Genomic DNA, 55,864 nt, shown 5'->3' on the forward strand with positions numbered 1-55,864 from the left:
CGGCGGGCCGTTCTCACGGCGTGAGGATGGCCCGCCCTCGCACCGTGCCCGCGTCCAGATCGTCGATGGCGCTCTGGAAGTCGTCGAGTGCGTACTTCGCGGTGTGCAGAACGACGGACCCGCGTGCCGCGAGAGCCATGAGGTCGCACAGGTCGTTGTAGGACCCGACCAGGTTGCCGATGACGTTGATCTCCGACGACACGATGTCGATTGTCGGCACGTCGATGTTCTCGCCGTATCCGACGACGTGGTAATTGCCCGCCTGCCGCAACATCGCGATGCCCTCCGCCGTCGCGCCGCCTTCACCGACGAAATCGATGACCGCTTCGCCGCCCTGCCCGCCGGTGAGCTCGAGCACCTGCTCGATGTGGGTGCCGTCGGCGACGACGCCGTGATCCGCCCCGATGGACAGGGCCAGCTTCACCGCGTCGGCGTTACGGTCGACGACCACGATCTCGGCCGCGGTCAGCGCCTTCAGCACCTGAATCCCGATGTGCCCCAGCCCGCCTGCGCCGATCACCACGACGCGGTCGCGGGGAGTCAGATGCCGGGAAGCCTTCGACGCGGCGTGATAAGCCGTCAGTCCGGCATCGGCGAGGGCAGCCACGTCCGCCGGCTCCAGCGAGTCGTCCAGCTTCACCACACTGCGTGCCGACGTCTTCAGGTACTCCGCGTAGCCACCGTTCGTGTCGATGCCGGGGAACTGGTTGATCTCGCAGTGCACGTCGTCGCCGGATCGGCAGGCGCGGCAGAGCCCGCACGTGATGAGCGGGTGGACGATGACCTTGTCACCCTCCTGCACGTTCGTCACGGCGGAACCGACGGCGTGGACCCAGCCGGCGTTCTCGTGACCGATCGTGTACGGCAGGGTCACGTTCGACTTCTCGGCCCACTGCCCCTCGAGGATGTGCAGATCGGTACGGCACACCCCCGCTCCACCGATCCGGACGACCACGTCGAACGGCCCCGTGGGAGTCGGAACGGGCACCTCGGTCATTCGGAGTTTCTCGTGGTACCCCACGACCTGGACTGCGCGCATGGTGCTCATGATGTGTCTCCTCGGCTTCTCGGGAAGGTCAGGCGTCGACCGTCGTGCGGTCCGGGTCGTCGTAGCGGGTACGGAGCAGTCCCCGGCAGAAGTGGGCGTTGCCGTCGATCGAGATGCGGGTCGATCGAGCCCGACGCAGTGCGAGCGGCACGTCGAGCTGCGTGTAGCCGGCTCCGGTGTGATCGACCATGACGATGCTGTCGGGCACGTCGTCCAGGCCGAGGGACCGTCGCCGCGACCGCAGTGCCCTGGTGGTGTCGTCGTCCGGGAGATCGCCCAGCACAACAGTTCCCATGTCCTCCATGCGCCGGGACGGATCCCGCTTCAGCAGCGCGGTCAGGCACCGCTCCATCGCCGCGACGTGAGCCTTGCGCTGGAACGTCGTCCGGAGCTCCTCCAGATCGTTCTCCGCTTCGTGCGCGAAGGTGCCCCGGTATCCCGCGTCCGCGGCGAGTCCCGCGTTGATGATCGGTGAATCGTGGTGGTCGTCGAGTTCCACCGTCACGTTCCGCGTCCAGGGCAGGCCGGTGAGCACGTCCTTCGCGTCGGAGGCCATGAGGTAGGCGAAGTTCGGCGCGCAGAAGGACGTCGGCAAGCGCAGGTGCACCACGACGTCACGGTCCTCGGAGACGGTGAGCGACTGCACGAAGTCGAGGTCGGTGATCGGCTCGTCGAGCTCGGGATCGATCACCACGTCCAGAGCCCGCATCGCCGAGTCGGCACGGGTGGTCATCTCACGCTCCCACGAGAACGTCGTCGGCCGCCCGGTCGGCGCCGCGCGGGCCGGTGGGCGTCTCGTCGGCATCGGCGATCTGCAGCTCCGCCGGAACCGGGATGTCGTACATCTTCGCGGCGTTCAGGCCCAGCACCTTGCGCTTCTGGTCCATCGTGATCTCCGGGTACTCGCTCAGCTCCGCCGGAATCTGGAAGTCGACGAACGACTCGATCAGCCAGCGCGGTGTCCAGAGGGCGTAGTCGGACGAGAACTGGATCCGGTCCTCGCCGAGCCAGTAGAGCAACTCGCCCATGATCTGGCCGAAGTACTTCGGCCGGGAGTGGATGAACGGCATCGCGACGGCGAGCCCGGCATGCACGTTCGGCTCCTGGGTGGCGATCCAGCAGAAGTCCTCGAGCCGCGGGAGACCGCAGTGCTCGACGACGAAGTTCAGATCGGTGAAGTCGGTGGCGACATGATCGACGTCCGCCACGTCGAAGGCATCGCGATCGAGCGGCCTGATGGTCGGTCCCTTGTGGACGTGGATGTTGGTGATCCCGAGCTCGCGGCAGACCTCGAGGTAACGCCGGGTCCAGTCGTCGTCGAGCTTGTAGCCGCGAGAGTCTCCGTGCCACTCCGCCGTGTAGAGCTTGACGCCCTTCAGTCCGAACCGTTCGGCATCGGCGCGGAGCTGATCGAGCCCACGCTCGCCGTTGCGCGGATCGAAGTGGTGGTTGTAGGTGAGCTTGTCGGGATTCTGCGCCGTGAGGGCCCATGCCTCCTCCGTCTGCCCGAACCCGTTCACGTAGAACTCCCCGAGGTGGGCCGGCTGGAAGATCGCATGATCGACGTACCCGTCCTCGAAGAGGTCCTTCATCAGGCGGTCGCCGCCCTGGTAGAGGTACTCGTCGTACGGCCACAGCTCGCTCTCGGGCGACAGGTTGCGGTGGTAGTCGTAGAAGCAGTCGATGAACTGCTTGCCGTGGATGTTGCGCTGGTTCTCGGGCCGCGCGTCCCACAGCGCGACGTGCGCGTCGACGATGAAGAAGCTGTTGTCGCCCTTGGTGTACATCGAGGTCCCTTCGTCGTGTGACTGGCGTCACCTTCACTGGCTCGACGCTAGGGCGCGACGGACGGGAAGCGGGCGTCCCCGGCGTCTCAATCTGAGACGGTCGACCACCCCTCGGGCGCTGTAACCTGGATCACAACCCGACCGCTTCGACCCACCAGGACGCCCGCGTGCCCGCACAGCTCCCCGAACACCGGACCGGCTCCGGCCGCGAGGTGGACGCGGTCGCCGGTGCGGTACCCCCTCGACTCCGCGCCTCCTGGCTTCGGAGTCGGCGCTATGGCATCCCGGTCGATCATGTCGAGCCGGTCTTCGCCGGGACGGAACGGCAGGAGTCGCTCTTTCGGCAGTGCGGTGACGAAGTGCTCGCCGACCTGCAGCGGACGCTCACCGCCGAGCCGGTGGGCCTCATGCTCACCGACGCCGACGGCCTCGTTCTGTCCCGCCTGAGCGGGGACCACACGTTGCTCCGCGCGCTCGACGACGTCCACCTCGCGCCCGGTTTCGGCTACTCGGAACGGGAGGTGGGGACCAACGGTCTGGGTCTCGCGCTGGCAGACCTGGTACCCACCCTGGTCCGAGCGGAACAGCACTACTCCCACAGCCTCACCGGCTTCACCTGCGCAGCCGCCCCGGTGCTGGATCCCGCGACGGGTCGTCTGCAGGGTGCCGTCAATCTCACCACCTGGTCCCGGACGTCGAGCGACCTCCTACTCACACTCGCACGGTCGGCCGCGAGCACCATCTCGCTGTCGATGTCGTCCCGATCGACCGGTCGACGAGAGCGACCGACGGTGCGTCGCAGCCTCTTCCGTATCGAGCACGGGTCCACCGGCACAGGCGTTCGACTCGGCGCGGAGTGGTCACGACTGGAGGCGGACGCCCACTCCGCGATGGCCGCGGGATCGACCGTCGCGGTGATCGGCCGCCCCGGCTCCGGCCGCTCGTCGCTGGTGACGCACGCTGCGCGGCGCGCCTTCCCGCGCCACCGCATTCTCTCGGCAGCGGCCCCCGCACCCGACGACGTCGACACGTGGCTCGACCTGTGGACGTACGAGGCGGATCGCACCGACACGGTCGTCGTCCTGCGCGACGTCGACACGCTCCCCGACTTCGCCGCGCAGTCACTCGTCGACCTGCTGCGGTCCGCCGAGACCCGGATGCCCTTCGCAATCACCGCCGAACGACTGCACGACATCCCGGCCGCACTCGCCTCCGCGGTCGCATCGGTCGTGTCGCTGCCCCCACTGTCGGACCGACCGGACGACGTCGTGCCGTTGGCTCACGAGTTCGCGCGCGCGGTGCGCGGACGCGACGTGCACATCACCCCCGCGGCGGAACGCGCTCTGCAGCACCACGACTGGCCGCAGGGCGCGGCGGAGCTCCGCGAACTCGTCACGCGAGTCGCGTCGCGTGCGGACGTCGTCGACGTCGCGATGCTCCCCGCCGAACTGCTGGCGGGCCGGACGCGCCGGTTGTCGAGCATCGAGGCGTTCGAGCACGGGGAGATAGTGCGGGTCCTCGCGTCGGGCAAGGTCACGATGAGCCAGGCGGCCCGTCAGCTGGGGATGAGCCGCGCCACGCTCTACCGCAAGACGGCCTACTACAAGATCGATCCGCGGAACCCCGGCTGACGCACGTCGGCCGCGTAGTCTCGTCCCGGACGACTCGATCTCACGGGAGGGGCGCGGACATGGACGACGAACTCACGCGACGTCTGTTCGCACTGCGCGACCTCCCCCACTTCCGTCGGGCCCGCGAACGGGACTCGACGGCGACGACCACGGTCTCCGATTTTCTGACCGGCTCGGTGGACGACGATGCCGCTCTGCTCGTCGTGCTCGAGCAGGGCGCGGCGGCGGCGGTCCGATCACTCGACGGCGTGGCGCACGCCGGCATCACCGCCACCGTGGACGGCCACCCCTTCACCGTGTCCCCCACCGACGCCGTCGTGTTCGCGCTCGACGCCCAGCAGTACGACCTCGACGACGGACCCTGCCTGCGCGCGCTGCGGACACACTCGTCGCTGCACTTCTCCCACGACGAGGTGGCCCGACTCTGGCCGCCCCTGGCCGCCCTCGCGGCGAGGGCCGGCGTGGACCGGGTGCACGCGTGCGCGCTGACCGTCGACGGGGCGGCCGCCGGCTCGGTCAACCTGTACGCCGCGGGGCCTCCCCTGTCCTCCGCGCAGGTCGAGGCCGAGGACGATCTGGTGTGCGTCCTCGTGGACCACCTCGACACCGCCCTGTGGTCCTACGGCCGCGGGCGCGACCTCGACGCCGGAGTCCGACGGATCGGTGCGGCCATGGCGGACCGCCGGGTCGTCGGCATCGCGGTCGGCATCCTCATGGTGCGGGACGATCTCGACATGGGCGAGGCCCGAGCACTACTCGAGAAAGCCGCTGCCGCAGCAGAACTACCACTCGTCGACGTGGCCCGCCGGATCACCGAGGACAGCTGACCGACGATCACCGCGCCGTGAACGCCGCCTCGAAAGCGTCGAGTGCCTCGTCGGCATCGGCGCGTGCCCACCCCTCGAGACCGACGACACCGTCGTACCCCATCTCGCGCAGTGCGGCGGCGACGACCGGGTAGGCAATCTCCCCGGTGCCCGGTTCGCAGCGCCCCGGAACGTCGGCCACCTGGATCTCGCCGATCCAGGGAAGCGAGCGCCGCACCGTCTCGATGAGGTTCCCCTCGCCGATCTGAGCGTGGTACAGGTCCAGATTCAGGCGCAGGGCCGCACTGTCCACCGCGGACACGAGTGCGAGCGTGTCCGCCGCGGTGGCGAACGGTGTACCGGGGTGATCGACCGCGGTGTTGAGGTTCTCGAGGGTGAACACGCGACCGGCACGCTCGCCCAGCTCCGCGACCCGGCGCAGTGTGTCGGCCGCCCGGAGCCACATGTCGGGGGTCACCGTGTGCTCGGGGTGGACCGGCAACCCTTCCGAATCGAGACCTGTGCCGTGCAGATTCAGGCGCGGGCAGTCGAGCCGATCGGCCACGCGCAGCGACTCCGCGGCGGTGCGGAGCAACTCGTCGATGCCGTCCGGGTCGGTGAGGCTTCCGTTCAGGTACCCGGTCATCGAGGAGAACCGGGCACCCGTGGCCTGCAGATCGTCGATGTTCTTCGTCGACCAGTTCCAGATCTCGACCTGCAGGCCGCGGTCCGCGATCCGTCGGACCCGATCGACGAACGGCAGATCGAGGTGGAGCATCTCGGCGCTGGCCGCCAGCGTGTACGTCATCGGACACCGTCCGAGTCGAGATCCGCGACGGCGACCGCGGCGCCGGACCGCACACTCTCGATCGCGGCGAGCGCGATCGACAGGGCGACCCGTGCGTCGGCTCCACCGACGACCGCGGGCGTCGAGTCGTGGACCGAGGACACGAACGCGGTGAACTCGCCGATGTAGGCCTCGCGCAGCAGATCGGTGTCGCGACGGGCGGTGTCCACGGTGATCCCGCGAGCGTCGTACAGGGTCATGTCGCTCGACGCCGTGGTGCCGGCAGTGATCATGCCGCCGGATCCGAACACCTCTCCGCGGACGTCGTAGCCGTACAGCGCGGAGAAGTTGGCCTCGGCCGTCGCGAGGGCGCCGTTGTCGAACGCGATGGTGACGACGGCGGTGTCGAGGAAGCCGTCGTCCCTGGCCTCGGGCCGGATCAACGCGTCGGCCATGGCGTGCACGCGCACCGGAGCGGCTCCCGGGTTGAGGAAGCACAGCGTGTCGAAGTCGTGGATCAGCGTCTCCAGGAAGATGGTCCACGCTGGAACGCGGCTCGGATCTCCACCCCACGGGCCGGGATCACGGGTGAGCGACCGCAGCAGCTGGGGCGTACCGATCCTGCCCTCGTCGACGGCCCGACGTGCCGCCGCGAATCCCGGTGCGAAGCGTCGGTTGAAGCCCACCTGGAGTGTCACTCCCGCGGCCCGTGCGGCGGCGATGGCACGGTCCGCGTCCTCGAGGGTCACGGCCATCGGCTTCTCGACGAACACGTGCTTCCCGGCCTCCGCGGCCGCGACGACGAGTTCGGTGTGACTCCGCGCGGGGGCGGAGATCACGACCGCGTCGACGTCGTCACGCCGCAGGGTCTCGTGGATGTCGGTGGACGCCGTCGGTGCACCGAGTTCCCCGGCGAGCCTGTCGGCGGCGCCGGGCACCGGATCCGCCACTGCTCGCAGTGCGGCACCCGGTACCCGGCGCGCGACGATCTCGGCGTGGTTGGCGCCGATCCTGCCCGCACCGAGCACCGCGATGCCCACCACCTCCGAACGATCGACTGCCATGACGCCTCCTACTAGTACGTTCTAGTTTGCCTGTTCGCAGAGGCTAGAACGTACTAGACGCCGGCGTCAACACCCCCGTACGATCGGTGCGTGACCACCAGGAGACGAACCGAGCGTCCCGTCACGATGACCGACGTGGCACGGGCGGCGGGAGTCTCGACCGCCCTGGTGTCCATCGTCTTCCGCGACTCCCCCGGTGCCAGCGACGCGACCCGCGCACGGGTACGCGAGATCGCCGACGAACTGGGATACGTCCGCGACAGACGGGCGAGCAGTCTGCGGCAGTCGCACTCCCGGCTTCTCGGGGTCGTCTTCGAGCTGCAACAACCGTTCCACGGGGATCTGGTCGAACACGTCTATTCCGCCGCGGCTCGACGGGGCTACGAGGTGGCTCTCAGCGCCGTCGCACCCAGCAGAGGTGAGACAGCGGCCATCGACTCCCTCCGTCACGATCGCTGCGAGGCAACGATCCTCCTCGGCAGCCGACTGCCGGAGGACGAGCTGGCCGCGCTCGCCCGCACCGTTCCCACCGTCGTCGTCGCTCGCCGTGTCGACACCCCGGACACGCTGACGGTGCGCAGCGACGACGTCGCCGGCATCACGCTGGCGGTACGGCATCTCGAGGAGCTCGGCCATCGTCGCATCGCCTTCGTCGACGGCGACGGCGCACCGGGCAGCGAGGACCGATCCGCCGGTTTCCTGGACGCCCTGTCCCACATCGACGACGCCCGAGCCGAGGTGGTGCGGGGCGGCCTCACGGAGGACGACGGAGCGCGAGCAGTCGAGGGACTCCTCGACACAGAGCACCCTCCCACCGCCGTGATCGCCTTCAACGACCGGTGCGCCACAGGCGTTCTCGCCGCACTGGTCGCTCGCGGACTCGCCGTGCCGCGGGACATGTCGGTGATCGGGTACGACGACTCGCGCGTCGCCGGACTGGACCACGTCGCACTCACCACGGTGTCCCAGGACGCCGAGAGCCTGGCCGACGCGGCGGTGGACGCCGCACTCACCCTCACCGTCGACGACAGTGCGCCGAGCATCGTGCTGACGCCCAGCCTGGTGTCACGGTCGACCACCGGCGCACCGAGGGCTACGTCGTGACGTCCGGGGCGGCACCGGTCACGACGGTCCGCAGATCACGGCACGCGACGCGATAGATCTCCGCCAGGTCGGCGTCCTGATCCCCGTCGTCCACGCGCGCCGCCCACGAGTCGAACGCGACCCGGACGGTCATGATCGCCGTCTCGGCGGTCAGGCGGGAGGGCGATCGCGGAACTCGCGCCGCCAGCGCGTCGGCCAGGCGAGCGATGACCACTTCGTCGAGGGCGATCGCCGCGGACCGTAGGTGCGCATCCGACACGATCAGCCGACGGATGCGCATCACGCGGTCGGACGACGCCGTGTTCGCCGCACTCATGCGCCGGAGGAACCGCTCCACGATGTCCTCGATGCCGGCCAGACCGACACCCGCGAGGTCGGCCTCGGTCACCCACGCCAGGATCTCGCGCTCGAGCCCGGCGTCGAAGCCGACGACGGACTGCTCCTTCGTGGGGAAGTGACGGAAGTACGTGCTCTGCGAGATGCCCGCGTCGCGAGCGATGTCGCCGACGGTGGTGGAAGCGAATCCCTGACGCTCGAAGAGTTCCAGCGCCGCCAGTGAGATCTCGGAACACATGTCGCGACGCCGACGTTCCCGCAGATCGGGCACCGGTGTCGCCGCCACCTCGGTCGAGCCGTCTCCACTCACGACATCACTCCTCTCCGAATGGCCGTCACCCTACATCAACAACCAGTTTGACAGTGACTGTCATGCAGGAAGACACTGTTACCACACCGAACGACAGAGAGGCCCCACGACGATGCAGGTTCAGCAGACAGAGGTGGACGCGGCGCGCGTCACGGACGGGCCTCTGCCACGGAGCAGTCGGCTGTTGATCGCGGTGCTCGTGGTGTCGGCATTCGTCATGATCCTCAACGAGACGATCATGAGCGTCGCGCTGCCCACCCTGATGGTCGATCTCGCCATCGACGCCGGCACCGCGCAGTGGCTCACCACCGGCTTCCTCCTGACCATGGCCATCGTCATCCCGACCACGGGCTTCCTCTTCCAGCGCTTCACTCTCCGCCAGGTCTTCTTCGCGGCGATGTCGCTGTTCTCCGTGGGCACCGTTCTCGCCGCGTCGGCGCCCGGCTTCCCGCTGCTGCTCACCGGTCGAGTCGTCCAGGCAGGCGGCACGGCGATCATGCTTCCCCTGCTGATGACGACCGTGCTGCGACTGGTTCCCGCCGATCGGCGCGGCCGCATGATGGGCGTCATCTCCATCGTCATCGCCGTGGCTCCGGCCGTGGGGCCGACCATCTCGGGTGTCATCCTCAGTGCGCTCGACTGGCGGTGGATGTTCTGGCTCGTGCTCCCGATCGCGTTGCTGGCCTTCGCGATCGGATCCCGCCTGGTGGAGAACGCCACCGCGGCGAGCACGGTGGCCCCGTTCGACGCCGTCTCGGTGGTGCTGTCCGCGCTGGCGTTCGGCGGCATCGTGTACGGACTCGGCAGCCTGGGTCACGCCGCCGAGGGCACCGCGGTCCCCGTGTGGATCCCGTTGGGTGTCGGCGTCGTCGCACTGGTCGTGTTCGTCCTCCGGCAGATCGCTCGTCAGGACTCGGGCCGGGCCCTGCTCGACCTGCGTCCGCTGCGCACCCCCACGTTCAGCATCGGCCTGGGCATGCTCTCCATCAGCATGATGGCGCTGTTCGGTGCCCTCATCCTGCTGCCGATGTATCTGCAGAACGTCCGCGGGCTGGACACGTTGACCACGGGCATGATGCTCCTTCCCGGCGGTCTGATCATGGGCGGTCTCGCTCCCGTCGTCGGACGGGTCTTCGACCGAGTCGGCCCCCGCCCACTGGTGGTCCCGGGCGCCGTCGTCGTCAGCGCCGCACTGTGGTCGATGACGATCCTCACGGCCGACACCGCCCTCCCCGTGGTCGTCGCGATCCACTCGCTGCTCAGCGTCGGCCTCGCTCTGATCATGACTCCGCTGATGACCTCCTCACTGGGTTCGGTTCCGCCGCAGCTGTACTCGCACGGCAGCGCGATCTTCAACACCGTGCAGCAGTTAGCGGGAGCGGCCGGCACCGCGCTGTTCGTGACCGTGATGTCCACCGCTGCGGCCTCCCGACTGGCCGGTGGCGTGGGCGACGTGGCGGCGCAGCAGTCGGGGATCCACACCGCGTTCCTGTGCGGCGGTGCCGTGTCCCTGCTGGCAGTGGGCGCCTCGTTCTTCATCCGTACGCCTGCGGCCGACCGGGGGTGACCTGGTCGTTGCCGGAAGGTTGTCGCCCCGTCGTGGTGCAATGGTGCCGTGAACTCCTCTGACTCCTTGCCGCTCGCGGTCGTGATCGGTAACGCCGTCCGCTCGTTGAGCGCGGCGGGCACCGACGACGACCATGCTGCGGAGTTGATGCACCGGCTGGTCGACGCCGCCTGCGCGTGCATCCCCGACACGGACATGTGCGGAGTCACCGTCGAGCTGAACGGCGCACCCTTCGCGGCCGCGACGTCGTCGACCACCGTCTCCGCCATCGACCTCGAGCAGTACGACGCGGACAGCGGTCCGTGCCTGCACGCTGCTCGCGAGGGCGAGACGGTGCTGGTCGACTGCGAGGCGGGAGACGCCCGGTGGCCGGAATTCGGCACCACTGCGCGCGCCGCGGGGATCGCCGCGATGATGTGCACCCCGGTGCGGGTGGGTGACCGCACCATCGGTTCGCTCACCCTCTTCGCCCACACCCCGCACTCGTTCGACGACCTGGACCGTCAGGTTCTCAGCACGCTGGTCGGCGCCGTCTCGGACGCGCTGGAACGCCACGACCAGCACCGCGACCTCTCGACCACCGTCGACGGCCTCCGCGATGCCATGGCCCACCGCGCACCCATCGAGCAGGCCAAGGGCATCCTCATGGCCCTGCGCGGCATCGACGACGCCGCGGCGTTCGAGGTGCTCTCGACCGAGTCGCAGCGCACCAACCGCCGACTGCGGGACATCGCCCGCGAATTCGTGTCGTCGGTGACGGACGTCGCGCCGGCCGAGATGACCGGCGCGCGCCCCACCTGACGCACAGTTCGACCGGTCACCACCCGGGCGGAACCTCCAGGTCGACCGGAACTCGGGTGTTCCGGTCCCCGCTCGCGGACGCCAGTTGCGTCCGGGTGAGAAACAGCGCGTCACGCAGGTCCGCACCCCGGACGTCCGCGCCGCGCAGATCGACCCCGAGAAGGTCGCATCCGGTGAGGTCGGAACGGCGCAGATCCGCCCCCACCAATGACGCCCCGCGCAGGTCGGCACCGACGAGCCACACGTCACGCAGGTCCGCGCCCGCCAGGTCCGCTTGCGGGACGAGCCGTGCGTCCGTCGCCGCCCCGTCCGCGAAGTAGGCCGCGCGCACCTCGGCGCTCACGGTGTCGAGCACCTGCCTTACGCGCCCTCGAACGAACGTCACGTCCACCGCGAGAACCGAGGTGGCGCCGGCGTCGACGGCGGCAGAGATCTCCGCGCACAGCAGATCGACCTCGTCGGTCAGGTCGCTGTCGTGGGAACGCGTGCGCACCCGCGTCAGATGCCACAGCATCTCGTGCAGGTCCATCACGGCCTCGAAGGCCGAGAAGACGGTGCGCGCGGTCGCGTCACCGTCGCGCCACGACGCGGCAGGGAACATCGTCGTGCTGACGCGTTGGCCGGCTCCGAAACAATCGAAGGACACGCAACCGCGGTACCCGCGTCGAGGCAGAGCGGAGTGGATCGAACACCGGAAAGTCGTGTCCAGATGGGCACACGGGACGCCCGGTGGTTTGTCGGTCGCGAACTCCACCGATCGCGAGAATCCGAGGGCGGTGCAGCACAGGCCGGTGCACCGCGCGCAGTCGGCGCGCAGTGTGGACGGATGCGGGACAGAGGCCGAGAACGGCTCGTTCATGAGGTGCTCCGGAGAGAAGTGACAGGGGCCGGAGGCGGCGGAGCCCTCGGAAGGGTCCGCCGACACCGGCGCACGCAGTCACCACCGAACGCACGGAGTGCGCTCGGTCGGAGCCACAGGGCCTGGTCAGGACATCATGAAGAGATCACTGCGCGCAGAGTAGCGCACCGACCCCGGTCAGCCGAGCACGAACCTCTGCACGACGAGTCCTGCCAGCACGAGATACCAGAGGACGAGGGGGACGGCGTGGTACCGCGTCAGCAGGTCTCTCGTCCGGCCCGGTCCCGCCAGAGCCGACACGTTCACCACCGTCACGTACCAGAAGACGGGCACCGTGACGGCCCACACCACCATGCAGTACGGGCAGAGCGCACCGATCTCGTACAGGCTCTGCACGATGAGCCAGTGCACGAAGGCGACGGCCGCGGTGACCCCCACCTGCAGCCCTGCCCAGAACCACCGATCGAGACGCGTGCGCATCAGCAGGGCGACGCCCACCATGGCGACGATGGCGAAGCCGCCCACCCCCATGAAGGAGTTGGGGAATCCGAGGACGGCCGCCTGGCGTGATGCCATGACCGAGCCGCAGTTGACCACGGCGTTGAGGTTGCACGTCGGCGCGTACGACGGGTCCGCCGTCAGTCGTATCTTCTCGTACGTCAGCACACAGGCGGCCGCGAATCCGACGACCCCGCCGATCAGCAGGACCCACGGCAGCACGCGCGCCGGGGTTCCGCGAGACGGACGGTCCACGTCGACGTCGTCGTCGGACAGCGAGGACATCGTCATCGGTGGGATCCCGTCGGAGAGTCGGAGAGTGGTCGAGTCCCCGAGTGTAAACAGCCTCCCTGAGAGATCGGCTCCGGCGAGTCAGTTGACCTCGCGGTCCATCCCGTCCCAGTAGGGCGTGCGTAACTTGAACTTCTGCAGCTTGCCGGTGGCCGTGCGCGCCAACTCGTCCCGGAACTCCACGGTGGTCGGCGCCTTGTACCCGGCCAGTCGCTGCTTGCACCACGCGATGAGGTCGACCTCCGTCTCCGGGCCGGCGTCCACGTCCGGCGCGAGCACCACCAGGGCCTTGATCGTCTCGCCCCACTTCTCGCTCGGCACCCCGATGACGGCGACCTCGCTCACCGAGGGATGGGAGAAGAGGCAGTCCTCGACCTCGATGGACGAGACGTTCTCGCCGCCGGTGATGATCACGTCCTTCTTGCGGTCGGCGATGGTGAGATAGCCGTCGTCGCCGATGAGGCCGCCGTCACCGGTGTGGAACCAGCCGCCGTCCAGCGTTCTGGCGCTCTCCTCGGGCCGCCCCCAGTAGCCCTCCATGACGACGTTGGATCGCGCCAACACCTCGCCGGTCGGGTCGACGTCGAGTCGGACACCCAGTGCGGGGGCGCCGGCCCGAGTGAGCTTCGCGGCACGCTCCTCGGGTTCCAGATCGTCCCACTCCTGGCGAGTGCGGTTGACGGTCAGCAGAGGGGACGTCTCGGTGAGCCCGTAAATCTGGATGAACTCCCACCCCAGTTCACGCTCCACGCGCGCAACGGTCTTCGTCGGTGGCGGCGCACCGGCCATGATGATGCGCACCCGATCCCGGCCGGGGATCTCGCCCTCCCACGACTGCGCGGCATCGAGCACGGCTGCCGCGACGGCGGGGGCCGCACACATCACCGTCACGCCGTGATCGCGCACGCGGCGCAGGATCTCGGCGCCGTCGACCTTGCGCAGGACGATGTGCTGCGCACCGACTCCCGTCATCGCGAACGGCTGTCCCCAGCCGTTCGCGTGGAACATGGGCAGGGTGTGGAGGTAGACGTCGCGATCGCTGACGCCGACGTGCATGCCGAAGGTGACCGCGTTGACCCAGATGTTGCGGTGCGTGATCTGGACGCCCTTGGGGCGAGCCGTGGTCCCCGACGTGTAATTGATGGCAGCGGTCGCGTTCTCGTCCGGATCCCACGGTGCCGGAGTCGATCCCGGCGGAGCGTACAGATTCTGGTCGTCACCGAGAACGACGACGTGTTCGCACTCGACGTCGCCGAGCGAGTCCTTCAGCTCCGGATCGATGTAGAGCACGCGCGCACCGGAGTCCTCGACGATGTACCGCACCTCGTCCGGCCGGAGTCGAAAATTGACGGGAACGATGACGCGGCCCCAACCACTGATTCCGTAGAACGACGTGAGCAGACGGCCCGCGTTGTGGCTGACGATCGCCACTCGATCGCCACGCTCGATACCCAGATCGTCGAGTTTCACGGCCTGCCGCCGGGCGAGGTCCGCCATCTCGGCATAGGTCGGAGATCCGAGGCTCGGAGCGGGCTGATCGGGCTCGTCGACGAACCCGACCCGGTCTCCGTACACGGCGGCGGCGCGGTCGAGGAAGTCGGTGACACTGAACGGGACGAACATTCGACCGACACTAACAAGGCTCCGCGCCGTGCGGCGCAGTTCACCGAGAGGCGGTGCCCAGCAGGTCGGCCATCATGCCGACGAGCCACTCCTCGACGACGTCGAGCGGCCGCGTGCTCCGTTGCGCCTTGCACATGAGGAGGGCGCCCTCGATGGCCGACAGGGCAAGGGTCGCACCGCGTTCCGCGTCGTCACGAGCGACACCGCGCTCGCACAGAGAGTCCGCGATGATCTTCTCCCACGACGTGAAGGCCGCACCTGCCGCGTCGCGGGCACCCGGGGTGTTGGGCCCCTCGACGGCCGCCGCACCGACGGGACACCCCGCGACGTGATCCGTCGCGACGAGTTGGTCACGGAACGACCCGACGATGGAGGCCATGGTGTGCTCGGGTCCCCGCGACGCGAGACCCGCCGAGATCATCGATCCCATGAAGTCACCCGCGCCCCGTGTCGCTTCCTCGACGAGCTGCGGGCGCCCTCCGGGAAAGTGGTGGTAGATCGATCCGCGCGGCGCATGGGCATGCTCGATGACGTCGGCCACCGAGGTGGCCTCGACACCCTTCTCCCGGAACAGCAGCGCCGCGCTGCGCAACATGTCGGTACGGGCGGTGCTCTGCCTGGGCATGGGATTCCTCTCGTTCTATGCAGTGCACTATACCGACCGTGCTCGTGCTCAGCCGACGGTGAGAAACTCCCGGAACGAGAGCGGTCGGCGTCCGGTGATCTCCTCCACGTCACCCGAGACGTCGGCGAGAGCTCCCGAGGCGATGGCCGTGTAGGTCGACACCCACGCGTCGTTCTGCCAGGCGGGTGCCGCCCACCGTGCCCTCGACTCGTAGGCCTCCGCCACCGTCTCGTCGTGGAACCGCACGTCGACTCCCCGGACATCGGACAGTGTGGCGGCCACCTCCGTCATCGACAGCGCCTCGGGCCCGGTCAGATCGTAGGTCCGGCCGATGTGACGGGCCGGGTCGCTCAGCACCGCCGCAGCGGTGCGCGCTACGTCGACGCGGGCGACGAGCGCGGCACGCCCCTCCCCCGCCGGTCCGCGCAGAACACCGTCCTCCCCCACGAAGTGCTCCATGACGTCGAGGTAGAAGTTGTCCCGGAGGAACGTGAACCCGATACCCGTGGACCGGATGTGACTCTCCGTGGCGTGGTGATCTCGGGCCAGGGTGAAGACGGCGTCCGGCGCGGCGCCGACGAACGACGTGTAGACGATGTGGCGCACGCCGGCGGCGACGGCCGAGTCGACGAACGTCCTCTGCTGGTCGACACGATCGGCGCTCTTGGAGGCCGAGACCATGAACAGGACCTCGATCCCGGCGAGTGCCTGCACCGCGGCGGTCGCGTCCGAGTAGGAACACTGCGCGACGTCGGCACCCGGGTGTGACGGCGCGCGACCGGCGTTCCGCACCAGCAGACGCTGCGACGCGCCCGCGGCGGCGAGCGACGCGGCGACGGCGCCGCCGAGTGCGCCGGTCGATCCGGTGACCGCGACGGGAGTTCGGGTGACGTTCATGGGCTTTCCTCTCGTGACACGATGGCCGCCGGACGATCACCGACCAGGAGACTTTTTCATGGCGACGTGGCAGATGCGCGCGGTGGCGCTGTACATGCGGGCGACGGCGAAGCGGACGATGGCGTCCGAGGCTCGTGCCGACCGCCGGATGCGGCGGCCGAAGGACTCTCCGACTCCGCCGGCGCGCATGGCGGGACGGCACGACATCGAGCGGTTCGAGGTCGCGGGACGGCCCGTCGACGTGGTGCGTCCGCGCGACCGACCCTGCGTCGGCGGCGTCGACGCCCTGATACGCGATCTCACGACCGCGCCCTGACGTCGCTGCGTCAGGTGTCGCTCACCGCATCACGACGCGCGCGGAGACGCCGAAGACGAACGACGACGACCACGGCGAGCAACAACCACCCGGCGCCGATCACACTGCAGCCGACCACGACCATGGTGCGCAACGGATGATCCTGGTCGAGGCGTGCACCGACGAGCGCCCAGAACAGGCCCAGCACCGCGAACAAGGCCATCGCCTGCGCGACGGATCGCTTGAACGTCACTCGTCTCGTCACCAGCGGGGTGTACCCCGCACCGGGCGCGGACTACCCCCGAGGGGGGTGCGAGTCTCGTCACGCGGGAACGACGACGGTGTCGTAGCGCGGAACAAAACATGACCAGGCTCGGTTCTGAGTACAGTCATATAAACCTCACAGAATCGAGCTCGTCATGACCGCTCTCGCCGGATCCGTCGTCCTCGTCACCGGAGCCAACGGTGGCATCGGTACGCAGTTCGTCCACGACGCCCTCGCCCGCGGCGCCGCCAAGGTGTACGCCAGCGCCCGGACGCCGCGCGACTGGGACGACGACCGCATCGTTCCCGTCACCCTGGACGTGACCGACCCCGCGTCCGTCGAGGCCGCCGCCGCACAGGCCGCGGACGTCACGGTGCTGATCAACAACGCGGGCGCACTTCCGCCCGGCGCCAGCCTGCTCGACGTCGAGGTCGCCGACATCCGCGCCACCATGGAGGTGAACTTCTTCGGTCCCCTGCTCGTGGCGCGAGCTTTCGCGCCGGCACTGATAGCTCACGGCGCGGGCGTGCTGATCGACGTGCACTCGGTCGCCAGCTGGTACCACTTCGGTGGCGCGTACAGCGCGTCCAAGGCGGCCCTCTGGGCGGCCACCAATTCCCTGCGTCTCGAACTGGCGCCCCGGGGCGTGCTCGTCACCGGTGTGCACATGGGGTACGTCGACACCGCGATGGCGGCGGGCGCCGACGGGCCGAAGTTGACGACCGAGCAGCTCGTCGCGGCCGTTCTGGACGGAGTCGAGGCAGGTGAGACGGAGGTGCTCGCCGACGAGCTGACCGTCGGCACCAAGGCCGCACTGGCCGGACCACTCGACGCCCTGTACCCCGGATCCCGGCCCACCACAGTCTGATTCGACCGGCCGAGAGAAATCAGGAGACTCACGATGCGCGCACTCGTCCTCACCCGCTACAAGCACCCTCTCGTCGAACGGGATGTTCCGGAGCCGACCGTCTGTGATCACGACGTCCTGATCCGAGTGGAGGCGGCCGGTCTCAACGTGCTCGACGAGAAGATCCGTCTCGGCGAGTTCACACAGATACTTCCGTACACCCTTCCCCGCACACTCGGTCACGACGTCGCCGGCACCGTTCTCGCAGTCGGCCCGGCGGTGCGGTCCTTCGCACCGGGGGACGAGGTCTGGTCGCGGCCACCGACCGATCACATCGGCACCTTCGCCGAGCGCATCGCCGTTCCCGAGTCCGACGTGGCACCGAAGCCGGCCGGCATCAGCATGGCCGAGGCCGGGTCGCTGCCCCTCGTCGCGCTCACCGCGTGGCAGGCGTTGGTCGAGCGAGGCGGTCTACAGGCAGGTCAGACGGTGCTGATCCATGCGGGGGCCGGTGGTGTGGGCACCATCGCCGTCCAGCTCGCGAAACATCTGGGAGCGACCGTGGTGACCACGGCCAGTGCGCGCAACGCCGACTTCCTGCGGGAACTGGGCGCCGACGTCGTGATCGATTACCACTCCGACGATCTCGACACCCTGTCCGGCGTCGACCTCGTGCTCGACAGCGTCGGCGGTGAGACACTCGAGACCTCGCTCCGCGTGCTGAAGCGAGGTGGCAAGGCCATCGGGATCACCGGCCCGCCGGACCCCGCCTTCGCCTCCGACGCAGGCCTGAACATCGTCGTCCGCACGGCCATCGCGGTGATCAGCCGGAAGATTCGTCGACAGGCGGCGAAAGCCGATGTGTCGTACGAATTCCTGTTCATGCACGCGGACGGCGGTCAGCTACGGGAGATCGCCGCCCTGATCGAGAACGGGGCGCTCCGGCCCGTCGTCGGCCGCACCATCACCTTCGACGAGATCCCCGAGGCGCTGTCGACGATGTCCGCCGGCGGCAACCGTGGAAAGATCGTGGCCACCCTTCCCGTCACCTGACCGACGGCGGCTCCCGGTAGCGTCGTCGCGATGAGCTGGATTCGCATGAACGACGTCACCGCCGGGTACGAGCAGAAAGTCGTTCTCCGCGAGGTGTTCTTCCGTCTCTCCGACGGAGACAGGGTGGGCCTCACCGGCCGTAACGGGTCGGGCAAGACCACGCTCCTGCAGCTGCTCCTGGGTCGCGTCGCGCCGGACTCCGGCACGGTGGACGTCACCGAGGGTGCTCGGATCGGCTACTTCTCCCAGTTCTCCGAGCTCGACGGCGATCGCAGCATCACCGCCGAACTCGAGTCGCTCTTCGGGGACATCAGGGCGGTGGAGACCGAACTGGCCGAGGTCGAGACGGCGCTCGGAGGCGACATCGACGAGAAGGAGATATACCGCCTCGTCGACCGCCAGGCCGAGCTGCTCGAGCAGATGGAGGTCGGCGGTGGATGGACGTACCACCAGCAGATCGACACCGCCCTGTCGATGCTGGGTTTCGACGCCGAGCGTCGAGAACTGCCGGTGGACAAGCTGTCCGGTGGATGGCGCAACCGAGCCGCGCTGGCCCGCATCGTCCTGGAATCGCCCGACGTCCTCCTTCTGGACGAGCCGACCAACTTCCTCGACGTCGCCGGGATCACGTGGCTCGAGCGGTGGCTCCGTGACTTCCGCGGCGCACTGCTCCTCGTCTCCCACGATCGCCATTTTCTGGAGCAGGTGGTGACCACCATCGTCGAGATCGAGAACAACCGGTTGCACACCTACGACGGGAGCTACTCGGAGTACGTGCAGCAGAAGCAGTTCCGACTGAAGAACCTCGAGAAGGAGTTCAGCACCGAGCAGCAACTCCTGGCCTACGAGCAGGACGCGATCACCGACCGGAAGGAAGCCGCGAAGAATCCGAGCGGCGTACTGAAGCGGCGACTGGCGTCGATCAAGAAGAGCAAGACCCCTCGACCGGTCGATCAGATCATCACGTCGATCTACGGCGGACTGCACGTGCACGACGACCTCTGCGTCGTCGACGGCGTCACGAAGGGGCACGGCGGCGATCCACTGTTCGCGGATCTCTCCTTCGAGATCCATCGGGGCGACCGCATCGCGATCACCGGCCCCAACGGCTGCGGGAAGTCCACGCTCCTCGACGTGCTGACCGGGCTCGCACCCGCCGACTCAGGAACGGTGAAGTGGAAGGTCAAGGCGCCCGCGTTCATTCACTACAACACGGTGCTCGCGAACCTCGATCCGGACGACACCGTCACGCACGCGGTCAACGCGATGCCGGACAGTCTGGCACTGACCGCGACCCGGAAGGACGTGGCGCGCTTCCTCGCTCTGCTGCAGTTCTCCGAGGCCGAACAGAAGCAGCGCATCGGAACGCTGTCCGGAGGTCAACAGGCACGCGTCGCGTTGGCCCAGTGTCTCCTGTTCGGAGCCGGCGTCATCGTGCTGGACGAGCCGACCAACCATCTCGACCTCCCGAGCGCGCACGTCCTCGAGCGAGCGCTGACGGCGTTCCCCGGGGCCGTCGTGGTGGTGAGCCACGACCGCTTCTTCATCGAGAAGGTGGCCTTCCGCCAACTCGCCTTCGACGGCCGGGGCGGAGTGCAGAAGATCGCCGGCGTGCAGATGTAGCCCGAGGTTCGCTCAGCGCGGCGGCACCCGGTGCAGAAGCAGCGTGGCCGCGTCGAGCACCTGATCACGGTCGCGGGTGAGTCGATACTCCACACACGGCTCCCCGTCCGCGGTGCACGGCACCGCGGTCAGCGCCGCGGCGAATTCCGGGTCCACCACCACGATCGAGTGTTCTCTCGCCAGCGGCTCGCTCTGTCCGATCACGACGACGCGATGGTGGCCGGCCAGCGATCGCGCGTCTCCCGCGGTGAACAGCACGGTCAGAGCACTTCGCTCGGACAGCTGATCGAGCAGCTGCCGCCGAGTCCCGATCATCGTCTCCGGCTCCGGGACCGTGACGAGCACCAGCGACGTCGGCCCACACTCCAGGGCACGACGGAGCAGATCCGCCTCCAGGTCGGCCAGCGCGGCCAGGGTGGTCCGCACCGCGGGCCCACGGCCGTGAGTGAGCCCGAAGGGTGTCACGGCCACCGGGGCACGCACCGTCACAGCGGGGCCGGCCAGCCCTGGATGCGGTCGACGCGGCACGGCGTCGAAACGCGGTAGCGGGCCGGGCGCGCCGAAGTACCAGCCCTGCCCCCACGAGGCACCGAGCTCGAGGGCGCGGGCCTCGTGCGCAGCATTCTCGATTCCCTCGGCGACGACGACGGAGCCCGTTCGCGCGGTCTCCGCGGCCACCGCGGCGAGGAGCGCGATCGTCTCCGGCGTGGACGGTTGCTGGACCAGGCGCATCTCCAGCTTGACGACGTCCGGTCGCAGCAACGCCAGCAGCGCGAGGCTCGACGAGTCCGCCCCCACGTCGTCGACGGCGATACGCCACCCCAGGTCTCGGGCGTGCGCGACCGCACGCAGTATTCCGGCCGGATCCGCCATCAGGTCACGCTCGGTGATCTCCACGACGATGGACTGGTCGGCGGCGTCCACGAGCGCACCGCGTGCGAAGTCCGGCGGTGGGGCGTCCAGGGCGGCGGGTTCGGAGTTCACGAACAACGCCAGTTCACTCGGGAGTCCCGCTTCCGCTGCGCCGCGCACTGCGGACACGCGGCAGAGCCAATCGAACTCGGCGGTCACACCCCGGCGCTCGGCCTCGGCGAACAAGTCCTCGGGTGAGCCGCCGGACGCCGGCCTGGTCAAAGCCTCGTAGCCGACGATCGAGCGATTCCTCAGATCGACGATGGGCTGATAGACGGTGTCGATCGGTCCGGGAAGAAGAGGGGGTGCGTCCACCACATGCCCTTTCCGATCCACAACTGCTCCGACGTCCCCACCCGGCCACACAGTGTGCCTCGAGTTCCGTTCGAGTCGGACATCGCGGCTCTGCGTGACCAATGGCCGACCCGCCCTAGGATCAATGCCCATGGTGAACCGGTCGACAGGTGCGATGAATGGCTGAGCAGGTGGCCGCACCCCGCATCGTCGCCGGTCGCTACCTCCTCGGACCTGTCCTGGGCCGCGGTGGCGTCTCGGACGTGTTCCGGGCGACCGATCGGACGCTGGGCCGGGCCGTGGCGGTGAAGTTGTTCCGCAGCGACGACCACACGCCGCACGACCGTCGACGCATCGACAGCGAGATGCGCACCCTCGCGTCGCTGACCCACCCCGGCCTGGTCACGCTCCACGACGCCGGCTCCGAGTCCGACGTCGTCGGTTACGACGGGCCCTACCTGGTGATGGAGTTCGTGGACGGCACCACGCTGTCCACGTTCCGCGCGGGCGGCACCCTGCCGCCCGAGGTGATCCGGCAGATAGGCCACCAGGTGGCGCAGGCACTGGCACACATCCACGCGTCGGGCATCGTCCACCGCGACGTCAAGCCTGCCAACATCCTGATCACCCGCGACGACGACGCGGGACTGCGAGCGAAGCTCACCGACTTCGGTATCGCGCGCATCGTCGACTCCGACCCGATGACCGAGCACGGCACCGCCGTCGGGACGGCGCACTACCTCAGCCCGGAGCAGGCGACCGGCGAGGCGACGGGGCCGGCCTCCGACGTCTACTCGCTGGGCCTTGTCCTGACCGAGTGCCTCACGGGACGAATGGTGTTCGAGGGCAGCGCGATCGCCGCCGCGATAGCCCGTCTTCATCGCGACCCGGTGATCCCCGTCGAACTCGGGCCTACGTGGGTGTCGCTGCTGACCGACATGACTTCCCGGACGCCGACGGCGCGCCCGACCGCCGCCGACGTGGCTCACCGGCTGCACACCCTCACCGAGGACACCGACACCGCGGTCCTCGCGACCCCGATGGCGACGCCGGCCGCCGTCGTGTCGGGCCGTCGATCCGCCGTGCCGTGGGTACTCGCCGCGCTGGGAATCTGCGCGGCGCTCGTCACGGTGCTCGCGATCCGCGGAGCGGGGTCGGACGGTGAACCGACGACGGAGCCGCCGCTGCCGAGCACGTCCGTGGTGGTCGAGACGACGTCGGAGCCGACGGCCACCCCTGTCCCGGTTCCCGAGACGGTCCCGGAGGTCGCGCCACCAGTCGTCGAGACGACGACGGTCGCTCCCGCACCCGTCGTTCCGCAACCCGCAGCACCCGGCAACGGCAACTCCGGGAACGGCAACTCTGGCAACGGCAATTCCGGGAACGGCAACTCGGGCAACGGCAATCCCGGGAACGGCAACGGTAACTCCGGGAACGGTAATGGCAATCGCTGACTGATCACCCTCGTTTGTGGCGTGACAGCTCGGGTAGGCCGCACCCATGACTGCAGACGACGCGACCACACCACTACCCGACTACGACCAGCTCACGGTGGGGACCATTCAGCACCGTTGCCGATCGCTCGATCAGGATCAGATGGAGCGGCTGATCGCTCACGAGCGCGATGCGGCGAATCGCCCTCAGGTGCTTCAGATTCTCACTGCTCGTCTCGGCGAACTGCGCGCCGGAGCCGAACCCTCCGGAGGGGACCCGTCCGCCGCTCCCGAGGTGTCGGACACCCCGCGGCAGTCGAACGTCGGTCCGGAGCACTCCCCCACCGACCACACGCCGCTCCGGCACGGCGTCGCGTACCAGACCCCGGCACGCGGCAAGCCCTGACGACGCTGGGTCCGCGCGGCGTTCACCGGTCGGTGTGCGCCCAGCGTCGTGCGCCGGCGAAGGTGCTCGCGAGGACGAGCACGACGACGATCGTCAGGGCGGACCACATGGTCACGGACGCGTCGAAGGAGAACAGCAGGCCTGCTCCCAGTGCGGCCGCCGTCGCGACCACCGCGCCGAGGGGAAGCGCCACTGCCACCGCCGTCGTCGTGCGCCGGACCAGAGGATCGGAGGTCAGCCTCAGCGTCAGGAACACGGCGAGCAGCGCGAGAACGTATGCCGCCGCGACGCTCCCCACGTAGAGGATGAGCAACCCGTCCACGGGGAACGCCACGGACGCGTCGGGCGGCAGACCGACGAAGGCGGACACGATCCACAGCAGCCCGGGCAGCAGACCGAGCAGGACACCGGTGAGTCCCGCGGCGACGACTCGTCCCACGTCGTCAGCGACGTCCGGTGCGGATCACGCGGGTTCTCGCATCACACCGAAGTGCCGCGCGGTTCCGGACACCCCGGGCAGCTCCTGCACCGGGGACCATGTGGCGAGACCGTCCGTGCTGTCGGAGTACAGGTACTTGCCGTCGATGTAGGCATCGAGGTAGATGCGCCACACGTCGTTCGGCAGCTGGACCAGGGCCGGACCCTCGACCATGGAACCCCACGCGCCGGGGGCGACGAAGCGGTAGGGCCCGAGCACGGTCGGCGCGACGGCATGCTCGACGAACTTCTTCGTCTCGTTCTTGGTGAACGCGTGGTACGTGGATCCGACCTTCACAATCGTCGTGTCGATGTGGTCGGCTCCGATCCCGTCGAGTGGCACCGGAATGCTCCACGAACTCAGAGAGTCGTCGAGTGCCGTCATCAGGTACGGCACGAAGCCGCCTCCGGTCGACAACGACAGGACGACGTGCACCTTGTCGCCGTCGACGAACCATTCCGGAGCCCAGGCCTTGGTGACGAACGGCGACAGCGACGGGCCGTCGGCGAAGCCTGCCGACTCGGAGAGGAACGGGATGCGTGGGCCCTTGCCGTCTCCTGTGCCGGGCATGAACGCGCAACAGAACGGCACCGGCTGGGTACCTGTGAACGTCCAGTTCACCCGGTCCGGGCTGCGAGCGAAGCCGATGTTCGCACCGTCGGCCGTCGTGTAGGTGAGGCGGTACGACCCGTCGGTGTGGCGAAAGATGCTGGGGTCCCGCATCAGTCCCGACGGCGGTCGGAACGCGGACGTACGCTCCGGCGTGAACGTGGTCCCGTCCGACGACCGATACACGTCGAGGTCACGGTCGCTTGCATTGCTGAACGCGACCATCGTGTAGGTCCATTCCGCTGGAGCGGCAGCACTGCTCGCCGGGGCGGCGACGAGCAGGCTCGCCACGGCGAGAAGCACCATCGGTGGGCCGGACAGTCGCCTGCGTCGGAGGGTCGTCACCGATGCAGTCTCCCAGTCCCATCCGTCTCATCTGCACCAGGAGTCACATCGGTGCGGGATCGTTACGCAGGTCGTTCACAGGAGACGTCCAGCGTCCTCGCACCGCGGGTGCAGGAAGCATTCGTAACGTCCGACCCATGATGTTCTACAGAACCCCCACACCCGCCGGCTTCCCGCGAGGCGGCCGCACGGCCCTCGCCTCTGTTCTCGTGGCCGGCAGTCTGCTGCTCGGCGGCTGCAGCGCCGCCACCGAGAACGCGGCGACACCGGCCTCCGCCACCACGAGCCAGGAGGCCGCCGTGTCCACCGCCTCCGTCACCGAGGGCGCGACCACCACCGCGGCCACGATCAGCGACAGCGCCACGGCCGCCGAGGCCTTCCTGGCGACGCTCACCGACGCGCAGCGCGAGCAGGTCACCTATGCCTACGACGACGAGACCAAGACGACGTCCTGGTCCAACTTCCCCGTCACGTTCGTCGACCGCGCCGGCCTGAACCTCGCCGACCTCACCGACGAGCAGCGCGGCGCCGCCATGACCGTGCTCGAGTCGTTGCTCGGCGACGACGCCTACTCGACCGTCACCGGCATCATGGGCGGCGACGAGTACCTCCACGAGAACAGCACCTCCACCGAGGACTCACTCGGCCAGTACTACATCGCCTTCTTCGGCGACCCGTCCGACACCAGCGCCTGGGAGATCCAGTTCGGCGGACACCACCTCGGCATCAACGCCACCCTCGACGGCGCCGCCGACGCCGTCACCTTCGCCCCCACCCATCTCGGCGTCCAACCCGCCGAGTACACCACTGCCGACGGCACCGACGTGCAGCCGTTCGACGGCATCTACACCGACGCCTTCGCCTTCTACGACAGCCTCACCGACGAGCAGAAGACCACCCTGTACCAGGGATCGGACGTCGCGGCCATGGTGTGCGCGCCCGGCAGCACCTGCGACTTCCCCACCGGCACCGGACTTTCCGGCGCCGACCTCACCGACGAGCAGAAGCAACTGCTCCTGCAGGTCATCGCGAACTGGGCCGGCATGGCCGACGAGGAGACCACCGCCGACGCGCTCGCGACCATCGAGGCGACGCTCGACACGACCTACGTGAACTGGTCCGGCGCGACCACCTACGACATGAGCCAGGGCGACGGAATCCACTTCCAGATCAGCGGACCGGACGTCTACGTCGAGTTCGCAGCACAGCAGGGCTCGGCCGGGGCGGACGTCGCGGGCGTCACCACCTCGGGGTGGGGCCACGTCCACACCATCTACCGCGACCCGAGCAACGACTATGCGAACAGTGTCCCGCAACAGGAGTCGACCGGAATGGGCGGCGGCGCGATGCCGGGTGGGGGCTTCTGACGATTCCACGGTTGCGCCGGGCGGTTCGCGGCGGGTAGTCAGGTGCAGATGAAGACCTACGAGCTACCCGGCACCGATCTCCGCGCGTCCAGCGTCGTGCTCGGCCTCATGCGCATCGAGACGCTGAGCGACGAGGAGATTCGAACACTCGTCGGCACCGCGCGTGATGCGGGAGTGTCGGTCTTCGACCACGCGGACATCTACGGCAGCGATCGTCACGCCTGCGAGCGCAGGTTCGGCGACGCCGTGTCGTTCGCATCGGATCGAGACGACGTCATCGTCCAGAGCAAGGTGGGCATCCGAGAAGGGTTCTACGACTTCTCGTCCGACCACATCCTGACCACCGTCGACGAGTCTCTCGCCGCCTTGCGTACCGATCACCTCGACGTCCTGTTGCTGCACCGGCCGGACACCCTCGTGGAGCCGGCCGAAGTCGCGGCGGCCTTCGACACGCTGCACACGGCGGGCAAGGTGCGGCATTTCGGAGTCTCGAACCACACTCCCGGACAGATCGAGGTGCTGAAGACCGAGGTGCGACAGCCTCTGATCGTGAACCAGGTCCAGCTGAGCATCACGCATGCACCGCTCGTGGCGGCCGGTCTCGCGGCGAACATCGCCGGGCTCGAGCAGTCGGTCGACCGCGACAACGGTCTGCTCGATCACGCGCGACTGAACGGCGTCACTCTGCAGGCGTGGTCACCGTTCCAGAAGGGGACGTCGGACGGCGTGTTCCTCGGTGATCGCGAGAACTACCCCGAACTGGACGACGCGCTCCGCGAGCTCGCCTCCCAGTTCGGAACCACGCCCACCGCGATCGCCACCGCGTGGATCACCCGGCACCCGGCGAACATTCAAGTGGTGCTCGGAACCACCAACCCCGGCCGCGTGCGGGAAGCTGCCGCCGGTTCGGACGTGGTTCTGAGCCGGGAGCAGTGGTACCGCCTCTTCCGCGCTGCAGGGCACACGTTGCCGTGATGCCGGTGAACCATGCACTCCCGAACACCGGGATTCCCGCGCCCGCAGGAGAAAATCGTCGTCGAACACCCCTCAGCAGCACATCGACGAGGAGCAGCGCATGCGCCCGCACGTCCACCTCAGCGGTCAGCTGATCTGTCGGGACGATGCCGAGTCGGCCGTCGTGTCGGAGTGTCTGCCCCGCCATGTCGAGCTGACCCGGGCCGAACCCGGGTGCGTGTCCTTCGACGTCCAGCAGAGCGACGACCCCCTCGTGTGGCAGGTGGACGAGTACTTCACCGACGACGCCGCCTTCGTACGACATCAGGAGCGAGTCTCGTCGAGTGAGTGGGGCAGACGGACGGCGGGCATCGAACGGCGGTACGTCGTGGAGCGCGAGCGCGACGTCGCCCCGACGACGAGGGGGCCGTTACGCACCGCAGGCATCTCTCTGGATTGTGCCGATCCGGAGGAACTCGTTCGGTTCTATCTGGCCCTCCTCGGTGGTCGTCGACTCTGGGGTGACGACCAGGCGTCCGGGATGCGCACCGATGAGGGGCTCGTCCTGGTGGCGCAGAAGGTCGAGGAGTACACACCTCCCGAGTGGCCCGGAACCGCCGTGGTGCATCTGGACATCGACGCGGGCAACGACCTGGCCGGCGCGGTGCGGTACGCAGAAACCTGCGGCGCGCGACAGTCCGAAGCGCAGGTCGATTCTCGGTGGGCTGTTCTCCTCGATCCGGCCGGACATCCGTTCTGCATCACGACGATGGTGTGGTCGAAGGATGCGGAATAGCATCAGATGCACGATCGCCGCCCCGCCCGTTGCAGCCGACACGATCTCACCATGAACCGACGCCCGTTGTGGCCGCACCGGCACGCCAACCGATTCGAGGGCAGACTCGCTCGTATGAAGGTGGAAATCTTGTACTTCGACGGGTGCCCGAACTGGCAGGAAGCTGCGGACCGGGTTCGCGCTGCAGCCAGCCTGATCGAACAGTCAGACATCGAGATCGGTCACCGGCTGATCTCCTCCGACGCCGAGGCAGCGGCGTCGGCCTTCGCCGGCTCACCGACCATCCTCATCGACGGCGTCGATGCCTTCGACGATGCCGTGCAACTGACCGAACTCGCCTGCCGCGTCTACTCGACCGACCGCGGCCTGGCGGGTCTGCCGACCGTCGACCAACTCGCCGCGTCGCTGCAATCGAAAGACGAAGCGCTGCAACGATGAACGCAGCGAAGGGTCGCGTCCCGCCGCCCCGGTCGAACACTGAGCGGTAGCGCCCGCGCGGCGACCAGCGCACCTCGACCCGCACGCACTCCCCGAAGGCACGGCAGCGTTCACTCCCTCGTGGCGTTCGCCGGCGTTAGTGTTGCCCATGGCTATGTCCAGAGCGGTCCCCGCGCTGCCGGTACGGCACATCGAGACCGCGATCGCCGTCTACACCCGCGCCTTCGGCTTCACGGCGCAGTACTCCGATCCCACCTTCGCCAAGCTCACTCGAGACGACGTCGAGATCCACCTGTGGGCCTCCGACGACGACAGCTGGACCACCCGCACCGACCCTGCGCCGTGGCCGGTGTGCAGCGGAGCGGAGACCTTCCTCGCCGGAACGGCCAGCTGCCGCATCACCGTCGACGAGATCACGGAACTGTACGACGAACTCTCGCGCGCGGGCGTCCTGCACCCAGCAGACGCCGGCCACCCCGTCGCGACGGACTGGGGAACGACGGAGTTCGCGACCGTCGACGGCGACGGCAACCTGATCACGTTCTCCACGAACACTATTCGAACCGAAAGCGCGGTCGTCGACGGTGACGGTGACGCTGTCACCACTTCCTGACCGACGGAGTCGTTGATCACCACAAATACATCGACGTCATCCAAGCGCCTTGCATTGGATGCATGATACGTTCATGCGATGTCGGCCATGGACACCGTCGGGTCCGGCGCTTCTCGCGCCGAGGGGTCGGCAGATCACCTGTTGCGAGACGGCCTGTCGCTGCTCGCGCCCGAGGAAACCGTGCTGGCGGCGATGATCGAAGGGTGGGAGCAACAGCAGCGCTCGCGGATGCTCGCGAACTTGACCATCGAGCGTCGGACACAGATCGTGCGCCGGTTGGTGATCTTCACCAACGACTACCCGTGGCAGTGGTCGTCGGCGGACGTCGAGGAGTGGACGACGCATCTGGTGGAGTCGGGGGCCGCGCATTCGACGGTGCGGTTGTATCAGATGGCGGCATCGCTGTTCTGCAGCTACATCTCCGACGTCCGCTACCGGTGGCACGAGGTCTGTGAGCGGCACTTCGGGGTGCACCCGGTGCAGATCTTCCACGAGTGGAACATGGTCGTGCACCGCAGCGAGCACGAAGGGCGACCCGGGAATCGGCCGCTCACCCGCGACGAGCTGCAGGCGTTCTTCGACTACTGCGACACCCAGGTGAACCGGGTCGGTGCCTCCGGTCGCAAGGGATGGCTGGCGAGCTATCGCGACGCGACGCTGTTCAAGGTGATCCACGCCTGGGGTCTGCGCCGCCGGGAGGCCTCGATGCTCGACACGGTCGACTGGACCGCCAACCCGGCGGCCGCCGAGTTCGGCCGTTATGGGGCGCTGTCGGTGCGCCACGGCAAAGCCCTCTCCGGCGGACCGCCGCGGCGCCGCACGGTCCTGACCACCATGGAGTGGGCCGCCGAGGCCGTCGACGAGTGGGTCACCGAGATCCGGCCTCTCTACGGCTCCGATCAGCTCGCCCTCTGGCCCACTGAGCGCAGCGCACGGGTGGGAGCGGTGTCGATCTCCCAACGGTTCGCCGAGTACCGCGACGCCGTCGGGCTCGAGAAGCACCTCGGCCCGCACTGTCTGCGCCACTCGTATGCGACACATCTGCTCGAGGACGGGTTCGATCACCTCTTCGTCCAACAACAACTCGGACACTCCTGGGGATCGACCACCGCGATCTACACCAGCGTCGGCACCGATTACAAGAACAACGCCCTCCGACGAGCACTGAGTCGGGCGTTCACCACCGCGAGCACCGACGAGGAGAATTGATGCCGCACCCGCAGCTGAACTACCAGTGGCATCTGCGCCGCCTCCTGGCCGACCAGGGCATCTTCGCGACCACCGGACTCGGACCTCTCCTCGCCGAACGGGGCATCACACTCTCCGAAGCACAGGTGTATCGCCTGGTCACCGGGACACCCGAACGTCTGAGCCTGCGCACCCTGATGGCACTGTGCGACATCCTCACCTGCACACCCAACGACCTGATCGAACCGATCGCCGAACCCGCCACAGGGACCGCGACCGGAACATCGGCACACCGCCCCGACACCGCTGCCGCGACCACCCGCGCCAAGACCCGCACACCCCGACGCGCCGACATCCGGCGACAGTGATCGCAGGACGTTGTCGCATCTGCACCACCGCCGAGGTTCGCGGCATGACGGTGTGCGACCGCTGCAGAAAACGAGCCACGCAGCACCGCGGCACGTGCGCCGGCTGCACAAAGCCGGACAAACTGTTGGACGACGACGACACCTGCCGGTGGTGCCGCCAGAAGGCGCGTCGCACCTGCACCTGTTGCGCTGCAACAGGATCAGCTCTCACCAGCGCCGAAGGCGACACCCTCTGTCACCGGTGCACACTGACCCGCCGCCTCGACGCGATCATCCCTCCTCATGCCGACAGCCCCCTCGCACCGCTGCGGCAGCCGCTCCTGCACGCCGAACCCGTCACCACCCGCCGGTGGCTGATCCGCACCACACCCCTGCTGCTCTCCATCCAGGACGGCAGCACAGCCCTCACACACACACCTCGTTCGACACCCTCCCGCACCCGAAGTCGGTCGAGCACCTGCGCTCACTCCTCGTCGCCACCGGCATCCTCGGCCCGGACCTCGACCGCAGCCTGCGCCGCCTCGAAGCCCAACTCCCCCAACTACTGAGCAGCCTGACCCCGAACCACCGCGCACTCCTGACCCGGTGGACACAGTGGGCCGTACTCCCCAGATTGCGCGCGGCGACCGAGAAACGGGAAGGCCGTGTCGGCGCCCAGAACGCTCGCTCACAGATTCGCCAATCGGCACTGTTCCTCGACTTGCTGCAGCAGCGCTCGACAGAGCTCGGCGAGTGCACACAACACGACATCGACACCTGGTTCAGCGCGCCTGGAGCCGCCCACTGGCGGGTACGGTCCTTCCTGACGTGGGCACGACGCAACCGGCACCTACCCCGCACACTCACCCTCCCCTCGAGCTACCGAGGCCGAGCGGAAGTCCCCACCGGCGACGACGAGAGGTGGCAGATCTGCCGACGCCTCGTCCAGGACGAGTCGCTGGACCCCGCCGACCGGCTCGCCGGCGCTCTGATCGCATTGTTCGCCCAACCACTGACTCGTATCGCCGGGCTCACCACTGCCCACGTCACCGAAACCGACGCCGGGGTGGAACTGGGGCTCGGCAGCGCCGACACGCTCCTGCTACCGGATCCGTTCGCCCAGATCGCACTGCAACTACCCCGACCACGACGCGCAGGAACCGCGGAGCAAATACCTCAGACATGGCGCTTCCCCGGTCACCGTGCTGACATGCCACTCACGGCGACGGCGCTCGGTAACCGGATGCGTCGCATCGGTATCAGTCCGCAGGCCCTGAGACTGTCCGCCATCACCCACCTCACCCGAGAGCTCCCACCGAGCGCACTCGCCGCGATGCTGGGCCTGAACGCACACACCGTCGCGCAGCACACGCTCCGAGCCAGCGGCCAATGGACGAACTACGCCGCCGACCGCCACTCCTGAGTCACGCTATTCGCAGAATCGAATACGGCAACCCTGCCAGTGGACCCGTGACGAGTCCGGCACGGTGGCCCCAGCGATCGATGGGGCGGTGGGATCCGGTGCAGTAGTCCGCGCTGTACGCGGTTCAGTGCACCGGATTCGCTCTGCGCGGGTGTCTGTTCACTCGTCGGTCGAGTCGAACAGTGCGCGCACCACACCGTCGAGCGTCTCGGCTGACACGTCCGCCTCACCGAAAGCGGCCGTGGGCACCTTCTCCTCACGGCGGCACCATCCGGTGCGCATTCCCACGCGTCCGGCGCCCTGAAGGTCCCAGGAGTGCACCGCCACCATCGCGCACCGGTCCGCGGTGACTCCGGCGCTCGACACCGCCAGCTCGTACGGCGCTGCTGCCGGCTTCCACGCGCGGACGTCGTCGATGCTGAGCACTCGTTCGACCCGATCGGACACACCGGCCCGGAAGAGGAACCCTGCTGTGGAGTCCGCGCTCCCGTTCGACAGGGTGAACACTCGCGCACCACCGGCGATGGCGGCGTCGAGTGCCGCGACAACGTCGGGGTGCGGTGTCGTCTCCGCGAACGCTCCGATGATGTGCTCGATGTCAGCATCGGAGACGGACCCACGGGTGTACGCCCGCAGAGCGGACGATGCCATTGTGGCGAACGGCTCGTACGCACCGGACAGGGTCAGCGCCATGCCGTCGCGCAACAGGTGCGCGAACCATCCGTCGAACGACGATGTCGGCGCCGCCGCCGTGAACCTGTCGCGGACGATCTCGAGATCGGCGAGTGTGCCGACCACATCGAAGACGACGACATCAGGACCAGCGCGCTCTGCCATGCCGCCGGCGTACCCGACGAGGCGGAACGCCAACCCGCTCGACCAGCGCGCCGACGCCTCGGTGGACCTCCCCGGCCGCGCAGCGTCATCGAATTGCTCCCCGGACAGGACTTCACGAGTCCCTTCAGGGCTCGTCGGTTGCCGCGTCTCCGGTGTCCGATCGGGCCACGCCCACGGTGAAGGCATTCGCCAACTCGTCGAGCACTCGCTCCGCTCGCGCGGCGCGCCAGGTGTCACCGCACTCGAGCAACCTGTCGCGGTGCGATGCGAAGTGGGCGCTGAGCAACGGGATGAGGTCGACCGGGATGTACATCGATCCCCGTGACGGCCGGGCCTCGAACACCTGGTCCACCTCGACGCCGATGTCCCCGGTCATGACGCATCGCTCAGCGTCGCGGGCAGCCCGCCGCCCGTTCGACGACGCTCGGCGAGCAGTCGCTCGAGTGCCATCAATCTGAACACCTCTTCTGCGGGGGCGTTCTCTCGTACGGCAGCGCGTCGTCTCTGCACGATCGCCACCACGTCGTCGACGTCGGCCGTCCGGTCCATGTCGTCTGCTCTCGACACCATGGCGTTCTCCCTTTCCGACACCGGACGAGTCGTGGAACAGTCGGGCCTATGCCTGGTCTCCGGCCGTCGCCCGGCCGGGAACGAGCGCGCGGCTCAGAGCGTCGACCGCGCTGGGTCAGGTCGATACCCGTAGGGAGTTCCTGTAAACACCACGAACGTATCGACGTGACGTGGCGAGAGGACGGAAGGACGGTGTCGGTGCCCCCACCGGGACTCGAACCCGGAACACAAGGATTTTAAGTCCTCTGCCTCTGCCAATTGGGCTATAGGGGCCTGCTCGAGGCCAGCCTATCGTGGGCCGTTCAGGAGACGCCTGGTCCCGTCTCGACCGGTCGCGCGGGATCCGACGACCACGCGGACCAGGATCCCGGGAACAAGGCCGCATCGATACCGGCGAGTGCGAGCGCTGCGATCTCGTGCGCCGCGGTCACACCGGAACCGCAGTAGACGGCCACCTCGTCACCGGGTCGAATACCCATGGTCGTGAACCGATCTCGCAGGACAGCAGGCGCAGCGAAGGTCCCGTCGACGGTCACGTTGTCCGACGTCGGCGCACTGAGAGCGCCCGGAATGTGGCCGGCACGGGAATCGACGGGCTCGACCTCCCCGCGGTACCGCTCCCCCGCACGTGCGTCGAGAAGACGACCGGGGAATGTGGCGGCAGCGTCTGCCGTGACCGTCGGCAGATGGCCCTCGGAGAGCGTCACGTCTCCAGCCCGCGGCGCGGTCTCCTCGCCCGACCGCGTGGGTAGTTCGGCCGCCTGCCACGCGCCGAGTCCACCGTCGAGCATGCGCACAGTCTCGACGCCCGCCCAGCGCAGCAGCCACCACGCCCGAGCCGCAGCCATGTTGCCGGTGGCGTCATAGACGACGACGGACGAATCGGTGTGTATGCCCCATCGCCGCGCATACATCTGCAGATCGTCGAGTTGGGGCAAGGGGTGCCGCCCTTCGGTGGGCTCCCCGTGGCCGGCGAGTTCCGAGCCCAGGTCGACGAAGACGGCGCCGGGGATGTGCGCGTCGAGATAGTGCTGGTGGTTGTCGGGATCACCGAGTGCCCATCTCACGTCGAGCAGCACGGGCGGACGCGGCGACGTCAGCGCTGCGGACAACTCCGACACGGTCACCAGGATCTCCGACATGGCGATCAGCGTACGACTCGCTGCGCGCGGGAGCGCGACGCGGCCGGCAGCGCTCAGGCAGGGATGACGGGCGGCTCGAAGGTGAACGTCGTCCCGAGCAACCAGACGAGCAGCAACACCACCGGGAAATGGAAGAGGAACTGCAGGAACGTGAACCCGATGAGATCGCGTGCCCGCAGACCCAGCACGGCGAGCAGCGGCAGCATGAAGAACGGGTTGATCAGGTTGGGCAGCGCCTCGGCCACGTTGTAGATCTGCACCGTCCAGCCGAGGTTCATCTGCACGTCCGTCGCGGACTGCATGACGTACGGCGCCTCGACCAACCACTTGCCACCGCCCGACGGGACGAACAGCCCCAGGATCACGGTGTAGACGGCGATGACCACGGCAAAGGCTCCGCCGCCACCGACCTCGGTGAAGAACGTGGCGAGGTGCTCGGACACCGTGACTCCGCCCCGCCCTTCGGATGTGGTCAGAATCGCGGCCATCGCGGCGTACAGCGGGAACTGCACCAGGATCCCCGCCGTGGCGGGCACGGCCTTGGCGACGGCATCGAGGAACCGTCGCGGTGTGCCGTGCAGCACGAGTCCCAGCATCAGGAACACCAGCAGGTAGCCGTTGAGGCTGCTCACCACCGATAGCACGGGCTTCGAGAGCAGTTGCGACACCAGCCATCCCAGCGTCATCGCCCCGGCGAGGATCGGGAGGATGCGGCTGTACTCGAGCCACTCGCCCGGACGGGTGCGCGTCGGCGGCTCGGCGATGGTGTCGTCGAGGTTCACGTCCATGGCCTCGGCGGTCTTGATCGCCGCACCGGTGGGAGCGGAGAGGTGCGCGATGATCACCGTCAGCACGATGATGATCACGCACATGACCAGTGACTGCCACGTGAAGATGGTGGTGCCGAAATCGAGGACTCCGGTGATGCGGAGCAGGGCCGGCGGAAGCGAGCTCGCGGTGGCCTGGAGCTGCGCGGCGGACGACGACATGCCCAGTGCCCACACCGCGCCCAGGCCCATGAACGCCGCGGCGCCGAGCGCGCGGTAGTCGACGCTCAGATCGCGTCGCCGGGCGATGGCACGAGCGAGCAGTCCACCGAAGACGAGGCTGAGCCCCCAGTTCAGGAACGACACCGAGCACGACATGAGCGCGACGAAGCTGACCGCCGTGCGTGGATTGTTCGGCAGCGCGGCCAGTCTCGTGATCAGCCGCGCCACGGGTGGCGACGTGGCCACGACGTACCCGGTGAGCACGACCATGGCCATCTGCAGAGTGAACGCCGTCAGGTCCCAGAATCCGTTGCCGAACGCGTCGACCACGTTCTGCGGCGACGATCCGTTCGCGAACGCGGCGATCGCCACCACGAGCACGCCGACCAGCGCGAAGATGTAGGCGTCGGGGAACCACTTCTCGGTGCCGCGGGCCAGTGCCTGGGCTGTTCGCGCCAGCCCCTTCTCCGCGGGTGCGTCGGTGTCGCGGACTGCCATGGTGACCTCCTGGTCGTCGAGCGATCGGTGTGTCGGGGACCACAACGGCCTCGATCGACCCTTCCCGTGCGTCCGCCCGAAGGCAAGAGGCATCACTGCACCCTCGATCTGCGGCGATGCAGGACTGCAGGTGGCACACTGCGTCCATGGCGACAGAGGACGACGTCCGACGTATCGCACTCGCGCTGCGCGAGGTGACGGAGAAGCCGTCGTACGGCACTCCCGGCTTCCGCGTGAAAGACCGACTGTTCGCACGGGTCCACGAGATGCCCGACGTTCTGCTGCTCCGCAGACCGAGCGTCGAGGACCGCGAGGCCCTCATCAGCTCGAACCCGGCAGCGTTCTTCACCACTGATCACTACGAGGGTCACGCGTCGGTGCTCGTGCGACTACCCGAGGTGGACGTCGACGAGCTTCGTGAACTGATCGAGGAAGCGTGGGAGTGCCGCGCTCCGGTGACCGTCAGGAAGCTCGGGCCGAGACCGGAGTGATCATCGCCCGGCGACGCTGAGAGCGATCCCGTCGAGGATGTCGTGCTCGCTCACGACCAGGCTGTCGATTCCGGCTTCGGCACCGATGTGTTCGGCGAGTGTGGCCGCGACGAGGGATCCTCCGCCGATGACGTCGACGCGACCGGGATGCATCGGGCCGAGCACGGCACGGTCCGCTCTCGTCATGCCGAGCAGACGATCACAGACGTCGCGCAGATCGGTGAACGGGATGCGCGACAAGTGGATCGCGTCCGGATCGTAGGCGGGAAGATTCTGTGCCACGGCCGAGAGGGTGGTCATGGTCCCGGCAACCCCGACCCAGGTGCGGGCATCTTTCACGGGTACCGCGTCGAACGCCGGCTGGAGGCGCTCCGAGGTGAAGGCCTGCCCTGCCCTGCGCTCGGACTCGGTGGGTGGATCGGTGCGCAGGCACCGCTCGGTGAGCCGAACACATCCGATGTCGGCGGAGAAGGCGGCGCGCACGCCGTCGGCATCTCCGAGCACCAGCTCGGTGGAGCCGCCGCCGAGATCGACCACCAAGAACGGCCCCTCGTCCGGATCCAGGTCGCCGACCGCCCCGGCGAAGGACAGACGAGCCTCCTCGTCGCCCGAGATGACCTCGGCCACTGCACCGTCCGCGACGGAGGCGAGGGTCCGGCGCGTCATGTCGAAGAACAGATCACGATTGTCGGCGTCGCGCGTGGCCGACGTCGCGACCATGCGCACCGCGTCGACACCGCCCAGCTCGGTGATGATGTCGACGTACTCGAGCAGCGCTGCCTCGGTGCGGTCGATCGCCTCGGGTGCGAACGACCCGGTCGCGTCGACACCCTGCCCCAGCCGGACCACACGCATCTCACGCGCAAGGTCTCGGAGACCGTCGTCGTCCACGTCGGCCACGAGCAGGCGGATGGAGTTGGTTCCGCAGTCGATCGCAGCGACCCTCATGCTCGGAGCTCCTCGATGGTGGGCCAGTCCGCGGGCAGGGCCGTGCCACGCAGGGGCCCCTCGGCGGCCAGCGCCACCGACTCGTCGCCCAGCGGATTGGCACCCGGCCCCTTGGCCAGCGAGTGCGCCATCAACACGTGCAGACACTTGACCCGGTCCGGCATCCCGCCGCCGGTGAAATCGGTTCCGAGCGACTCGATCTCGTTGCGCTCGGCCAGATACGCCTCATGGGCACGCAGGTAGGCCGCCGCGAGCTCCTCGTCCTGCTGCAGCCGCTCGGTCATCTCGCGCATGACACCGGCGGATTCCTGGCGGCTCGCCTCGGCCGTCAGACGCGGATCCGTGAGGTAGAAGAGGGTGGGGAACGGCGTTCCGTCGGGCAGCTTCGGCGCCGTCCTGACGACGGCGGGACGGCCGTCCGGGGTGCGGTAGGCGATCTCGAGCACGCCGCGCGGCTCTCGTCCGAGCTGGGCGGACACGGCGTCGAGGTCTTCGCGCGACACGTCGCTCACTGGGTCTGACTCATTTCCGGATCGGGTGGATCGGCGTGCGCCGAGGCGTCACCGTGGGGTGGTCGCCGTGGACCACAGGTCGCTGTACCAGGGTCCGGGCGGGGGCGGCGGCGGATCGTTCTCGATGTCCGATCGTGCACGCGCGCCGGGCAACTGGACTTGATAGGGAGTCTCGCCGGGCATGACGTAACCGAGGCGCTCGCGTGCCTGTGCGGTGATGTAGGCCGGATCTTCTGTCTGGTCCTTGCGGATCTGGAGCTCGGCCACGCGCTGTTCCAAGGCCACTCGCTCGGCGGCCACCTGGGCGGCGTCCCCGCGCTGGGAGATGTACGTCCGCAACGGAACTGCGAGAGTCAGGGCGAGAGCGCAGATCACCACGGCGAGAACGACGGCCTTGCCCGTCGACAGGCCGAGGAACGTGCGCTCCTTCTTCTCGCCGCCGCGGCGGCGTCCGCGCCGACCGACCAGTGCGGCACCCTCGGTGACGACGTCGTTGACCGCGCCGGCGACGGTCCGGGGCTGCGAGGACCCGGACCCGTCGCGGCGCGTGGATCGACCGGGACGCGCGTCACGGCGCGGCGAACGGCCACCCGGCCGTGCCGCACTGCGTCGAGAGTCCCGGTCCGCCATCGGTGAGCTCAGCTGGCCTTCGAGGTGAAGTCGAGCCGCGGGAACGCCAGCTCGCCCGAGTAGCGCGCGGCGTCGCCGAGTGCCTCCTCGATGCGCAGCAGCTGGTTGTACTTGGCGACACGCTCGCTGCGAGCCGGGGCACCGGTCTTGATCTGTCCGCTGCCCACGGCGACAGCGAGATCGGCGATGGTGGTGTCCTCGGTCTCGCCGCTGCGGTGGCTCATCATCGTGCGGTAGCCACTGCGGTGCGCGAGATCGACGGCGTCGAGGGTCTCGGTCAGCGTGCCGATCTGGTTGACCTTCACCAGGAGAGCGTTGGCGGCTCCCTTGACGATGCCCTCCTCGAGGCGCTCCGGGTTGGTGACGAACAGATCGTCGCCGACGATCTGGACCCGGTCACCGATGCTGTCGGTGAGGGCGACCCAGCCGTCCCAGTCGTTCTCGTCGAGCGGATCCTCGATGGAGACGAGCGGGTACTGGTTCAGCAGGTCCGCGTAAAACGCCGACATCTCCTCCGCGGTGCGGGTGTCGCCCTCGAAGGCGTATCCCGTCCCGGCGGTGAAAAACTCGGTGGCGGCGACATCGAGCGCGAGAGCGATGTCGGAGCCCAGCGTGAGGCCGGTCTTGCCGACGGCCTCCGAGATGAGGTCGAGTGCGGCCTTGGTGCCCGCGAGGTCGGGGGCGAAACCGCCCTCGTCGCCGAGCCCGGTCGACAGGCCCTTGGCCTTGAGGACCGACTTCAGTGCGTGGTAGACCTCGGCGCCCCAGCGCAGGGCCTCCTTGAAGGTCGGCGCACCGATGGGGGCGATCATGAATTCCTGCACGTCGACGCCGCTGTCGGCGTGGGCGCCACCGTTGATGATGTTCATCATCGGCACCGGCAGGATGTGGGCGTTGGGTCCACCCAGGTAACGGAAGAGCTCCAGTCCGGCGGACTCCGCGGCACCCTTGGCCACGGCGAGCGAGACACCGAGCAGGGCGTTCGCGCCGAGGCGCGACTTGTCGGCGGTGCCGTCGAGGTCGAGCAGTGCCTGGTCGACCGTGCGCTGCTCGATGGCGTCGAGGCCGATGACGGCCGGAGCGATCTCGTCGAGCACGGCGTTGACGGCCTTCTCGACACCCTTGCCGCCGTAGCGATCGCCGCCGTCGCGGAGCTCGACGGCCTCGTGCTCACCGGTGGAGGCGCCCGAGGGCACCGCTGCACGGGTCAGCGTGCCGTCGTCGAGCGCGACCTCGACCTCGACCGTGGGGTTGCCACGTGAGTCGAGGATCTCGCGAGCTCCGACCTGTTCGATGATGGCCACGAATGAACTCCTAGTCAGGCGTTGAACACACAGCTTCGGGCGCGAACCGGTCACCCGTGGTCGGGCGCGGCTCGAAGACAGACTAGCCGTCGCAGCCGCCGCGCTCGATATTCGACGCGCAGGCGGGCAGGCCGGAGGCCGGTCGGTGATCAGGCGGGCAGGCCGGAGGCCGGTCGGTAATCGGGCGGGCAGGCCGGAGGAGGTCGACGTCAGGACGGCCGGGCACCGACGGAGTAGGCGGAGGCCGCGTCGCGGACGTCCCTCAGGTAGACCCCCGACAGGTTGTAGGCCATGAGGGCAGCCTGCCATCCCTCCGCTGTGGTGAGGTCTCCCCCACGGGCGCAGAGGTAACGCCCCGCGGTGAGCGCGGCGTCGTCGAGGTTGTCGGGGTCGGCGCGGCCGTCCCCGTTGGCGTCCACGCCCCACTTGCGCCAGGTCTCGGGGATGAACTGCATAGGTCCCATGGCGCGGTCGAAGACGGTGTCGCCGTCCAGTTCTCCGCCGTCGGTGTCGGCGATCTCCGCGTTGCCGGCGGTGCCGTCGAGGGGCACTCCGCGGATGGGCGGGGTCGCGGTGCCGTCGGGACCGACGGACGATCCACCGAAGGTGCCGTGACGACTCTCGATACGGCCGATCCCGGCGAGAGTGGTCCAGGCCAGACCGCACCCTGGTGACGAGCGGGCCATGACCGCGGCCGCGTGGCCGTAGGCCTCGAGCGCGGTGCGGCCGATTCCGGTGGGGTCGACCAGCGGTTCCGCCCAGCCGGCGAGCAGGTCGGCCGAGCGACCGGGCGCGTCCACGTCGATCGGCGGCACGGGCGCTCCGGGCCCCGGCGGGATTCCCTCGGGGATCTCCACCGCGGGTCTGCCCGGATCCAGATCGAGGGCGCCGCAGCCGGAGACGACGGCGGCCGTGGCGAGCGCAGCCGCGACGACGCGGAGGCGCCGAGAGCGCGGTGGGAGCATGCCTCCATCATCCCGAGTCAAAGTAATAGAAGGGTAAAGGTCTTCAAAAGTCCTGGTCGGCGGCTGTTTCGCACCCCGAAGCCGGTGTATGTTCACCTTTCGTATGAGGGTCGCCTTGCCTAAGACGCCCCACTCCACTCGAGCCCGGGAGATCCCACCGTGTCCACAGTCGCCGTCGTCGCGTCCGCGCCGTCCGTCGTGACGCAGATGGTCGGCAGCGGACTGATCGGGGTGCGGGAGGGACTCGAGACCGGCATCGTCGTGATGATCCTGGTCGCGTTCCTCGTGAAGTCCGACCGCCGCGACGCGCTGAAGTGGGTGTGGACGGGTGTCTCGGCCGCCGTGGGCATGGTCGCCGTCGTGTTCGCCGTCATCCACCTCGGCACCTCGACGGTCACGGGCCTGACCGCCGAGATCATCGCCGGCATCGCCTCGCTGATCGCCGTCGCGATCGTCACCGGCATGGTGTTGTGGATGCGGTCGGCCGCCGCCTCCATCTCCGGCACGTTGAAGGCCGGCATGGCCCGCGCGCTCGACGTCGGGCCGGTGGCCGTCACATCGCTCGCCTTCCTGGCGGTCGGGCGCGAAGGAATCGAGACGGCGCTCCTCATGGTCGGCTACGCGGAGAACACCAACGGCAGTTCCTGGCCGCTGCTGGGTCTGCTGGCCGGAATCGCCGTCGCTGCATTCCTCACCGTCCTCCTGTACTTCGGAGCAGTACGCATCGACTTCGCCCGGTTCTTCCGCTGGACTGGCGTCTTCCTCGTGTTCGTCGCCGCCGGAATCCTGGCGTACGGACTGCGGGCTCTGCAGATCGGCGGAATTCTCCCCGGTGGCAGCGCGACCGCGTTCGACATCAGCGACACCTGGGACGCGGGCAGTTGGTACGGCACCGTCGTCGCCGGCATCTTCAACTTCCGCCCCGAGCCGACCGTTCTGCAGGTCGCGGCCTGGGTGCTCTACCTCGTCGTCGTCCTGCCCCTGTTCCTCCGGCGGCCGAAGGCCGTGCCACGAGTCACCGCACCGCAGCCACAACCCGCCGCGTCCTGACCCACACATCTGCTCCAGAACCTCCGGCCTTCCCGCTCCACTACCGACCGGCCTCCGGCCTTCCCGCTCCCGAAAGGGCACCACCCCATGCGCACCACCACCCGCCTCCTCTTCTGCGCCGCCGCGCTGCCGCTGGCACTCACGGCCTGCACCGAGAAGGAGGCCACGACCTCGGCCGAGGGCGGCGACATCGTGGTCGACGCGACCGACAGCTCGTGCGACGTCGGTACGACGAGTGCACAGACGGGCAGCTCCACCTTCCAGGTGACCAACAACGGCTCCAAGGTCACCGAGTTCTACGTCTACGGCGAGGGCGACCGCGTCATGGGTGAGATCGAGAACATCGGGCCCGGCGTCTCCCGCCAGCTCATCGTCGCGCTACCCGAGCCCGCCACGTACCAGACCGCGTGCAAGCCGGGCATGGTCGGCGACGGCCTCCGCGGCGACTTCGTCGTCACGGGTGACGCCAAGGAGTCCGACGCCGACGGGACGCTCGCCGAGGCGGCCGACGGCTACAAGCGCTACGTCGTCAGCCAGGTCACGGCGTTGCAGGAGACGACGGGATCGTTCGTCACCGCGGTCACGTCCGGCGACGTCGAGGGCGCCAAGGCCCAGTTCCCGCTCGTCCGCACCTACTACGAGCGCATCGAACCCGTCGCGGAGAGCTTCCCCGACGATCTCGACCCCCGCATCGACCTGCGCGAGCCGGACGTCGAGCCGGGTGCCGAGTGGACCGGGTTCCACCGCTTGGAGAAGGACCTGTGGGCACAGGGGCTCCAGCCGGACACGAACGCGATCGCCGCGCAGTTGAAGGCGGACGTCGACGAACTGGTCGCGGGCGTGCAGTCCCCCGACTTCGTGATCGACCCGATCACGGTGGCGGGCGGCGCACAGGGCCTCCTCGACGAGGTCGCCCAGACGAAGATCACCGGTGAGGAGGACTTCTTCTCCCACACCGACCTGTACGACTTCCAGGCGAACGTCGACGGATCGCAGGCAGCGGTGGCGGCTCTCGCTCCGGTGCTGTCCGAGCGGAACCCGGAACTCGCGGCCACCATCGAGCAGCGCTTCGCGGAACTCGACACCGAGCTCGCGAAGTACCGCCAGGGTGATGGCTTCGTCTCCTACGACACGGTCACCGAGCCGCAGCGCCAGGACCTGTCGAAGAAGATCGACGCCCTGTCCGCGTCGGTGAGCCAGGTCCAGGGTGTCGTCGCAGGCGCCTGAGCGGACGTCCGACACGGACGCCGCCGCCACCACCCCGCCGAGTCGACGCCTCTCGCGCCGCGCGCTCTTCGGTGGCGTGGGAGCCGGCGCACTCGCGGTCGGCGCCGGTGCCGCGCTGGGCCGGTCGACCGCACCCGAACCCGTGGTCGCCGACGCGGCCGACGCCGTGGTGCCGTTCCGCGGCGTCCACCAGGCGGGCATCGTCACGCCCGCACAGGACCGCATGCACTTCGTCACCTTCGACGTGACGACCACCTCGCGCGACGAGATCGTCGCGATGCTCACGAAGTGGACGGCAATGGCCGAACGTCTCACCGTCGGCGCCGAGTCGGTGCCCGGTGGCGTGGTCGGCGGCGGACAGTACGAGCCGCCCGGTGACACCGGCGAGGCCTACGGTCTGATGCCGTCCAACCTCACGCTGACCATCGGCTTCGGCCCGTCATTCTTCGACAAGCTCGACTTGGGTGACCGCAGACCGGCTGCACTGCAGGATCTTCCGCGATTCCCCGGTGACGACCTCGACCCGGCGCGGAGCGGTGGCGACATCGCGGTGCAGGCCTGCGCCGACGATCCGCAGGTGGCGGTGCACGCCATCCGCAATCTCGCGCGCATCGCGTTCGGCACCGCGTCGGTGCGGTGGTCGCAGCTCGGTTTCGGTCGCACCGCGTCGACGTCGACCGCCCAGGCGACACCGCGCAACCTCTTCGGCTTCAAGGACGGCACGAACAACATCAAGGCCGAGGAAGCGGCGACCGTCGACGAGCACGTGTGGGTGAACGGCGGCGAGTCCGACTGGATGACGGGCGGCACCTACCTCGTGGCGCGGCGCATCCGGATGAAGATCGAACCGTGGGACCGCGCGGTGCTCGGCGAACAGGAACGCGTCATCGGTCGGTCCAAGGCCACCGGCGCGCCACTGGGCGGTACGGCCGAGTTCGACACCGTCGACCTCGGCTCCTCGACCATCGCGAAGGACGCGCACGTACGACTGGCGTCGTCGGAGTCGTTGAGCGGCATTAAGATTCTTCGCCGCGGGTACAACTTCACCGACGGCTCCGACGGCTTCGGCCACCTCGACGCGGGGCTCTTCTTCGTCGCTTTCTGCAGCGATCCGCAGACCCAGTTCGTGCCGATGCAGCAAGCGCTCGCGCGACGAGATGCCCTGAACGAGTACATCTCCCACGTCGGCTCGGCGGTCTTCGCCTGCCCACCGGGAGTTCCGGAAGGCACCGAGGACTACTGGGGCTCGACGCTCTTCGGCTAGACGGTCAGCGGTTCTTCTCGTCCGCCTGCGGCCGATGGTGGGACGCGGCGACGCGTGCGTCGTCCGTCCCCGTCGCCGCGAGCGGTCGGCCGAACATGTCGGTTCCCGGCCAGTACTTGGACCACGCTCGTGCGTCCATCTCGGCCGATCGGACTCCGTCCATGGCGGCGCCGCGCTCCGCGGCCCGTACGTCGGCCACGAACTCGTTGACGGTGCGGCGCAGCGAGTCCTCGGCGCTGGTGGCGCCGTGATCACCCGAGATGTCGATGCGCACCGAGAGCATGGACTCCGGGACGAAGTCCTGAGGGAGCCCGGCCTTGACCGCTCGGGTGATGACCTGCTGGGCGAGCGCGAGCGACGGCTGCGCCATGGCGATGCCGTCGAGACACGACGCGCGTACCTTCTCCGCGGCCTTGCGCTCCTCCCAGGCCTTCTCCTGCGCACCGATGTCGATCGGGGCGCCGGACGTGTCGGCCAGGTGCGGGCTGCGGTGGGTCAACTTGGCCACCAGGGTGGACGCCACGTCGTCGATGTCGAACGCCTCGGCGCCCGCGTCCTTGGCGATGCGCGCGTGGAAGATGACCTGCAGCAGCAGATCGCCGAGCTCCTCCCGGATGGAGTCCGCATCGCCGGTCTCGATGGCATCGAGCAGTTCGTAGGTCTCCTCGAGGAGGTACCCGCGCAGCGACTCGTGCGTCTGCTGCGCCTCCCATCCGCCGAGTGAGCGCAGTTTGTCGATGACGAAGACGGCCTCGGCGAGGTTGCCGCCGCGGGGTACCGGCACCTCGATGACGTCCTCGCCGCGCGTGATGCGTTCCTGGACGTCGGGGTTGTCGCGGCTGGTGCTGATGAGCACCTCGGGCTCGTCGTCGCCCGCGGAGGTGAACCCCGTGAGGCGCCAGCGGATGGATACCGGCACCTCTTCGGTGAAGCCCACGGGCTTGTCCAGCAACGTCACGGCCTGCACCGGCACCATGGTGGGCCGCAGGGGATCCAGCAGCAGAATCGTCATCGCGCGCTCACACCCCGATCGGTTGCTCGACTCGTACGGAGCCCGCGGGCTGCCCGTCCATCGCGAGCAGCACGTCGGCGACGAACTGCAGAAGTTCCTCGTCGCGGACACGGGCCGAACCGACTCCACCACCTGCCACACGCGGAATCGGGATCTGCACCGTGCCGGTGGTCGCCCGATACTGTGCGCTGGGGTAGAGCCGCTTCAACCGTATCTGCTTGGAGTCGGGTAGGTCCATCGGCGCCAACTTCACCATGGTCCCCGCCATCTGCACGTCCACGATGCCGTAGGAACGGCACAGGATGCGCAGGACGGCGACGGCCACGAGCCGGGCGACCTCGGCCGGCACCGGCCCGTAGCGGTCGGTCAGCTCGTCGATGACCGCACCGATCTCGGCGTCGTTCTGCGCCGCGGCCAGCTTGCGGTACGCCTCGAGCCGGAGCCTGTCGCTGGTGACGTAGTCCGGCGGGATGTGGGCATCGACGGGGAGGTCGATGCGCACCTCCTTGGGCGCCTCGTCGGTGGTGACGGGGCGGCCGTCGGCCACGGCGCGGTAGGCCTCCACCGCCTCGCCGACCAGTCGGACGTACAGGTCGAATCCCACACCGGCGACGTGGCCGGACTGCTCCGCGCCCAGCACGTTGCCCGCGCCGCGGATCTCGAGGTCCTTCATCGCCACCGCCATACCGGCGCCCAGGTCGGAGTTCTGCGAGATGGTGGCCAACCGGTCGTACGCCGTCTCGGTGAGCGGCTTCTCCGGCGGGTAGAGGAAGTAGGCATAGCCACGGTCCCGGCTGCGACCCACACGCCCACGCAACTGGTGGAGCTGGGACAGACCCAACGAATCGGCTCGCTCGACGATCAGCGTGTTCGCATTGGAGATGTCGAGGCCCGTCTCGATGATGGTGGTGCAGACCAGGATGTCGAACTCACGCTCCCAGAACCCCTGCACCGTCTTCTCGAGCGCGTCCTCGTTCATCTGGCCGTGTGCGACCACGACGCGCGCTTCCGGCACCAGCCGTCGGATGTTCGCGGCGGCCTTGTCGATGCTGCTCACGCGGTTGTGAACGTAGAAGACCTGGCCGTCACGGAGCAGCTCACGGCGGATCGCCGCCGCCACCTGCTTCTCCTGATAGGCACCGACGTAGGTCAGGACGGGGTGACGCTCCTCGGGCGGCGTCAGGATGGTCGACATCTCGCGGATGCCCGCCATGCTCATCTCGAGCGTGCGCGGAATCGGTGTCGCCGACATCGTCAGGACGTCGACGTGCGTGCGCAGCGCCTTGATGTGCTCCTTGTGCTCGACGCCGAAGCGCTGCTCCTCGTCGACGATGACCAGCCCGAGGTCCTTCCACTGCACACCGGTCTGCAGCAATCGGTGCGTGCCCACGACGATGTCCACCGTGCCGTCCGCGAGGCCGGCGAACGTCTCCCGTGACTCGGCGGCGTCGGAGAACCGGGACAGCCCCTTGACCGTCACCGGGAAGTTGGCCATCCGCTCGGTGAAGGTCTGCAGATGCTGCTGGGCCAGCAGGGTGGTGGGAACGAGCACCGCCACCTGCTTGCCGTCCTGGACGGCCTTGAACGCCGCCCGGACGCCGACCTCGGTCTTGCCGTAACCGACGTCGCCGATGACCACTCGGTCCATCGGGACGGGCTTCTCCATGTCCGCCTTGACCTCGTCGATGACGGTCATCTGGTCGACGGTCTCGGTGAACGCGAAGGCGTCCTCCATCTCCTTCTGCCACGGGGTGTCCGGCCCGTACGCGTGACCGGGCGCCGCCTGCCGCGCCGCGTAGAGCTGGACGAGCTCCCCTGCGATCTCGCGGACGGCCTTGCGGGCCTTGCGCTTGGTGTTGGTCCAGTCGGATCCGCCCAGCTTGCTCAGGCTCGGCATCTCCCCGCCGACGTAGCGGGACAACTGGTCGAGCGACTCCATGGGAACGAAGAGGCGGTCGCCGGGGTGGCCACGCTTGCTGGGCGCGTACTCGACGACGAGGTACTCACGGCGTGCCCCGCCGATGGTCCGCTCGACCATCTCGACGAAGCGGCCGATGCCGTGCTGGTCGTGGACCACCATGTCGCCGGCCGTCAACGCGAGCGGATCGACCTGGTTGCGACGCTTCGCGGGCAACCGTTTGCCGTCGCCGGCCGCCGCGACCCGGTTGCCGGTGAGATCGGCCTCCGTCACCACCACCAGGCCGGCGTCACGCAGGACGAGACCCGAGTGCAACGACCCGCACATCACGCCGACGACGTCGGAGCCGGGCTCGGCACCGGCATCGAGAGGGAGCGCCGGCACACCGGCCTCCCGCAGGCGTTCGACCGTGCGCTGCGCCGTTCCCGCGCCCGCGACGACGACGGCCACGCGGCCGCCGGACGCGAGGTGCGCCGTGAACATCTGGAAGAGCGTCGCGAGTGCCTCCTCGGAGCCGCGCACGTCCGGCGCCGCGTCGACGTCGAGCACGATCTCCTCGTCACTGCCCGAGGCGAGCGGGCCCACGGTCCACCACGGCCGACCGGCCGCCTCCGCAGACTCTCGGACCTGCCGCAGCGACCGGTACGCGGACGCGCTGAGATCGAGGTCGAGGACGGCGCTCTCGTCCGTCACGCTGCTGGTGTCCAGCGCTGCGGTGTCGAGCGGTGCGGCCGCACCGATGCTCGCGGCCGTCCACGACGCCTCGAGGAACTCCTTGCCGGTCCGCACCAGATCCGTCGCGCGCGTACGCACCTTCTCCGGATCGCAGACCAGCACGTGCGCGCCGTCGGGCAGCGCGTCGGTCAGCAGTTCGAGGCCGCCGGCCTTCAGCACCGGCAGCAACGCCTCCATGCCCTCGACCGGAACGCCGGCGGAGATCTTCTCGAGCATCTCCACCAGGATCGGGTCGCCGGTGTTGTCGGCGGCGAGACGCGCCGCGCGCTCCCGTACGGCCTCGTCGAGAATCATCTCCCGGCACGGCGGCGCGATGACCGTGTCGACCTCCACGTCGGGGATGGAGCGCTGGTCCGCGACCGAGAAGGCGCGCAGGTCCGTGACCTCGTCACCCCAGAACTCGACACGGACGGGGTGATCCGCCGTCGGCGAGAACAGGTCGAGGATGCCGCCGCGCACCGCGAACTCACCGCGTTTGCCGACCATGTCGACACGCGTGTAGGCCAGCTCGACCAGTCGCTTCTGCAACTCCTCGAAGTCGAACTCCGCCCCCACGCGCAGGCCGACGGGCTCGATCTCGCCCAGTCCACGCGCCATCGGCTGGAGCACCGAGCGCACCGTGGTGACGATGATCTTCAGCGGGACGCCGTAGTCGGCGTCCTCCGGCCGGGCGAGGCGCCGCAGCACCTCGATACGACGACCGACGGTGTCCGCTCCAGGAGACAGACGCTCGTGCGGCAGCGTCTCCCAGGACGGGAACTGCGCCACGGCGCCGCCCACCATCTCCGTGAGCTCGGCCGTCAGATCGTCGGCCTCGCGGCCCGTCGCGGTGACGAGCAGGACCGGTGTGGTGCGGGACATGGCCGCAGCGATGAACGCCCGTGCCGGAGTGGGTGCCACCAGGATGGCCTCGCGGCGGCCGGACAGATCGACGATCTGCGCCAGCGACGCGTCACGCAGTGCGAATTCCAGCAGGCCCGACATCCGGCCCGCACCGTCGTCCGGGGTCTGCGCGGGAGAAACATGGACGGACGGCGAGGACACCAGCAGAACTCCTGACGGAAAGACGACACGATCGTGCACCCGCAACGCTCGACACCCCTCGCGGAGATCGATCGATCGGTGACGACTCGGTGTCGATTCTAGGAGCAGTCGCCGACAGAAACGACCGTGGGCCGACCGAGGCGACCGCGACGCCGCCGCTCGTCGTCAGGCGCCGTAGCGCAGGACCCGGCGGGCGGCGAACTCACGGAAGTAGTCGAGCTTGCGACCGGGGACCAGCGACGGGAGCAGGTAGTGCCACAGCCGCTCCATGCGCGCCGACAACTCCTTGGTGCTGTCGGTGGCCACCGCGACCATGTGGGCGCCGACGATGACCTCCAGGAACAGCATTCCGGTGGTCACGGGGTCGAGGTCGGCCTCGAGGTCGCCCTCGTCGATCGCCCGACGCGCCAGGCCGGTGTGGTACTCGGCCCAGCCCTCCATGACGTTCTCACCGGTACCGCGGTAGTCGCCGATCTGATGCTTGAGCCGGAACATCGCGGCGACCATCGGATCCGTGATCGCCAGATCGACCGTGATGTACGAGACACCGATCTCGGCCTCGAGAGCGGGGATCCGGCCGTCGTCCAGGGCGCGGCACGCCGTGGTGAGCCGCCGCACGCCCTCGTCGATGACGGCGCGAGCCAGCTCCTCCTTCGACCCGAAGTGGAAGTAGAGAGCTCCCTTGGTGACCTGCGACTGCGAAATGATCTCGCTGAGGCTGGCATTGGCGTACCCGAGCCGTAGAAAGACATGGGCGGCCCCCGCGAGCACCGTGTCTCTGGTGATCTCGGCGCGTGCCTGTCTGACCATGCGATCCGCCTCGAAAGTTTGGGGCATTCAATCCGTGAACAACGCGAGAACGGTACCACTGGACCACTACACAGCACGAGCACTCGTCCCGGAGTCCGAGCGTCGTGTCGTCACGACCGACGAGGTGGTCCACCGTGACCACCTCCGGTGACACTCGCGCTTTCAGCTCCCCAACCGGGGATCGGGCTCCAGATTCGTGAGCCCGTTCCAGCACAGGTTCACGATGTGCGCGGCCACCACCTCTTTCGAGGGAGACCGTTCGTCCAGCCACCATTGCGCCGTCATCGACACCATTCCGACCAATGCCTGGGCGTACAGCTGGGCATTGGCCGGGTCGATGTCGCGGCGGGAGAAGTCACCCGCCAGGATGTGCCCCACCTGGCCGACGGCGTCGTTCAGCAGGCTCGAGTACGTTCCCTCGGCCGCGGCGACCGGGGAGTCGCGCACGAGGATGCGGAACCCGTCGCTGCGCTCCTCGACGTACGTCAACAGGGCCAGCGCCACCCGTTCGACCCGGATCCGGGACCGGTTCTCTGTCAGCGACGACGTGATCATGGACAGCAGCGTGGACATCTCGCGGTCCACCACCACGGCATAGAGACCCTCCTTGCCGCCGAAGTGCTCGTACACGACCGGCTTGCTCACCTGCGCGCGTTGCGCGATCTCCTCGATGGACGTGGCCTCGTAGCCACGCTCGGCGAACAGCGTGCGGCCGATCTCGATCAACTGGGCCCGGCGTGCGGTCCCCGTCATCCGGACGCGGGGCGCACGTTCCGGTAGGGCGGCGTCACCGGGTGCACGCGGCTGATCGGGCTCGCGAGGCGCGTCGGGCGTCGAGGTCATGGAATCACTGTGACACGCGAGCACTGCGCGGCGAGTGAGGCCTGCGGAGCGTTTTACGGAGCGGGTGCACTCGTGCGAGGATCGACGCGCTCGGCGCACGCCAGCCGGGGCTGTGATCCGCCGTGGTGTAATGGCAGCACCTCTGATTTTGGTTCAGATAGTTCAGGTTCGAATCCTGGCGGCGGAGCCGTGACGCCACAGCGGCGGAGCTGTTGTCGTAGGGCGGCGGAGCCGTGGCGACGAGTGTGGCGGGTCCCCCGCCCGGGGCACATCCGAAGTCGGTCGAGGAGATTCATGACGTCGAAGGTCGCTGTAGTCGTGCTCGCCGCGGGGGCGGGAACCCGAATGCGATCGAAGACTCCGAAGGTTCTGCACGAACTGGCGGGTCGGTCCATGCTCGCGCACGCTCTGCACGCGGCCGACGGGGTGGACCCCGATCACCTCGTCACCGTCGTCGGGCACGACCGCGAGAAGGTCTCGGCCGCCGTCGCCGATCTGGCCGAGACGTTGGGTCGCACCATCGACATCGCGGTGCAGGCCGAACAGCACGGCACCGGTCACGCGGTGCAGTGCGGCCTCGCGTCGCTGCCCGCCGACTTCGACGGCACCGTGGTGGTCACCGCGGGGGACGTGCCACTGCTCGACGCCCACACTCTGCAGGCACTGCTGCACGATCACCACTCCTCCGCGGAGCCCGTCGCGGTGTCGGTGCTCACCTTCGTCCCCGACGACGCGAACGGCTACGGCCGCATCGTCCGCGACGGGTCCGGCCAGGTCCAGGAGATCGTCGAGCACGCCGACGCGACTCCCGATCAGCTGACCATCACCGAGGTGAACTCGGGTGTCTACGCCTTCGATGCGCAGTCGCTGCGGGTGGCTCTCGACTCGCTCGGCACCGACAACGCGCAGCACGAGCTGTACCTGACCGACGTCCTGAAGATCTCGCGCCGACGCGGCCTGCCGGTGTTCAGCACCCAGCTCACCGACCCGTCGCTGGTGCGCGGCGTGAACGACCGAGTGCAGCTGTCCGAGGTCACCCGCATCCTCAACGAGCACATCCTCGCCCGCCACATGCGCGCCGGCGTGACCGTGATCGACCCGTCGTCGACGTGGGTGGACATCGAGGTCGCCGTCGGACGCGACGCCGTGCTGCACCCCGGCACGCAGTTGCACGGACGCACCGTCATCGGTGAGGACGCGATCATCGGGCCCGACACGACACTCACCGACGTGTCGGTCGGCGAGGGCGCGACGGTGGTCCGCTCGCACGGATCCGACTCGGTGATCGGTGCCGGAGCGACGGTCGGGCCCTTCACCTACCTGCGGCCGAACAGCGAACTCGGCGACCACGGCAAGCTCGGCGCCTTCGTGGAAACCAAGAACGCGACCATCGGAGCGCACTCCAAGGTGCCGCACCTGACCTACGTCGGCGACGCCAGCATCGGCGAGCACTCCAACATCGGTGCGTCCAGCGTCTTCGTCAACTACGACGGCGTCGGCAAGAGCCGCACCGAGATCGGTTCGCACGTGCGCACCGGTTCCGACACCATGTTCATCGCGCCGGTGCGCGTGGGCGACGGGGCCTACACGGGCGCCGGAACCGTCCTACGCCATGATGTACCGGCGGGAGCGCTCGCCGTCTCCGGTGGTCCGCAACGGATCATCGAGGGCTGGGTGCAGAAGAAACGTCCGGGAACGCCGGCGGCAGAGGCCGCCGAACGCGCCCGTTCGACCGAGGAATCACACGTGCACGAACCGAAGGACGGCGAGTAGAGCAGTGACCACAGCCAACTGGATCGACAACCAGAAGAACTTGATGCTCTTCTCCGGTCGCGCTCATCCCGAGCTCGCCGAGCAGGTGGCGAAGGAACTCGGGATCGAGGTCACCCCGCAGACCGCCCGCGACTTCGCGAACGGCGAGATCTTCGTCCGCTTCGAGGAGTCCGTCCGCGGCTCCGACGCCTTCGTGCTCCAGAGCCACCCGTTCCCGTTGAACACGTGGCTCATGGAACAGCTCATCATGATCGACGCGCTCAAGCGCGGATCCGCGAAGCGCATCACCGCGATCCTGCCGTTCTACCCCTACGCCCGCCAGGACAAGAAGCACCGCGGCCGCGAGCCCATCTCTGCACGCCTGGTCGCCGATCTGCTCAAGACGGCCGGCGCCGACCGCATCATCACGGTCGATCTCCACACCGACCAGATCCAGGGCTTCTTCGACGGCCCGGTCGACCACATGCACGCGCACAGCCAGCTCGCCGACCACATCCGCGAGGGCTACAACCTCGAGCACATCACCGTGGTCTCCCCCGACTCCGGCCGCGTGCGCGTCGCGGAGAAGTGGGCCGACTCGCTCGGCGGGGCGCCGCTGGCGTTCATTCACAAGACACGAGATCCGTTGGTGCCCAACCAGGTCAAGTCGAACCGAGTCGTCGGTGACGTCGAGGGACGCACCTGCATCCTGATCGACGACATGATCGACACCGGTGGCACCATCGCCGGCGCGGTGAAGGTGCTCAAGGAAGCCGGCGCGGGCGACGTCGTCATCGCCGCCACGCACGGCGTGCTGAGCCACCCGGCCGCCGAGCGCCTCGCGTCGTGCGGCGCCAAGGAGGTCGTCGTGACCAACACGCTGCCCATCAGTGACGACAAGCTGTTCCCGTCGCTGACCGTGCTCTCCATCGCACCCCTGCTCGGCAAGACCATCCGTGAGGTCTTCGAGAACGGGTCCGTCACCAGCCTGTTCAACGGCAACGCCTGAGAAACGACGTCACCGACCGACACTCCCCGCGGACCTCGTCCGCGGGGAGTGTCGTCGTCGGGCGCCCTACTTCCGGGCCAGCACCAGGGCGAAGCGCTCGTCGGAATCGGTCCAGAACTCGTCGACCGTCAGCCCCGCCGCCGCCAGTTCGCCGGTGATCGACTCGCGCCGGAACTTAGCGGAGATCTCTGTCCGCATCTCCTCGCCCGCCGCGAACTGCACGTCCAGGTCGAGGTCCGCGACGCGCACCGTGTGGTCGCGACGTGCGCGCAGCCGCATCTCGATCCACTCGTTGCGCTCGTCCCACACGGCGACGTGCTCGAAGTCGTCCACGTCGAAGTCGGCGTTCAGCTGCCCGTTCAACACGGAGAGCACGTTCAGGTCGAACTGCGCCGTCACTCCCTGCGCGTCGTCGTACGCGGGCACCAGAACCGCGGGGTCGATGACCAGCCCGACCCCGAGCAACAGGAACTCCCCCGTGTCGAGGGTGTTCGAGATGGCGGAGAGGAACTCGGCGCGCTCCTGCGGCACGAGGTTCCCCAGCGTGCCGCCCAGGAACGCCAACGTCCTGCGCCCGCCGGTGGGGACCCAGAACAGACCACTGTCCGGGCCGCCGGTGCTCGTGAAATCGCTCACCACACCGTGGATCTCGAGATCCGGGTACTGGCGCGACAAATCCTCCATCGCACCGGTCAACGCCGACGGCGACACGTCCTGCGGGACGTAGCGACGCAGGGTGCCGTGTTCCAGACCCGCGGACAGCAGCACCCGGGTCTTGTCCGACGATCCGGAGCCCAACTCGACCAGCACCTCCACTCCCGTCACGCGAGCGATCTCCGCGGCCCGTTCGGTCAGCAGGGCGCGCTCGGTGCGCGTCGGGTAGTACTCGTCCAACTCGGTGATGCGCTCGAACAGTTCGCTGCCCACGGCATCGTAGAAGTACTTCGGCGACAACCATTTCGGCGTCGCGGTGAGACCGCGGCGGGCATCTTCCCGCAGCGATTGCTGTAGATCACCCTCGGTGATGTGGATGTCCAGTGACGGCGCTGTCATGACGAACTCCTCGGTGCTGACGAGCATGGAAGGTGCAGGGGTGGAGCGGTCAGAAGGTGGTGATGTCCACGGATCCCGGTCGGGCGGAGACGAGGCACCGATCGGGCACCTGCTGCCATCCGGGCAGATCGTCGAGCGGTTCGGACGCGAGGACGACGCTGTCCTCGTCGTACCGGACGGAGAGCGAGTGGTAAAGCGTCGTCGCCCAGAGCGACTCGCCATCGCCGAGCAGCAGGTTGACGCGCGAGTCCGGGGCGGCGGCGTCGACGTCCGCCAGCAGACCGGCGAGTGCGTCCGCCGGATCGCGGTCCAGTAGCCGCTGCTGCAGAATCGCCCACAGCACAGCGGAATCCGTGGGTGCCGCCAACCGCAGCAGCGACTCGACGGGCACCTTCTCGGCGAGCGCGGAGACCGACTGCGGCCATCCGCGCACGACACCGTTGTGGCTGAACGCCCATCGACCCTCGACGAAGGGCGCGCACGCCGACCGCTCGACGGGCATGCCGACGGTGGCGGACCGCACGGCCCCCATCACCGCCACCGAGCGGACGTGGGTGAGCGTGTCGGTGACGGCCGGGTCACCCCACATCGGCATCGCACTCCGATACGACGACGCGGTGCCGTTCGACCACCAGGCCGCACCGAAGCCGTCCGCGTTGATCGTGCCGCCGCCGCGCATCTCGCGGGGTGCGTACGACTGGGTGAGCAGCGATGTCGGGCCCGCGGTGAGCACGTCTCCGACGGTGCGCGCGGGTCCGAGATAGCCGACGTGTCGGCACATCCGCTACCGGTGTCCCACGTCGCGGGCGCACCGGAAACCGGCGAAGATCTGGCGGCGGATCGGGTGGTCCCAGTTGCGGAACGTCGCGCGGACCGCCGTCTGGTCGGTGCCGAACGAGCCGCCGCGCAACACCTTGTAGTCGCCACCGAAGAACACCTCGGAGTACTCCGGGTAGGGGAACATCTCGAACCCGGGGTACGGCTCGAAGTCGGACGACGTCCACTCCCAGACGTCCCCCATCAGCTGCTCGACGCCGAGCGGCGAGGCTCCCTCGGGATACGCGCCGACGTCGGCGGGTTCGAGGTGGCGTTGACCGAGATTCGCGTGCCGGTCGTCGGCGTCGTCGTCGCCCCAGGGGTTGCGCCGGGAGAGCCCGGACACGGGGTCGAAGCGTGCCGCCTTCTCCCATTCCGCCTCGGTCGGCAGGCGCTTGCCGGCCCAGCGGGCGTAGGCGTCGGCTTCGAACCAGCTGACGTGAACCACGGGCTGCGCTGCTCGAATCTGCTTCGCACGTCCGAAGACTCGACGCCACCACACACCGTCGTCGTCCTGCGACCAGAACTGCGGCGCGGTGAGACCGGCCTCGGTGCGGTGTGCCCAGCCGCGTTCGGTCCACAGCTCCTCGCGGTCGTAGCCACCGTCGGCGATGAACTGGAGGTACTCGCCGTTGGTCACCGGAGCCGCGTCGATCGCGAAGGTGGGCACCTCGACAGTGTGCGCGGGCCGCTCGTTGTCGAGGGCCCACGGATCGTCGCCGGTT

Annotated in this window: 57 protein-coding genes and 2 tRNA genes (1 of these 59 only partly in view); 26 read left to right on the forward strand and 33 right to left on the reverse strand. The window is 68.6% G+C overall.

The features are described from left to right. Window positions 1-13: 13 nt before the first annotated feature. From OHB23_RS18915 to OHB23_RS18925, 3 genes are read right to left on the reverse strand one after another with little or no spacing between them, the layout of a single operon-like run. Window positions 14-1,039, reverse strand: coding sequence for an NAD(P)-dependent alcohol dehydrogenase (locus OHB23_RS18915; protein ID WP_056447576.1), 1,026 nt, complete (start codon window positions 1,037-1,039; stop codon window positions 14-16). A gap of 37 nt (window positions 1,040-1,076) precedes the next feature. After that, the gene (locus OHB23_RS18920) at window positions 1,077-1,781 is read right to left on the reverse strand and encodes an iron-sulfur cluster assembly protein (protein WP_328810156.1); all 705 of its coding nucleotides are present in this window, start codon (window positions 1,779-1,781) and stop codon (window positions 1,077-1,079) included. 1 nt (window position 1,782) lies between these two features. Further along, entirely contained in the window at window positions 1,783-2,835 is a 1,053-nt protein-coding gene (locus tag OHB23_RS18925) for an amidohydrolase family protein (RefSeq protein WP_328810157.1), read from the reverse strand. 167 nt (window positions 2,836-3,002) lie between these two features. Between OHB23_RS18925 and OHB23_RS18930 the strand changes: the two genes are divergently transcribed. Both OHB23_RS18930 and OHB23_RS18935 read left to right on the forward strand, forming a co-directional pair. Beyond that, entirely contained in the window at window positions 3,003-4,466 is a 1,464-nt protein-coding gene (locus tag OHB23_RS18930) for a helix-turn-helix domain-containing protein (RefSeq protein WP_328810158.1), read from the forward strand. A 59-nt stretch (window positions 4,467-4,525) separates the two neighbouring features. Continuing rightward, window positions 4,526-5,293 (forward strand): ANTAR domain-containing protein, encoded by a 768-nt coding sequence (locus OHB23_RS18935; protein WP_222638269.1) that lies wholly within the window; start codon window positions 4,526-4,528, stop codon window positions 5,291-5,293. 7 nt (window positions 5,294-5,300) lie between these two features. On the opposite strand, the gene OHB23_RS18940 is transcribed toward OHB23_RS18935, so the two are convergent. Both OHB23_RS18940 and OHB23_RS18945 read right to left on the reverse strand, forming a co-directional pair. Then, window positions 5,301-6,080 carry a TIM barrel protein gene (locus OHB23_RS18940; RefSeq protein WP_328810159.1) on the reverse strand — a complete coding sequence of 260 codons (780 nt, stop codon included), beginning with the start codon at window positions 6,078-6,080 and terminating at the stop codon, window positions 5,301-5,303. Continuing rightward, window positions 6,077-7,123 carry a Gfo/Idh/MocA family oxidoreductase gene (locus OHB23_RS18945; RefSeq protein ID WP_285188224.1) on the reverse strand — a complete coding sequence of 349 codons (1,047 nt, stop codon included), beginning with the start codon at window positions 7,121-7,123 and terminating at the stop codon, window positions 6,077-6,079. The genes OHB23_RS18940 and OHB23_RS18945 overlap by 4 nt, the downstream gene beginning before the upstream one ends. Before the next feature lie 126 nt (window positions 7,124-7,249). Between OHB23_RS18945 and OHB23_RS18950 the strand changes: the two genes are divergently transcribed. Beyond that, entirely contained in the window at window positions 7,250-8,227 is a 978-nt protein-coding gene (locus tag OHB23_RS18950) for a LacI family DNA-binding transcriptional regulator (protein WP_328811676.1), read from the forward strand. On the opposite strand, the gene OHB23_RS18955 is transcribed toward OHB23_RS18950, so the two are convergent. Next, window positions 8,217-8,873 (reverse strand): TetR/AcrR family transcriptional regulator, encoded by a 657-nt coding sequence (locus OHB23_RS18955; RefSeq protein WP_235578814.1) that lies wholly within the window; start codon window positions 8,871-8,873, stop codon window positions 8,217-8,219. The two genes, OHB23_RS18950 and OHB23_RS18955, sit on opposite strands and share 11 nt — an antisense overlap. Window positions 8,874-8,985: 112 nt before the next feature. Here OHB23_RS18955 and OHB23_RS18960 point away from each other — a divergent pair, with 112 nt between their 5' ends. Then, window positions 8,986-10,440 carry an MDR family MFS transporter gene (locus OHB23_RS18960; RefSeq protein WP_328810160.1) on the forward strand — a complete coding sequence of 485 codons (1,455 nt, stop codon included), beginning with the start codon at window positions 8,986-8,988 and terminating at the stop codon, window positions 10,438-10,440. Between the two features lie 48 nt (window positions 10,441-10,488). Next, window positions 10,489-11,241: a GAF and ANTAR domain-containing protein gene (locus OHB23_RS18965; RefSeq protein ID WP_328810161.1), complete on the forward strand. Its 753-nt coding sequence runs from the start codon at window positions 10,489-10,491 to the stop codon at window positions 11,239-11,241. 16 nt (window positions 11,242-11,257) lie between these two features. Here the strand turns inward: OHB23_RS18965 and OHB23_RS18970 are convergent, their stop codons facing one another. From OHB23_RS18970 to OHB23_RS18990, 5 genes are all read right to left on the reverse strand, one after another. After that, a complete protein-coding gene (locus OHB23_RS18970; protein WP_328810162.1) occupies window positions 11,258-11,887 on the reverse strand; it encodes a pentapeptide repeat-containing protein in 630 nt (209 codons plus the stop codon). A gap of 390 nt (window positions 11,888-12,277) precedes the next feature. Further along, complete coding sequence (locus OHB23_RS18975) at window positions 12,278-12,889, reverse strand: vitamin K epoxide reductase family protein (RefSeq protein WP_082544607.1); 612 nt, start codon at window positions 12,887-12,889, stop codon at window positions 12,278-12,280. An 81-nt stretch (window positions 12,890-12,970) separates the two neighbouring features. Further along, window positions 12,971-14,512 (reverse strand): AMP-binding protein, encoded by a 1,542-nt coding sequence (locus OHB23_RS18980; RefSeq protein ID WP_056447155.1) that lies wholly within the window; start codon window positions 14,510-14,512, stop codon window positions 12,971-12,973. Window positions 14,513-14,552: 40 nt separating this feature from the next. Further along, a complete protein-coding gene (locus tag OHB23_RS18985) occupies window positions 14,553-15,137 on the reverse strand; it encodes a TetR/AcrR family transcriptional regulator (protein ID WP_027504042.1) in 585 nt (194 codons plus the stop codon). Window positions 15,138-15,185: 48 nt separating this feature from the next. Next, on the reverse strand, window positions 15,186-16,034 hold the full coding sequence (locus OHB23_RS18990; protein ID WP_328810163.1) for an SDR family oxidoreductase: 849 nt from the start codon (window positions 16,032-16,034) through the stop codon (window positions 15,186-15,188). Window positions 16,035-16,092: 58 nt separating this feature from the next. On the opposite strand from OHB23_RS18990, the gene OHB23_RS18995 reads away from it, so the two are divergent. After that, complete coding sequence (locus OHB23_RS18995) at window positions 16,093-16,350, forward strand: hypothetical protein (protein WP_328810164.1); 258 nt, start codon at window positions 16,093-16,095, stop codon at window positions 16,348-16,350. Between the two features lie 10 nt (window positions 16,351-16,360). On the opposite strand, the gene OHB23_RS19000 is transcribed toward OHB23_RS18995, so the two are convergent. After that, window positions 16,361-16,594 carry a hypothetical protein gene (locus OHB23_RS19000; protein WP_155956902.1) on the reverse strand — a complete coding sequence of 78 codons (234 nt, stop codon included), beginning with the start codon at window positions 16,592-16,594 and terminating at the stop codon, window positions 16,361-16,363. Window positions 16,595-16,748: 154 nt separating this feature from the next. Here OHB23_RS19000 and OHB23_RS19005 point away from each other — a divergent pair, with 154 nt between their 5' ends. From OHB23_RS19005 to OHB23_RS19015, 3 genes are read left to right on the forward strand one after another with little or no spacing between them, the layout of a single operon-like run. After that, the gene (locus OHB23_RS19005) at window positions 16,749-17,462 is read left to right on the forward strand and encodes an SDR family oxidoreductase (RefSeq protein WP_222638276.1); all 714 of its coding nucleotides are present in this window, start codon (window positions 16,749-16,751) and stop codon (window positions 17,460-17,462) included. Window positions 17,463-17,495: 33 nt separating this feature from the next. Next, window positions 17,496-18,494 carry an NADP-dependent oxidoreductase gene (locus OHB23_RS19010; protein ID WP_328810165.1) on the forward strand — a complete coding sequence of 333 codons (999 nt, stop codon included), beginning with the start codon at window positions 17,496-17,498 and terminating at the stop codon, window positions 18,492-18,494. Between the two features lie 30 nt (window positions 18,495-18,524). Further along, window positions 18,525-20,117: an ABC-F family ATP-binding cassette domain-containing protein gene (locus tag OHB23_RS19015; RefSeq protein WP_328810167.1), complete on the forward strand. Its 1,593-nt coding sequence runs from the start codon at window positions 18,525-18,527 to the stop codon at window positions 20,115-20,117. Between the two features lie 12 nt (window positions 20,118-20,129). Here OHB23_RS19015 and OHB23_RS19020 read toward each other — a convergent pair whose 3' ends face one another. Beyond that, entirely contained in the window at window positions 20,130-21,344 is a 1,215-nt protein-coding gene (locus OHB23_RS19020) for an EAL domain-containing protein (RefSeq protein ID WP_328810168.1), read from the reverse strand. Between the two features lie 158 nt (window positions 21,345-21,502). On the opposite strand from OHB23_RS19020, the gene OHB23_RS19025 reads away from it, so the two are divergent. Together OHB23_RS19025 and OHB23_RS19030 are read left to right on the forward strand one after the other, a co-directional pair. Then, window positions 21,503-22,777, forward strand: a complete 1,275-nt coding sequence (locus tag OHB23_RS19025; protein ID WP_056447133.1) for a serine/threonine-protein kinase — start codon at window positions 21,503-21,505, stop codon at window positions 22,775-22,777. Between the two features lie 46 nt (window positions 22,778-22,823). Beyond that, complete coding sequence (locus tag OHB23_RS19030; protein ID WP_027504050.1) at window positions 22,824-23,162, forward strand: hypothetical protein; 339 nt, start codon at window positions 22,824-22,826, stop codon at window positions 23,160-23,162. Window positions 23,163-23,184: 22 nt separating this feature from the next. Here the strand turns inward: OHB23_RS19030 and OHB23_RS19035 are convergent, their stop codons facing one another. Then, the gene (locus OHB23_RS19035; RefSeq protein WP_027504051.1) at window positions 23,185-23,601 is read right to left on the reverse strand and encodes a hypothetical protein; all 417 of its coding nucleotides are present in this window, start codon (window positions 23,599-23,601) and stop codon (window positions 23,185-23,187) included. Between the two features lie 24 nt (window positions 23,602-23,625). Continuing rightward, on the reverse strand, window positions 23,626-24,555 hold the full coding sequence (locus OHB23_RS19040) for a glycoside hydrolase family 43 protein (protein ID WP_222628944.1): 930 nt from the start codon (window positions 24,553-24,555) through the stop codon (window positions 23,626-23,628). A gap of 176 nt (window positions 24,556-24,731) precedes the next feature. Here OHB23_RS19040 and OHB23_RS19045 point away from each other — a divergent pair, with 176 nt between their 5' ends. The 8 genes from OHB23_RS19045 to OHB23_RS19080 all read left to right on the forward strand — a co-directional run bounded on the left by OHB23_RS19045 (window position 24,732) and on the right by OHB23_RS19080 (window position 31,720). After that, entirely contained in the window at window positions 24,732-25,961 is a 1,230-nt protein-coding gene (locus OHB23_RS19045; protein ID WP_442972993.1) for a DUF3500 domain-containing protein, read from the forward strand. 48 nt (window positions 25,962-26,009) lie between these two features. Continuing rightward, window positions 26,010-26,936 carry an aldo/keto reductase gene (locus tag OHB23_RS19050; protein WP_328810169.1) on the forward strand — a complete coding sequence of 309 codons (927 nt, stop codon included), beginning with the start codon at window positions 26,010-26,012 and terminating at the stop codon, window positions 26,934-26,936. 100 nt (window positions 26,937-27,036) lie between these two features. Continuing rightward, complete coding sequence (locus tag OHB23_RS19055; protein WP_328810170.1) at window positions 27,037-27,711, forward strand: VOC family protein; 675 nt, start codon at window positions 27,037-27,039, stop codon at window positions 27,709-27,711. A 120-nt stretch (window positions 27,712-27,831) separates the two neighbouring features. Continuing rightward, on the forward strand, window positions 27,832-28,149 hold the full coding sequence (locus OHB23_RS19060; RefSeq protein ID WP_308119424.1) for an alkylmercury lyase: 318 nt from the start codon (window positions 27,832-27,834) through the stop codon (window positions 28,147-28,149). A gap of 148 nt (window positions 28,150-28,297) precedes the next feature. Beyond that, a complete protein-coding gene (locus OHB23_RS19065; RefSeq protein WP_094689020.1) occupies window positions 28,298-28,762 on the forward strand; it encodes a VOC family protein in 465 nt (154 codons plus the stop codon). A gap of 78 nt (window positions 28,763-28,840) precedes the next feature. Next, window positions 28,841-29,971: a tyrosine-type recombinase/integrase gene (locus tag OHB23_RS19070; RefSeq protein WP_328810171.1), complete on the forward strand. Its 1,131-nt coding sequence runs from the start codon at window positions 28,841-28,843 to the stop codon at window positions 29,969-29,971. Continuing rightward, on the forward strand, window positions 29,971-30,318 hold the full coding sequence (locus OHB23_RS19075) for a helix-turn-helix domain-containing protein (protein ID WP_328810172.1): 348 nt from the start codon (window positions 29,971-29,973) through the stop codon (window positions 30,316-30,318). The genes OHB23_RS19070 and OHB23_RS19075 overlap by 1 nt, the downstream gene beginning before the upstream one ends. A gap of 349 nt (window positions 30,319-30,667) precedes the next feature. Then, window positions 30,668-31,720, forward strand: coding sequence for a hypothetical protein (locus tag OHB23_RS19080; RefSeq protein WP_328810173.1), 1,053 nt, complete (start codon window positions 30,668-30,670; stop codon window positions 31,718-31,720). A gap of 159 nt (window positions 31,721-31,879) precedes the next feature. On the opposite strand, the gene OHB23_RS19085 is transcribed toward OHB23_RS19080, so the two are convergent. The 6 genes from OHB23_RS19085 to OHB23_RS19110 form a co-directional block, all read right to left on the reverse strand. Then, window positions 31,880-32,557 (reverse strand): haloacid dehalogenase type II, encoded by a 678-nt coding sequence (locus tag OHB23_RS19085; RefSeq protein WP_328810174.1) that lies wholly within the window; start codon window positions 32,555-32,557, stop codon window positions 31,880-31,882. Between the two features lie 124 nt (window positions 32,558-32,681). Next, window positions 32,682-32,933, reverse strand: a complete 252-nt coding sequence (locus OHB23_RS19090) for a hypothetical protein (protein ID WP_222627592.1) — start codon at window positions 32,931-32,933, stop codon at window positions 32,682-32,684. Beyond that, complete coding sequence (locus OHB23_RS19095) at window positions 32,930-33,127, reverse strand: hypothetical protein (protein WP_222627594.1); 198 nt, start codon at window positions 33,125-33,127, stop codon at window positions 32,930-32,932. Before OHB23_RS19095 ends, OHB23_RS19090 begins: the two co-directional genes overlap by 4 nt. A gap of 199 nt (window positions 33,128-33,326) precedes the next feature. Beyond that, a tRNA-Leu gene (locus tag OHB23_RS19100) sits at window positions 33,327-33,400 on the reverse strand. Between the two features lie 29 nt (window positions 33,401-33,429). Beyond that, entirely contained in the window at window positions 33,430-34,269 is an 840-nt protein-coding gene (locus tag OHB23_RS19105; RefSeq protein ID WP_328810175.1) for a sulfurtransferase, read from the reverse strand. Window positions 34,270-34,322: 53 nt separating this feature from the next. After that, on the reverse strand, window positions 34,323-35,756 hold the full coding sequence (locus tag OHB23_RS19110) for a short-chain fatty acid transporter (RefSeq protein ID WP_056447560.1): 1,434 nt from the start codon (window positions 35,754-35,756) through the stop codon (window positions 34,323-34,325). A 146-nt stretch (window positions 35,757-35,902) separates the two neighbouring features. Between OHB23_RS19110 and OHB23_RS19115 the strand changes: the two genes are divergently transcribed. After that, window positions 35,903-36,247: an MmcQ/YjbR family DNA-binding protein gene (locus OHB23_RS19115; protein WP_222638284.1), complete on the forward strand. Its 345-nt coding sequence runs from the start codon at window positions 35,903-35,905 to the stop codon at window positions 36,245-36,247. Here OHB23_RS19115 and OHB23_RS19120 read toward each other — a convergent pair whose 3' ends face one another. The 5 genes from OHB23_RS19120 to OHB23_RS19140 all read right to left on the reverse strand — a co-directional run bounded on the left by OHB23_RS19120 (window position 36,248) and on the right by OHB23_RS19140 (window position 40,606). After that, window positions 36,248-37,195 carry a Ppx/GppA phosphatase family protein gene (locus OHB23_RS19120; RefSeq protein ID WP_285188168.1) on the reverse strand — a complete coding sequence of 316 codons (948 nt, stop codon included), beginning with the start codon at window positions 37,193-37,195 and terminating at the stop codon, window positions 36,248-36,250. After that, a complete protein-coding gene (locus OHB23_RS19125; RefSeq protein ID WP_027504060.1) occupies window positions 37,192-37,707 on the reverse strand; it encodes a DUF501 domain-containing protein in 516 nt (171 codons plus the stop codon). Before OHB23_RS19125 ends, OHB23_RS19120 begins: the two co-directional genes overlap by 4 nt. A gap of 48 nt (window positions 37,708-37,755) precedes the next feature. Beyond that, a complete protein-coding gene (locus OHB23_RS19130) occupies window positions 37,756-38,337 on the reverse strand; it encodes an FtsB family cell division protein (RefSeq protein WP_328810176.1) in 582 nt (193 codons plus the stop codon). A gap of 8 nt (window positions 38,338-38,345) precedes the next feature. Beyond that, window positions 38,346-39,641, reverse strand: a complete 1,296-nt coding sequence (gene eno / locus OHB23_RS19135; RefSeq protein WP_328810177.1) for a phosphopyruvate hydratase — start codon at window positions 39,639-39,641, stop codon at window positions 38,346-38,348. Window positions 39,642-39,850: 209 nt separating this feature from the next. Beyond that, window positions 39,851-40,606 (reverse strand): lytic transglycosylase domain-containing protein, encoded by a 756-nt coding sequence (locus OHB23_RS19140; protein ID WP_056447111.1) that lies wholly within the window; start codon window positions 40,604-40,606, stop codon window positions 39,851-39,853. 207 nt (window positions 40,607-40,813) lie between these two features. Here OHB23_RS19140 and efeU point away from each other — a divergent pair, with 207 nt between their 5' ends. The 3 genes from efeU (at window position 40,814) to efeB (ending at window position 44,147) form a co-directional block, all read left to right on the forward strand. After that, window positions 40,814-41,656, forward strand: a complete 843-nt coding sequence (gene efeU, locus OHB23_RS19145; RefSeq protein ID WP_081821100.1) for an iron uptake transporter permease EfeU — start codon at window positions 40,814-40,816, stop codon at window positions 41,654-41,656. An 87-nt stretch (window positions 41,657-41,743) separates the two neighbouring features. Further along, window positions 41,744-42,883, forward strand: coding sequence for an iron uptake system protein EfeO (gene efeO / locus OHB23_RS19150; protein WP_328810178.1), 1,140 nt, complete (start codon window positions 41,744-41,746; stop codon window positions 42,881-42,883). Beyond that, window positions 42,864-44,147, forward strand: coding sequence for an iron uptake transporter deferrochelatase/peroxidase subunit (gene efeB, locus OHB23_RS19155; protein WP_328810179.1), 1,284 nt, complete (start codon window positions 42,864-42,866; stop codon window positions 44,145-44,147). The genes efeO and efeB overlap by 20 nt, the downstream gene beginning before the upstream one ends. 4 nt (window positions 44,148-44,151) lie before the next feature. Here the strand turns inward: efeB and OHB23_RS19160 are convergent, their stop codons facing one another. From OHB23_RS19160 to OHB23_RS19175, 4 genes are all read right to left on the reverse strand, one after another. Then, window positions 44,152-45,159: a MazG family protein gene (locus OHB23_RS19160; RefSeq protein WP_081821037.1), complete on the reverse strand. Its 1,008-nt coding sequence runs from the start codon at window positions 45,157-45,159 to the stop codon at window positions 44,152-44,154. 7 nt (window positions 45,160-45,166) lie between these two features. Further along, entirely contained in the window at window positions 45,167-48,856 is a 3,690-nt protein-coding gene (mfd, locus tag OHB23_RS19165; protein ID WP_442972994.1) for a transcription-repair coupling factor, read from the reverse strand. A 165-nt stretch (window positions 48,857-49,021) separates the two neighbouring features. Beyond that, on the reverse strand, window positions 49,022-49,666 hold the full coding sequence (locus OHB23_RS19170) for a ScbR family autoregulator-binding transcription factor (RefSeq protein WP_027504067.1): 645 nt from the start codon (window positions 49,664-49,666) through the stop codon (window positions 49,022-49,024). 162 nt (window positions 49,667-49,828) lie between these two features. Then, complete coding sequence (locus tag OHB23_RS19175) at window positions 49,829-50,419, reverse strand: TetR/AcrR family transcriptional regulator (protein ID WP_027504068.1); 591 nt, start codon at window positions 50,417-50,419, stop codon at window positions 49,829-49,831. Window positions 50,420-50,625: 206 nt separating this feature from the next. Between OHB23_RS19175 and OHB23_RS19180 the strand changes: the two genes are divergently transcribed. The 3 genes from OHB23_RS19180 (at window position 50,626) to OHB23_RS19190 (ending at window position 53,270) form a co-directional block, all read left to right on the forward strand. Next, window positions 50,626-50,696: transfer RNA gene (locus OHB23_RS19180), tRNA-Gln, on the forward strand. Window positions 50,697-50,803: 107 nt separating this feature from the next. Beyond that, window positions 50,804-52,282 carry a bifunctional UDP-N-acetylglucosamine diphosphorylase/glucosamine-1-phosphate N-acetyltransferase GlmU gene (gene glmU, locus OHB23_RS19185; RefSeq protein ID WP_328810181.1) on the forward strand — a complete coding sequence of 493 codons (1,479 nt, stop codon included), beginning with the start codon at window positions 50,804-50,806 and terminating at the stop codon, window positions 52,280-52,282. Window positions 52,283-52,286: 4 nt separating this feature from the next. Continuing rightward, on the forward strand, window positions 52,287-53,270 hold the full coding sequence (locus OHB23_RS19190) for a ribose-phosphate diphosphokinase (protein WP_204866510.1): 984 nt from the start codon (window positions 52,287-52,289) through the stop codon (window positions 53,268-53,270). Between the two features lie 66 nt (window positions 53,271-53,336). On the opposite strand, the gene egtD is transcribed toward OHB23_RS19190, so the two are convergent. The 3 genes in view from egtD to egtB are tightly spaced (at most 49 nt apart) and all read right to left on the reverse strand, a layout consistent with a single transcriptional unit that may run on beyond the window. Further along, window positions 53,337-54,323 (reverse strand): L-histidine N(alpha)-methyltransferase, encoded by a 987-nt coding sequence (gene egtD, locus OHB23_RS19195; RefSeq protein WP_328810182.1) that lies wholly within the window; start codon window positions 54,321-54,323, stop codon window positions 53,337-53,339. A 49-nt stretch (window positions 54,324-54,372) separates the two neighbouring features. Next, a complete protein-coding gene (egtC, locus tag OHB23_RS19200; RefSeq protein WP_328810183.1) occupies window positions 54,373-55,104 on the reverse strand; it encodes an ergothioneine biosynthesis protein EgtC in 732 nt (243 codons plus the stop codon). 3 nt (window positions 55,105-55,107) lie between these two features. After that, window positions 55,108-55,864 carry the 3' portion of an ergothioneine biosynthesis protein EgtB gene (gene egtB, locus OHB23_RS19205; protein WP_328810184.1) on the reverse strand. The gene runs 572 nt beyond the window's last position, so 757 of the gene's 1,329 nt are visible here — the last part of the coding sequence; the start codon falls outside the window, past its right edge; its stop codon occupies window positions 55,108-55,110.

The organism is Rhodococcus sp. NBC_00294 (assembly GCF_036163995.1).
Taxonomy (GTDB): domain Bacteria; phylum Actinomycetota; class Actinomycetes; order Mycobacteriales; family Mycobacteriaceae; genus Rhodococcoides.

What these genes read in the sequence shown, in the direction of transcription:
- OHB23_RS18950 (WP_328811676.1), top strand. Translation starts at nt 7,250, where the DNA reads ATGACCGACGTGGCACGGGCGGCGGGAGTCTCGACCGCCCTGGTGTCC.
- efeU (WP_081821100.1), top strand. Translation starts at nt 40,814, where the DNA reads ATGGTCGGCAGCGGACTGATCGGGGTGCGGGAGGGACTCGAGACCGGC.
- OHB23_RS18980 (WP_056447155.1), bottom strand. Translation starts at nt 14,512, where the DNA reads ATGTTCGTCCCGTTCAGTGTCACCGACTTCCTCGACCGCGCCGCCGCC.
- OHB23_RS18920 (WP_328810156.1), bottom strand. Translation starts at nt 1,781, where the DNA reads ATGACCACCCGTGCCGACTCGGCGATGCGGGCTCTGGACGTGGTGATC.
- OHB23_RS19085 (WP_328810174.1), bottom strand. Translation starts at nt 32,557, where the DNA reads ATGGCAGAGCGCGCTGGTCCTGATGTCGTCGTCTTCGATGTGGTCGGC.
- glmU (WP_328810181.1), top strand. Translation starts at nt 50,804, where the DNA reads ATGACGTCGAAGGTCGCTGTAGTCGTGCTCGCCGCGGGGGCGGGAACC.
- OHB23_RS19030 (WP_027504050.1), top strand. Translation starts at nt 22,824, where the DNA reads ATGACTGCAGACGACGCGACCACACCACTACCCGACTACGACCAGCTC.
- egtC (WP_328810183.1), bottom strand. Translation starts at nt 55,104, where the DNA reads ATGTGCCGACACGTCGGCTATCTCGGACCCGCGCGCACCGTCGGAGAC.
- OHB23_RS18960 (WP_328810160.1), top strand. Translation starts at nt 8,986, where the DNA reads ATGCAGGTTCAGCAGACAGAGGTGGACGCGGCGCGCGTCACGGACGGG.
- OHB23_RS19160 (WP_081821037.1), bottom strand. Translation starts at nt 45,159, where the DNA reads ATGACGATTCTGCTGCTGGATCCCCTGCGGCCCACCATGGTGCCGGTG.
- OHB23_RS19120 (WP_285188168.1), bottom strand. Translation starts at nt 37,195, where the DNA reads ATGAGGGTCGCTGCGATCGACTGCGGAACCAACTCCATCCGCCTGCTC.
- OHB23_RS19015 (WP_328810167.1), top strand. Translation starts at nt 18,525, where the DNA reads ATGAGCTGGATTCGCATGAACGACGTCACCGCCGGGTACGAGCAGAAA.
- OHB23_RS19110 (WP_056447560.1), bottom strand. Translation starts at nt 35,756, where the DNA reads ATGGCAGTCCGCGACACCGACGCACCCGCGGAGAAGGGGCTGGCGCGA.
- OHB23_RS19130 (WP_328810176.1), bottom strand. Translation starts at nt 38,337, where the DNA reads ATGGCGGACCGGGACTCTCGACGCAGTGCGGCACGGCCGGGTGGCCGT.
- OHB23_RS18925 (WP_328810157.1), bottom strand. Translation starts at nt 2,835, where the DNA reads ATGTACACCAAGGGCGACAACAGCTTCTTCATCGTCGACGCGCACGTC.
- OHB23_RS19070 (WP_328810171.1), top strand. Translation starts at nt 28,841, where the DNA reads ATGTCGGCCATGGACACCGTCGGGTCCGGCGCTTCTCGCGCCGAGGGG.
- OHB23_RS19075 (WP_328810172.1), top strand. Translation starts at nt 29,971, where the DNA reads ATGCCGCACCCGCAGCTGAACTACCAGTGGCATCTGCGCCGCCTCCTG.
- OHB23_RS19170 (WP_027504067.1), bottom strand. Translation starts at nt 49,666, where the DNA reads ATGGTCAGACAGGCACGCGCCGAGATCACCAGAGACACGGTGCTCGCG.
- OHB23_RS19115 (WP_222638284.1), top strand. Translation starts at nt 35,903, where the DNA reads ATGGCGACAGAGGACGACGTCCGACGTATCGCACTCGCGCTGCGCGAG.
- OHB23_RS19045 (WP_442972993.1), top strand. Translation starts at nt 24,732, where the DNA reads ATGATGTTCTACAGAACCCCCACACCCGCCGGCTTCCCGCGAGGCGGC.
- OHB23_RS19065 (WP_094689020.1), top strand. Translation starts at nt 28,298, where the DNA reads ATGGCTATGTCCAGAGCGGTCCCCGCGCTGCCGGTACGGCACATCGAG.
- OHB23_RS19090 (WP_222627592.1), bottom strand. Translation starts at nt 32,933, where the DNA reads ATGACCGGGGACATCGGCGTCGAGGTGGACCAGGTGTTCGAGGCCCGG.
- OHB23_RS18940 (WP_328810159.1), bottom strand. Translation starts at nt 6,080, where the DNA reads ATGACGTACACGCTGGCGGCCAGCGCCGAGATGCTCCACCTCGATCTG.
- OHB23_RS18945 (WP_285188224.1), bottom strand. Translation starts at nt 7,123, where the DNA reads ATGGCAGTCGATCGTTCGGAGGTGGTGGGCATCGCGGTGCTCGGTGCG.
- OHB23_RS18915 (WP_056447576.1), bottom strand. Translation starts at nt 1,039, where the DNA reads ATGCGCGCAGTCCAGGTCGTGGGGTACCACGAGAAACTCCGAATGACC.
- egtD (WP_328810182.1), bottom strand. Translation starts at nt 54,323, where the DNA reads ATGACAGCGCCGTCACTGGACATCCACATCACCGAGGGTGATCTACAG.
- OHB23_RS18975 (WP_082544607.1), bottom strand. Translation starts at nt 12,889, where the DNA reads ATGACGATGTCCTCGCTGTCCGACGACGACGTCGACGTGGACCGTCCG.
- OHB23_RS19105 (WP_328810175.1), bottom strand. Translation starts at nt 34,269, where the DNA reads ATGTCGGAGATCCTGGTGACCGTGTCGGAGTTGTCCGCAGCGCTGACG.
- OHB23_RS18935 (WP_222638269.1), top strand. Translation starts at nt 4,526, where the DNA reads ATGGACGACGAACTCACGCGACGTCTGTTCGCACTGCGCGACCTCCCC.
- OHB23_RS19140 (WP_056447111.1), bottom strand. Translation starts at nt 40,606, where the DNA reads ATGCTCCCACCGCGCTCTCGGCGCCTCCGCGTCGTCGCGGCTGCGCTC.
- OHB23_RS18990 (WP_328810163.1), bottom strand. Translation starts at nt 16,034, where the DNA reads ATGAACGTCACCCGAACTCCCGTCGCGGTCACCGGATCGACCGGCGCA.
- OHB23_RS19005 (WP_222638276.1), top strand. Translation starts at nt 16,749, where the DNA reads ATGACCGCTCTCGCCGGATCCGTCGTCCTCGTCACCGGAGCCAACGGT.
- OHB23_RS18985 (WP_027504042.1), bottom strand. Translation starts at nt 15,137, where the DNA reads ATGCCCAGGCAGAGCACCGCCCGTACCGACATGTTGCGCAGCGCGGCG.
- OHB23_RS19095 (WP_222627594.1), bottom strand. Translation starts at nt 33,127, where the DNA reads ATGGTGTCGAGAGCAGACGACATGGACCGGACGGCCGACGTCGACGAC.
- OHB23_RS19050 (WP_328810169.1), top strand. Translation starts at nt 26,010, where the DNA reads ATGAAGACCTACGAGCTACCCGGCACCGATCTCCGCGCGTCCAGCGTC.
- efeO (WP_328810178.1), top strand. Translation starts at nt 41,744, where the DNA reads ATGCGCACCACCACCCGCCTCCTCTTCTGCGCCGCCGCGCTGCCGCTG.
- OHB23_RS19025 (WP_056447133.1), top strand. Translation starts at nt 21,503, where the DNA reads ATGGCTGAGCAGGTGGCCGCACCCCGCATCGTCGCCGGTCGCTACCTC.
- OHB23_RS19175 (WP_027504068.1), bottom strand. Translation starts at nt 50,419, where the DNA reads ATGACGGGGACCGCACGCCGGGCCCAGTTGATCGAGATCGGCCGCACG.
- OHB23_RS19040 (WP_222628944.1), bottom strand. Translation starts at nt 24,555, where the DNA reads ATGGTGCTTCTCGCCGTGGCGAGCCTGCTCGTCGCCGCCCCGGCGAGC.
- OHB23_RS19010 (WP_328810165.1), top strand. Translation starts at nt 17,496, where the DNA reads ATGCGCGCACTCGTCCTCACCCGCTACAAGCACCCTCTCGTCGAACGG.
- OHB23_RS19055 (WP_328810170.1), top strand. Translation starts at nt 27,037, where the DNA reads ATGCGCCCGCACGTCCACCTCAGCGGTCAGCTGATCTGTCGGGACGAT.
- OHB23_RS18995 (WP_328810164.1), top strand. Translation starts at nt 16,093, where the DNA reads ATGGCGACGTGGCAGATGCGCGCGGTGGCGCTGTACATGCGGGCGACG.